Raw genomic sequence first — 57,671 nt, forward strand, 5'->3', positions numbered from 1 at the left:
AAGTGTCGTATTATTCATCATATCACCTCATTATTAATATATTATAAGGCATTTACCTCATATGTAACAACTTTACCGAAAATTATTTAGTTACTAGAGATGTTATTAGTATAAGAAATTCATGAGCTTACTTTAAGTATCATGAAAAGTATTCCGCCTCGGATTTGCCACATTTTAAAAAAAGTGCGCTTTTAAAAAATGTGTTCTTTAGAGATACCATGAAAAATATGTTATTTTAATATTGAAGTCAAAGTTTTGCAAATGGAAGGATCCGTGGGAAAGATGAGTGATTTACTGCAAGAGGCCGTATCCTTTATCAGGACAAGTTATCCGGAATTATTGAAAACGGAAGAGGACATAAATGGCAGGATCGAACAAATTAAAAAGGAAATTAATGAAACAGGCAGATATGAACATACATATGAAGAGTTGGTTTATGGTGCTAAATTAGCTTGGCGGAATAGCAATCGTTGCATTGGGCGCTTTTTTTGGGAATCACTGAGGGTGATTGATAAAAGGATGATTCAAAGCGAAGAAGAAATTGTATCGGCCCTCTTTGAGCATATCGAATATGCTACGAATAATGGGAATATCAGGCCTGTGATTACAATTTTCAAACAGAAAGATCATGATCAAAAAGTGGATATTTGGAATCATCAGCTTATTCGTTATGCTGGATACGAGACGGAACATGGCGTAATCGGCGATTCAAGTTCAATAGAATTCACCAAGCAATGTATGGAATTAGGATGGGGAGGGAAATTCGGTCCTTTCGATATTTTACCTCTTGTAGTCCAAGTGGACGGAAAGACCCCAAGTTTTCATGAGATACCTGAAAGCCTCGTTAAAGAAGTTCAAATCACCCACCCTGAACTGACATGGTTCAAAGATCTTCAAATAAAATGGTATGCGGTTCCAATCATATCTGGTATGAGGTTGGAAATTGGCGGTATTACTTATTCAGCTGCACCATTTAATGGGTGGTACATGGGAACGGAAATCGGTGCCAGGAATCTTGCTGATGAAGAACGCTACAATATGCTGCCGGCAATCGGGGAGAGGATGGGTTTGGATATTAAACGTGATTCGAGTTTATGGAAAGATCGAGCCCTTATCGAACTGAATGAAGCAGTCCTTCATTCGTATAAAAAACAAGGAGTCAGCATTGTTGATCACCATACAGCAGCTAAACAATTCAAGAAATTCGAAGAAAAAGAAGCCACTTATGACCGGAAAGTAACGGGGGATTGGACTTGGTTAATACCACCGGTGTCTCCAGCCACGACACACGTCTTTCATCAGCCATATAACAATGAAATAATGAAACCTAATTTCTTTTATCAGATTCCTCCATATAAATAAAGGTTTACATTAACTGGCGTTGGGTATATGTATATCAAGCCAAAAAAATAAGGGGGAAGGTAATGATGGCATTAGGAAGAAATGTGGTATTACTAGGAGTCGGAGTTGCCGGAGTCTCATTTTTATCAAATAAAACGAACAGAGGAAAAGTGAAGGACATGTGGTCCAATGCAAAAGCAAAAACGGTAGGCTTTTGGAATAGGACGGCTTCAGAGATGGATCCTGTAATTGAAAAGGCAGGTCACCCTGATCCATATGATCATGATGACAATAAAATGGTGGATGAAGGCGCCATGTATGGTGTTCACTATTATAATAATGCTAAGCATGGATAAAGTAATCAGACTCGCTTGGGGATACCCAAGCGTTTTTTTTGTAGAGATTTTCTTCATCAATCGAGAAAAGTCAGATTATTACGAATTCCAGATAAGGATTCAAGGTATTAAATTCTTTATTGTGCTTTAAATGAATAAGGATTAAGATTAAAGAATCGAAAGGAAGTGGATACGAGTGAGCAGCAGTTCTTATGATCCTGAACCCAGAAAGCAAGAGGAAGCCAATATGATGCTAGAAGTCGAGACTGTTATTCTCCCTGAGTATCTGCTCGAAGAAGGTAAATAAGGCTTTCTCTATAGAAGAGGAGGTCAAAAAATGATTGAAATCTACAAGACGGATGATAACCGTCACCTGAACAATATCGAGGAAATGACAAAAGGTTCCTGGGTGAACATTGTCGCGCCCACAGAAACTGAAATAGAATATATATGCACGACTTTGAAGTTACCGATCAATTTCATGAAAGATCCACTGGATGATGAGGAAAGGCCCCGAATCGAAAAAGAGGATGATAATGTTTTAATTATTGTCGACTTCCCATATTTGACCAGGGACGAAGCCGACTTACCGATCTTTGAAACGATTCCCATAGGAATGATCTTTACCAAAGACTGTTTCATTACGGTATCTTTGAAAGAAACACCGATATTGGCGAATTTCAAAAACAATAAGATCAAAGGTTTTTTCACCAATAAGAAAACGAGGTTTGCTTTACAATTATTATTCGAGATTTCATCCTATTATTTACGTTACCTGAAACAGATTAACAAGATGACTAATGAAGCCGAACGTGAGTTGCATCAGTCAATGAAAAATAAAGAATTATACACTTTCCTTGCTTTGGAAAAAAGCCTGGTTTATTTTACGACATCATTGAAATCCAATCGTGTAGTACTTGATAAGATCCTCCGTTTTAATTATTTGAAAATGTATGAAGAAGATAAAGAATTGCTTGAGGATGTAATCATCGAAAATGCCCAGGCTATAGAAATGGCAGAAGTGTATCTTTCCATTCTAAGCGGCATGATGGATGCGTTCGCTTCGATCATTTCCAATAATGTCAATAATGCCATGAAGTTTCTAACATCAGTGACCATCATATTAACGCTGCCGACGATGGTGGCAAGTTTTTACGGAATGAATGTTGAGCTGCCATTTGAACATAATCGGTTTGCTTTCATTTTTACATTATTAATTGCCATCACTTTGGCAGGGACGACGGCATTCATTTTTTGGAAGAAAAAATATTTTTAAAATTAACCGGCCTATTAAGCCGGTTTTGTTTTATTCCTCAAAAAAATCAGCAAATCCTTCACTATTAATGCGATTTGTATAAGGGTTCTCATCATTAACATTCTTTGCATCCAAATTTGTTTTAATCACTAAACGGGGACTCTGTGATGCTTCTCTGATGATACGATCGTTCAACTCTTTAAAATCCGGTACATTCTTATTTCCGGGTTTGTTTGGTTCCAATAAAACCACCTCCATTTCTATCTTTGCAATAAATGATGGGGTGTATTCATGAATATTCTAAGGTTTGGGAAGGATAAAGGACTGAGGAGGAGATCATGATGACCAAATGGAACGAGCAAGCAGCTACCAATAATAATTTAAGGGCAAGTGATTTAAACCCAGATGGAGCCGATAAAGGAAAAATGGATTCAAAAACAATAGATGGAGATCAATTGAATGATCTAAAGATCCAAGAGGAAATCAGAAAGCAAAATATGTAAGAGAACACCCTGAACGTCAAAGTAAAGCAACACAGGATCATGCAGTGGAAAACGCTTGGCGGATAAGCCAAGCGTTTTTTTTGCGCATCATGGTCGGGATTACAAGGTTGATTTAGGATTCTCTTTTATCAGGAACGCTTTTGCTTTTTAAGTGAAGAGGGTTGAGTGAAGGACCCGGTTTCTTTTGTAGTGGTACCTTGCCCCTCTACCTGAGAAGAACCTAAACGAGTTTGTGAAGCATCTTTCTTGTTTTTTCCATTCATGTTTATCACCTCGGTATTACTTTCCCTATTTCCTTTGCATCCTATACATATATTGAGGGTGAAAAGGACAGGTTAGAAGGTAGAGGAGGTGTGTGTTGATGTCAAAAATCGGTGTTGAAGAATCATTAACGAATATTCAGGAAGCACTTCGTGAAAAAGGTTTTGATGTTGTGGAAATTAAACAAGAAGCTGACGCAAAAAACGTGGATTGTTGTGTGGTAACAGGTTTGGATAGTAATGTGATGGGTATAAGCGATACTTCATTAAAAGCGTCTATCATTGAGGCAAATGGTTTAACGGCTGATGAAGTGTGCCGCGAGGTTGAAAATAAATTGAACACCATTCAATAGTTCAAAAAGTGCCTAAACCGATATAGGGTTAGGCACTTTTTCTGTTTTCAAGGTTACTGTGCTATGGAAATTGTAGCAATCAATTCCACCGCTACATTACCTTTGATTGCTCTGGAAATCATACATGAAGTTTCAGCTTTTTCTGCAAGTTTCCTCGCTTTTTCAGCCGTTTTTTCAGAAGTACCCGGCACTAATATAAGTGCAGGGCGATGAATGATTTTCTTGTAGGTGAATACACCATTCGTAACATCCACTAACGCTTCCGATTGCATGGTCAAGCTCTCTTTTTCTATATGGGCTCGCTCTAACATGGCAGCATAGGTAATGATATAGCAGGTTGATGCAGCCCCAAGCAGCATTTCATCGGGATTGGTACCAATCCCTGGTCCGTCCATTTCCGTAGGAATACTTATCTGTGTTTGAAGATTCCCTGAGTGAATCGTGCCGATATCATTTCTGCCGCCGGGCCACTCCGCAGTTAAATGAAAGTGATGTATCGTCATTTTTTAACCTCCTTACTATTCTATAGTGTAAACGACAAAACAGGTTAAGTATCCGATTTTGCTCACTCAGTCAAATATTCCAGCGATCCGCTGAGTTTTGAAACGGCCGTATAATCCGCCAGAAAGATGAAAAAATTGTGGAACCGGTCGAAAAGCCTACCGCTGTGTCGAGCTAAGGTATGAATCGATCAAATAAATTACCGTCCTGCTGAATTACGTTTCCAGTATGCTCAATTTCCGCTCAGCTGACAGAAGCATTTTTATTGATATAAGGGGATACATGTTGATGAAACAAAAGGCAGAGGCATTAGGCTATTTTAAGCACAATATTGGATAGGCTTTTCTATAATGATATAGACGGTTTTATATAAATAATACTTCATTAAGGAAGGGCTGAAAAGTTGACTACATTGAGTAATATGTTCGATTTGACTAATAAAACGGCTATCATTACCGGCGGCGGCAGAGGACTGGGCAAACAGATCGCCATGGCGTTGGGAGAAGCTGGCGCAAATATAGTCATCGCTTCACGAAATCTACCTGTATGTAAGGAGGTATGTGAAGACTTGCAATCGATGGGTGTTAATGCCGTTGCCTTTGAATGTGATATCACGGATGTGAGTGCCATTGAACATGTCGTTCAGGAAACGGTTGCTCAATTCGGCACGATCGATATTCTTGTCAATAATAGCGGTACGTCCTGGTCAGGTCCGCTTTTGGATCTTCCCAAGGATAAGTGGGAAAAAGTATTGAATGTTAACGTTACAGGTACATTCCTGTTTTCACAGGCTGTAGCAAAGGTCATGAAGCAGCAAAATTCCGGAAAAATCATAAATATTGCATCGGTGACAGGTCTTGGCGGGACATTTCCTGAGCTTTTGGATACGATTGCTTATAACACCAGTAAGGGTGCCATCATCACAATGACCAAGGATTTAGGAGTTAAACTTGCTAGATATGGCATCCAAGTCAATGCAATAGCACCTGGATTTTTCCCGACTAAAATCACAAAGAAAATTCTTGAAAAGTCTAACTATGACATATTAGGTAAAACTCCGGCTGGCAGGTTTGGCGATGAAGATGATTTGAAGGGTGCCGCCGTATTTTTAGCCTCACAGGCTTCTGACTATATGGTGGGTCATATTATGATCATTGACGGGGGAATATCGGCATTAGTGTAAACGAAGAAGAAAGGAAGGAAGGAATATATGACGGAAAAATCCAATTTTTATAAAGGGCTTAAATTACTAGGCACACAAAAAGAGCAGCAGCTGAATAGTAAAATTCAAAATCTGCTGAATAATCGCGAATTAATTGAAAGAGTGAGCGATAATGCACAAATGCAGGTTCCAAGCATAAATAGGCTGCAGGAAGCCTCAGAAAGAATGTCCATCATCATGAATTACCCAACAAAAAGAGATGTGGCGAGTTTAGCGAAATTAGTCATCCAACTAGAAGAAAAAATTGATAGGTTGGAAGAGTTGGTTTCTACACTTGTTGAGGATAAGGGGCGGAATGCCGGGGGTAAATCTTCAAGTCGCAATATCGGCAATGTCAATTCATCCCGCAGTATGAAAAAGAAATCAAGGTTGGCATCCAATGAAATGGAAGGGAGTAAAAAAAGGATATCTGATTTTATGAATAACTCCTTATTGTTAAGCTCACAGTTGCCTGAGTTCGATTCAGTTGGACAGGGGAATTCAAATGTCTAAGCGGAAAGTGCCGAAAAATCAATCTGAATCCAAAACTAAATGGCAACATTTATTGGATATTCCCAATCAGCCAATGCCTGAAATGGGACTGACGCCGAAAATAGCGGTGTGGAAAAAAAACAAATCAACGCTTTGGTTTTATCCGTCAGCACAAAAAAAATATGATGTACCGGTTTTTCTTATATATTCACTAATCAATACTCCGTTGATTCTTGATTTGTCCCCAGGGAATAGTTTAATAGAATCTTTTGTAAATGAAGGTTTTGATGTATATTTGCTTGATTTTGGAAGCCCCGGATTTGAAGATGGTGAAATATCGATCGAAGATTATATCGTCGATTATATTCAAAAAGGAGTGCAGCGTGCATTACGCCACGCTGGAGCATCAGAAATTACAGTGATGGGGTTTTGCCTCGGCGGTACAATAGCCGCAATATATGCTGCCATTGCAGACGAGCCGATCAAGAATTTGATTCTTTCCGTGACCCCGGTGGATTTCAGTGCCTCAGAATTTTTTGATCAATGGCAAAAAGCGTTGAAAGAAGGAACAGCGGATTTTGACGAGACAATAGATATTTATCAAACGATACCAGCCAGTGCAGTTAAATATGGAATCCGGTTAATTACATCCCCCGTCTATATATCACCCTATTTATCTTTATTGAATCAAGCGGATGATGAGAAATACGTTCAAAATTGGCGTCGCTTCAATGCTTGGGCTAATGGGCATGTACCTTTATCAGGAGCAGCCGCAAAACAAATAACCAAGGATTTATTGATAAAAAATAGCTTGGTTAATGGTGGTTTTAAGGTAAGGGGAAAAAAGGCGAAGCTATCGAAAATTGATGCGAGTGTTTTGGTCATAGCAAGTAAGTATGATCGACTGGTCCCACAGGAAATGATATATCCGGTAATGGAGCATTTAACATGTAAGGATAAGACATATAGCCTACTGAAAAGTGGACATGCTGCTAAACAATATTCCGGTATACTCCCATATTATTTGAAGGAATGGCTGCCAGGGCGTTCTTCACCAATACAATAAAGATTACTAGGGGGATGTGAAATGTACGTGTTGAAAGCCAGTGAAGATATAAAAATCATGCCGGTTATAGAGAATATAGGCTTTGCGTCATTGATATTTTCAAAATTTTTTGCAACATTTCCGGATTACTAAGGCCAAATAAATGAAAGGGCTGGCTCGTTATGTAGAGCCAGCCCCTATTGCATCAATGATAATAGTTCACACGTTCTTCAAGTGGTGAGAAGTCTTTATCGCCAGGTTCTGCAGTGGGTTTTCCAAAGGGCATCTGGGCGATGAGTTTCCAATCGCGTGATATATCCCATGTCTTTCTCACTTCGTCATCGATTAAAGGATTATAATGCTGAAGGCTCGCACCGAATCCCTCAATTTCCAAGGAAGTCCATACCACAAATTGTAAAATGGCAGACGATTGGCTCGACCAAATCTGAAAATTTTCGGCATACGTTTTGTATTTTTCTTGGAGCCTATTTATTATGGCCTGGTCTTCAAAGAATAAAACCGTTCCATACCCATTTATAAATGACCTCATTTTTTCTTCCGTTTTTTTAAAATCTTTGTCACCGACAGCTTTTCTTAATGTTTCTTTCGTGATATGCCATAATTGGTCGTGGCTTTGACCAGTTAATACAATCACTCTTGCACTTTGGGAGTTGAAAGCGGAAGGGGAGTATTGAACGGCATGATCGATAACTTCTTTAATCCTTTTATCAGGAACAACATGTTCCTTGCTAAGGGAATAATAAGAGCGTCTATCTTCAATTGCGCTAAAAAAATCTTTAACCATATCTCACACCTCCATTCTTATACCGATTTATTTTGACCTGAATTTTTTATTTTATAATAAGTGAATCCGGGTGAAATTATTTGAATGAAAATGGTTGACAATTTTATCCCTGTCGTTTATCTTTAAATCAAGATATTTGCATTAAAAGCATTATGTTAGGTTAAATACCTTGAATTCGAGATATTATTTGCGGATTATTTCATCTCCTTAAGGGGAGATTTATAAAGATAGGAGTGGTACGGATGGAATTAAAAGGATTACATCATGTTTCGGCGATTACAGCAAAAGCGGGAAATAACTTTGAATTCTACACAAAAGTCTTAGGAATGCGATTAATCAAAAAAACGGTGAATCAAGATGATGTTCGTGTGTATCACTTATTTTATGGAGATCGAATTGGTTCACCGGGAACGGAATTGACGTTTTTTGAAATTCCAAATGCTGCCCGCACTCATGAGGGAAACAATAGCATTTCAGAAATTTCTTTAAGGGTGAGGGATGATGAAGCGCTAGGATATTGGGAAAAACGGTTTGTGGAATTCAATATTGAGCATGATGAAATATCGAGCCGTTTTGAAAGAAAGGTGCTTTCTTTTAAAGATCCTGAAGGGCAGAGGCTTCTTCTGGTTTCCGATCAGGATAATAACGGCGTTCAAGGAGGATTTCCGTGGGATGGCAGCCCAGTACCGAAAGAGTTTTCCATCCTTGGATTAGGGCCAGTAAAACTTACAGTACCCAATATTGCACAAACAGAAAGTGTTCTTATCGAGATATTGGGGTTCAGGAAATCAGGCACATACCCATCGACAATCAGGGGGCAAAATCCTATAGTCGTTTATGAGACGGGTGAGGGGGGGACAGGAGCGGAACTCCATATTGAAGAAAGGAATGACATACCTCGGGAAAGGTTGGGGAGAGGTGGAGTACACCATGTTGCCTTCCGGGTGGATACTGAAGAAGAATTGAGAAAATGGGTAGAAAAAATTAGTGAATCGAAATTCGTGAACTCGGGATATGTGGACCGCTTTTATTTCCGTTCACTCTATTTTAGGGAGCCGAATGGCATATTATTTGAACTAGCTACTGATGGACCTGGTTTTGAAGTGGATGAAGCTGAGCAGCACCTAGGTGAGAACCTTGCTCTGCCACCTTTTTTGGAATCGAAAAGAAAGGATATTGAAGCGAATTTAAAACCACTGAATACAAAGTCAACTAATTAATTAACCGGAAAGGAAGTAATCGGCATGCAAAAGCAAAATGCAGGAATACATCATATAACCGCAATTGTAGGCAACCCTCAAGAGAATGTGGATTTTTATGCTGGAGTATTGGGAATGCGTATGGTGAAAAAAACCGTTAATTTTGATGATCCAGGTACCTACCATTTATATTTCGGAGATGAATCCGGTTCACCGGGCACAATCATCACTTTCTTTCCTTGGCCTGAGGCATACCGAGGGACAATTGGCTCCGGACAAGTGGGGATTACAACATATGCCGTTCCGGAGGGATCAATTGGCTTCTGGGAAAAGCGTTTGGATAAGTTTAACATAGACTTTGAAAAGGTTTCACGTTTCGGTGAGGAATATCTGGAATTCCAAGACCCACATGGTTTGCAACTTGAACTGGTTGAGCGTAAAGAAGGTAAAAATAGCGAGTGGTCATTCGGCGGTGTACCAGCTGATAAGGCGGTCAAGGGATTCGGCGGTGCTGTATTATTGACGTCAAAACCGATCAAAACGATGGAACTATTAGTGGAAGTGATGGGCCTGCAAAAGATTGGGGAAGAGGGAGATTTCATTCGCTTCAAATCCACATCGGATATCGGAAATTTGATCGATGTTAAAAAAACGGTTTTACCAAACGGTAAAATCGGAGTGGGAACTGTCCATCACATTGCATGGCGTGCAAGCGATAATGAAGATCATAAAGAATGGAGGGAGCATATCGGTAACCATGGCTATGGTGTGACACCCTTCACAGACCGTCAATACTTCGATGCCATTTATTTCAGGGAAGATGGAGGCATACTCTTTGAAGTTGCCACAGATCCACCTGGCTTTGCTCATGATGAAACGAAGGAAACGATGGGCAGTAAATTAATGCTGCCGCCATGGTTGGAAGAAAAACGGGAAGTTATGGAAAAAACGTTACTGCCGGCAGTGCCGAGAGTACTAGAGGAGGATAAATGATGAAACATATTTTTCAAAAAGGAAGTAATCCAGAAGCTCCGTTACTATTGCTTTTACATGGCACTGGAGGAACGGAAACAGATCTCTTGCCATTATCGGAAATGGTTTCACCTGGTTCATCCATATTGAGCGTACGGGGAAATGTACTTGAAAACGGAATGCCTCGTTATTTCCGACGGTTAGCTGAAGGGGTTTTTGATGAAGAGGATTTGATCTTCCGAACGAAGGAACTTTATGACTTCTTGGAATTGGCGTCCGGAAAATATGACTTCGACCGTGACAGAGTGGTGGCATTAGGTTATTCCAATGGTGCAAATATAGCGGCAAGTTTGCTGTTCCATTACGAGGGGGCATTACAAGGAGCGATTCTTCATCATCCAATGGTTCCTAGACGAGGGATCGCTTTGCCTTCCCTCTCGGATATTCCTGTATTTATTGCTGCAGGAAAAAACGATCCGATTTGCCCGGCAGCAGAAACTAATGAACTTAATCAACTTTTACTGCAAGCTGGCGCTACAGTTGAAGTTCAGTGGGAAAATCACGGTCATCAGTTAACACGTTCAGAGGTTGAGGCAGCAGGTTCCTGGTTTCAAAAGAAATTTTTATAAGAATGAGAGGGAATGAAGATGATTTCTGTTAATCCTGAAAGTCTGACTGAACGGGATAATTATAAGTTTTTGACTGGAAGCATTATACCTAGACCTATTGCGCTGGTTACGACACAATCCGAAACCGGTACGATCAATATAGCGCCGTTCAGCTTTTTTAACATAGTTAGTTCAAACCCTCCGATGATTTCCATTTCTGTTCAACGGAAAAAAGGAGTTTTAAAGGATACAGCCCGTAATGCAATTCAAACAGGTGAATTCGTTGTTCATATCACTGATGAAAATAATGTTGCTGATGCAAATCGAACGGCAAAGGAACTCCCATCTGACGAAAGTGAATTGGGTCTTACTAATTTCACGCCGACTGTTAGTGATAAGGTATCCGTACCAGGGTTGCTAGAAGCGAAGGTACGTTTTGAATGTATATTAGAGCAATCGATACCATTGGCAGGTTCCAAGAATGAACCTGGTTGTGATTTACTGATAGGGAAAATAGTCTGCTATCATATAGAGCAAGATATTTACCATAATGGCCGAATTGATCAGAATGGGCTAAAACCTGTAGCAAGATTAGCAGGTCATACCTATACAAAACTAGGGGAATTATTTGAAATAGAACGTCCTTAAGGAAAAAGATAAAAATGGCGACATCTTATAAGATGTTGTCATTTTTTTAAAAACCAACATGATCCCGGTTAGCTTTATTTGCAATTTTTATTACGCGAAAGTTCCAAAAATAAGCAATCATTTTAATATTAATGACGCAGGCGCCATGAACATTAGTAATTAAATGGAAGTCTTTACATTACGAAACAAAACTTGACAATTTTTTTATAGATTGATAAAGTTATAAAAAAATAATTTCTTATCCAGAGAGGTGGAGGGACTGGCCCTATGAAACCTCAGCAGCAGGTCCACAAAGACACTGTGCTAATTCCAGGGGGTGAAACCTTGATAGATAAGACCGTACGTGTTTATTTGTCAGTAACGCACTCTTTTTTAGAGTGCGTTTTCGTTTTTTCTGGATGCAAGATTAAGGAGAGTAAGAATGGAGAACAAAAGGAAGCATGATTTTCAAAGGCAAATGCAAGCACGGCATATAATAATGCTATCGCTTGGCGGGGTGATTGGTACTGGTTTATTCTTAAGTTCGGGTTATACGATTCACCAGGCTGGTCCGTTTGGCACCATCCTTTCGTATCTGATTGGTGCATTAGTGGTTTATCTTGTCATGCTATGTCTAGGTGAACTGTCAGTGCATATGCCCGAGACAGGTGCGTTTCATAGTTACGCAGCCAAATACATCGGACCAGGGACAGGGTATACAGTAGCCTGGTTGTATTGGCTAACCTGGACTGTTGCACTAGGTTCGGAATTCACGGCTGCAGGATTGTTGATGCAGAGATGGTTTCCATCAATCAGTGTCTGGATATGGAGTGCTCTATTTGCCATTTTGGTCTTGGCATTAAATGCATGGACCGTTAAGTTTTTCGCTGAATCCGAATTCTGGTTTGCGTCTATAAAGGTATTCGCTATCGTAATATTTATTATTCTGGGAGCTGCGGCAATGGTAGGTTTTATTCCAATAATTAACGCACAATCAGCTCCGTTATTTTCCAATTTTACAAGTGCTGGTTTATTTCCAAATGGTGCCTTTGCCATTCTAATGACGATGCTCGCGGTGAATTTTGCATTTTCTGGAACTGAATTAATCGGAATTGCAGCTGGGGAAACTGTGAATCCAGAAAAAACGGTACCAAAGGCAATCCGTATGACATTATGGAGATTGATTATCTTTTTTGTAGGAACCATCGTTGTATTATCCGCATTATTGCCTGTTTCGGATGCAAGCGTATTAGAGAGCCCCTTTGTTGCCGTTCTAGAACGAATTGGAGTGCCATATGCAGCGGATATTATGAACTTTGTTATATTGACGGCCATTTTGTCCGCTGCAAACTCAGGACTATATGCCTCATCCAGGATGCTTTGGTCACTTGCAGATAAGAAAACTATTTCCCCAATATTTGCAAAATTGACAAAACGGGGTGTTCCGTTGAATGCAGTCCTTTTCAGTATGTTGGGCGGTGTATTAGCACTTTTCTCGAGTATTATTGCGCCGGATACTGTATACATAGTGCTTGTATCCATTTCTGGACTAGCTGTGGTTATAGTTTGGATGAGTATTAGCGCGGCACAGTTCCTATTTCGCAGACGATATATAAACGAAGGAAACTCAATTAATGATTTGGCTTATCATACACCATTATATCCATTCGTACCAATCGTTTCATTTATGCTATGTCTTGCTTCATGCATAGGAATTGCATTTGATCCTACACAAAGAATTGCACTATATTGTGGCATTCCGTTTATTTTGTTTTGCTATGGAAGTTATTATCTGACACAAACCATAAAGAAAAGAGGAGTAGACCATGAAGAATAAAATTAACCCAATTGAAGCAATTTTACGAGGTCATTCAGTCATGATTTTGGACGGGGCTTTAGCTACAGAGCTTGAAAGGCATGGGTGTGATTTGGACGATCCCCTGTGGTCTGCACGAGTATTACTTGAAAATCCAGAAGTGATTTACCAGGTTCACTCTGACTACTTTCGAGCTGGTGCTGACTGTGCGATAACGGCAAGCTACCAAGCAACAGTTGAAGGTTTCGCCCTCCGCGGAATACAAGAAAAAGAGGCATTGGATCTAATCCGGAAAACGGTTTTACTTGCAAGAAAAGCAAGAGATGAATTTTGGAAGGAAGAATATCAAACGATTAGACCTAAGCCATTGGTTGCTGCATCAGTTGGACCTTATGGGGCTTATCTTGCAGATGGGTCAGAGTATGTAGGGAACTATGGTGTTTCAGATGAAACGTTAGCGGCATTTCATCGCTCGCGAATATCAGCTTTGATTGAAGCAGGAGCTGACATTTTAGCATTTGAAACGATTCCTTCCCTGCAAGAAGCAAAAGTATTACATTCATTATTGAAAGATTATCCAGAAGTTTACGCTTGGCTATCCTTTTCTTTGAAAAATGAAAAAGCGATAAGTGACGGTACATTGCTGGAGGACTGTACCAGATTGTTTGGGGACAGTGAGCAAATTGCCGCAATTGGCATCAACTGTGCGCCAGTATCAATTATCACGGAAGCCATACAGGTGTTGCGTGCAAACACGCATAAACCAATTATCGTTTATCCGAATTCCGGTGAATCATATAATCCAGAAACTAAAACATGGCATGGTCAAGAATCATGTAACAGGCTCGACCTGAAATCTGAAGAATGGCACCATGCGGGGGCAAATATAATTGGGGGATGTTGCAGAACGGCGCCTGATCATATTGCAGACATATCAAGGAAGTGGCGACCTTCCGTGGTAACATCCTCCTAGCCATTCTTTGTCATCAAAAATGTTTTTATTAATTATGTAAGTAGTGGGTAAACCTACAAAAATAACAGGAAGCGTCATAATCTGGCGGTTCCTGTTATTTTTGGGGCTCTTTTTTTCAGATTCGAGTTATTTGAAAAGGTTGTAATCCATCCTGCTGCAAAACAGTAAAAAGAGAAATTAAATCATATTTTTTTCGTGCTTGGGAAAACTATACAAACAATGAATAGAAAGGAGAGAATGAGTTATGAGCCGTGGTAAAAATTTTAATCACAAAGAAAAAGGACATCCAGGAAATTTACCCAATAATCGAATTAGCGAAGAGAAGGAACACAGTCGCCAGTATGAACAGATTGAGGATATTGTCACACATGAAGCTTTCAAAAATCGGGAAAAAGAAGATGAGATGCCTTAATATATTGAGATGCAGTATATTTGTTGAGACATTATATTGAGCAATTTCATTTCTTTAAGGGGATTATTAAATTTCGTATTCCAATAATATAAGCACATGAATTAAAGAAACTTCAACTTCATGTTGCTTCTTGTTTTGGGCTTGATTTTCAGTTTTATACGGGGGAAAACCATGAGCTGTGCCATGGTTTTTTCTTTCATTGCAAATAAACCAAGAGGTAAAATCGGTGATTAAACTGAAATCAAATTTCCCTTGATGGAAAAGGAAATAAGTTAAGAAGAAAACAGAATAATGAAGATGGATGACCTTTTAATAAGCCGACTTTCTTCTATATAGTTAATAAAACTTAAATTTCTAAACAAGGGGCATTATTAGTATATTCTCTTGTCGTCCAGAAATCGTTTCGTGCAGTGTCAAAAAGGGCGAACTTAACGATTGATCAGAACCGACTTATCTAATTGGTGAAAGCCGCGTTGTTTTACGGTTTTAATAAACATGCCAGGAAGTATAAGAACCTGCTGATAAAGTACTGTTCGTTCCCCAAATACAAGTCTTAAACTCCATGTTTGCTATGTTTCATTTTGTTTATCGCGATTGATTTCCACTTCTCGTTTAGCTCTAATAAAAGCGATAAATTGAATCGTTTCCTCTTCAGAAAGAGAGATTCCATCGACAGCTAGCTCCATATCTGATAAATCCGTTAATTCCATTACTTGAGGTGACTCTGTGTTAATATCCTTATATGGATAATCCACTCGGCCTAGAATGTAATCAGTGGATGTATCATATAAGCCTGCCAATAAATTAATCGTTTCTAATGAAGGGCGGCGGTGGCCCGATTCGTAACCTGCATAGGTACTCTTGGCGATTCCGAGTCTGTCAGCAGTATATTGCAAAGACCACCTTTTGGCCTTCCTTAATGTAGTCAATCTTTTTAAAATCATTATTATTACTCTCCTTTTATATAAATCCATTATAACATCATTTTGAAAAAAGTGTACGCGTAATGAATAACTTTAGCTTGATTTCACTATGAAACATGACTATAATAACATGTGGTGTACGCGTAACATGTACATTTACAGCGAAAACAACCTTTTCTGAGATGATTAGAGTGATAGTGAAACAGGGAGGCTTTTTAGGGGGTAGTATATTGGAAAAGTTGAAATCAAAAATGAAGAAGTTGATGTTGATTACTACAGGTGGTACAATTGCATCGTTAGAAGGAAAAAATGGACTAGTTCCAGAAATGAAAGCTGACGAAATTTTAGGTCACCTACCGGGATTGGATTTACTATGTCAGATTGATAGTAAGCCTTTGATGAATATTGATAGTACAAATATGCAGCCGGAAGATTGGACAGAAATGGCACAATCCATCCATGAGCACTACCAAGATTACGATGGCTTTGTGATTACCCATGGAACAGATACAATGGCTTACACTTCAGCTGCGCTCTCATATATGTTACAAGATTTAGGGAAACCAATCGTCATTACAGGTTCTCAGATCCCAATTGCCTTTAAAAAGACAGATGCCAAAAGAAATATCTCTGATGCGATTCGGTTTGCTTGTGAAGATATTGGAGGAGTATATGTTGTTTTTGACGGCAGAGTCATTCAGGGTACGAGGGCCATTAAATTGAGAACGAAAAGCTATGATTCGTTTGAAAGTATTAACTATCCTTATATTGCTACCATATTCAAAGATAAAATTGAGTATCTAAAGCCAGTTCATTCACCAAAGAATAAGGAAGCTAAGTTAGATGCTTCCCTATGTACTGAAGTTGCCTTGGTCAAGCTGCATCCCGGTATTAAGCCTGAATTCTTTGATTTTCTGAAAAATCATTGTCGGGGAATTGTAATTGAAAGTTATGGAAGCGGTGGTATTCCATTCCAAGGAAGAAATATTTTAGAGAAATTGAATGAGTTAGTACAATGTGGAATATCCGTAGTCATCACTACCCAATGTTTAGAAGAAGGGGAAGATATGGATATTTACGAAGTGGGACGGAAAGTGAACAAGAATGTCATCATTCGTTCCAGAAATATGAATACAGAAGCCATCGTTCCGAAGCTGATGTGGATATTAGCTAAGACGCGGGATCCTAAAAAAGTGAAGGAAATGATGGAAACACCGATTGCAGAGGACATTACATTCTAGAACAAACAAAGGGGCAAGAGGAAATGTTGATAGAAGAGAGAACATACCGAATCGAGAAAGACTTCCTTGGGGAAAAGGAAATTCCGGCAGATGTTTATTATGGAATACAAACTTTACGCGCAGTAGAAAATTTTCCGATTACCGGTTACAAAGTCAATGAAGAAATGATTCGTGCACTAGCCATGATTAAAAAAGCGGCCGCTTTAGCGAATATGGATACCAAACGGTTATATGATGGTATTGGAAGCGCTATCGTCAAAGCTTCTGAAGAAGTGATCGATGGAAAGTGGCATGAATATTTCATCGTTGACCCAATTCAAGGCGGTGCGGGTACTTCGATGAATATGAACATTAATGAAATCGTTGCCAACCGTGCGTTAGAACTTATGGGGCACAACAAAGGTGATTATGTGCATGTTAGTCCAAATAGCCATGTTAACATGTCACAATCAACAAATGACGTATTCCCAACTGCCATTCATTTATCAACACTACGACTTTTGGAGCAATTGTTACAAACAATGACCAAGATGAGTGGGGTTTTAAAGGATAAAGCAAAACAATTTGATCATGTTATCAAAATGGGACGCACACATCTTCAGGACGCAGTGCCGATTCGCCTTGGTCAAGAATTTGAGGCTTACAGTCGCGTGTTGGACCGGGATATAAAACGAATCAGTCAATCACGTCAACATTTATATGAAGTGAATATGGGAGCAACAGCAGTGGGAACGGGATTGAACGCAGATCCGCGTTACATTGAAAATGTTGTTACATATTTAGCTGAAATCAGTAACTTGCCGCTTGTAGGAGCAGAGCATTTAGTAGATGCAACCCAAAATACGGATGCATATACTGAAGTGTCAGCTTCATTGAAAGTATGTATGATGAATATGTCTAAAATTGCTAATGATTTACGTTTGATGGCTTCAGGTCCGAGAGCGGGATTAGGAGAAATCACACTTCCAGCCCGCCAACCAGGTTCATCCATCATGCCAGGAAAAGTAAATCCAGTAATGCCGGAATTAATTAATCAAGTCGCTTTCCAAGTGATCGGGAACGATAATACGATTTGCTTAGCATCAGAAGCAGGACAACTAGAGTTGAACGTAATGGAGCCAGTGCTTGTATTCAATTTGTTGCAATCAATCAGCATTATGAACAATGCTTTCAATGTCTTTACAGATTATTGTTTAGAAGGCATTGAGGCTAATGAGCAACATTTAAAAGATTATGTCGAACAAAGTGTTGGAGTGATTACAGCAGTCAATCCGCATCTTGGGTACGAAGTGGTTTCACGTATTGCCCGTGAAGCGATATTGAAAGGGAAATCAGTTCGCGAACTTTGTTTACAATATGATGTGTTGACAGAAGAGGAATTGGATCTGATTCTAAATCCTTATGAGATGACAAAACCCGGAATAGCGGGAGCTTCTCTTTTTGATCGGCAATAACCAGTATATTGGTAGTAAACATTAATCATTATGATTTTTGATATAATGACTATGCCTTTAGGACCGTTGGTATAAAGGCATAGTCATTTTTTTTATACATTTATGGTATGTCAACCAACCGTCCGTAAGCTGCTTATGGGTATAGAGGACTGAATATTCAGTTATTTTTACCGATCTAATCATGGAGGGGTTAAACTATTCATGAAAACCAATCCCCCTTAGAATATATCTAGGGGGGATTGGGAAGCTTGAGCTCAATAATATGCCTGTGTTAGCCCTTTACTACTTCCTGTCCTCGAACATTCCATGTAAATGCAAATACCACTACTGCCAGTACACAAGAAATCGTAATTAATGTAAAACCTGCATTCCAGCCTGCAAAGTCAACTACATATCCCATAATAGCATTAGCAGCTACAGATCCACCTAAATATCCAAATAAGCCAGTCAGTCCTGCTGCAGTGCCTGCAGCTTTTTTAGGAACTAAATCCAGTGCTTGCAGACCTATTAACATTACAGGTCCATAAATTAAGAATCCAATCGCAATTAGGGATATAATATCAATCATTGGGTTGCCTGCAGGGTTAAACCAGTAAACAAGGACTGCGATTAATACTCCTAGCATAAAGACAACCCCCGCCGGTCCCCGCCGTCCTTTAAAAACTTTATCAGAGATATAGCCGCATAATAAAGTACCGGGAATGCCTGCCCATTCGTATAAGAAATAAGCCGTACTGGACTCGTCCATGTTGAAGCCTTTTTCTTCGCTTAAATAGGTTGGTGCCCAATCAAGTACCCCATAACGGACGAAATAAACAAAGATGTTTGCAATCGCAATCGCCCAGACCCATTTGTTATTTAATACATATTTAAATAATATCTCTTTTGTTGTCAGTTCTGTTTCAAACGTTTTTTTCATTTTATTTGGAAAATCATTACGATACTCTTCAATCGGTGGCAATCCGACTGATTGTGGTGTATCACGTATTAAGATAAATGATATGATTGCTATTAATATGGCAACTAGAGCAGGTAGTATAAAAATCCCTTCATAACCTGCATATGAAGAACCCATAAATGTTGCAAAGATGGAAACACCTGCAATTGCCAGTGGAGCCATTAAGCCACCACCCACGTTGTGGGCAACATTCCATATTGCCGTTTTCCCTCCTCTTTCACTTACACTGAACCAGTGAACAAGGACTCTCCCTGATGGTGGCCAGCCCATCCCTTGGAACCACCCATTAATGAATAACATGATAAACATGATTGTAACCGATGATGTGAAAAATGGAACAAGTCCCATAAGTAAGCTGACGATTCCAGCAAGTATTAAACCTACTGGCAAGAAATACCTCGCGTTACTTCGGTCTGACACGGTTCCCATTACAAACTTACTTATCCCATATGAAATCGAGATAGCTGATAATGCAAGACCCAGCTCTCCAGTTGTAAAGCCTTCCTCCTTTAAATATGGCATCGCCATGGAAAAGTTTTTACGAATTAAATAATACGCTGCATAACCAATGAAGATACCGATGAAAACCTGTAATCTGAGTTTCTTATATTCAGAATCTATTTTTCCTTCCGGTAATCTTTCAGCTGGTAGAGCTGGCTTAAATAATTTGAGCATCCAATTCCTCCTAAATATGATATTTTTGAACCTAATTAAGTAAAGTATGATGATGACACATAAAAAAAACCCATACCCAAATAGTAACCTTTTTGTTTAAAAGGTCCTATTAAAGCATGAGTCTCCAAATCTCCACCATCGTTAACTTGTAATAATTATACTATCTTCATAAGAAAACGCTGTCAACATTTTTTTGTGCCCATTCGGACAAAGAAGGAGCCATTGACGTCAAGTTAACTGACTGAGTCCTTTTTGGTATCAGTTTTAGATCTAAATTTTTTTCTGAACGAATGGTATGTGTCCGAAGTTCCAATGAATATGAATAGTAATGGTAAAAACCAAATGGAATGACATGCGCAATTTTTCATCTTTTTTAAGATTGTTAAGATAATGTAAACAGTCATTTCCATATGGAAAGGGAGGATATTTTGAAACAAGTGAATCGTTTTATCCGAAGCGTTACATTTCTAATGCTCGCATTTCTCATGTTTAGTGGGCAGGCTGCTTGTGCTTCAACAGATTCAATATCATCGCAATCCACGCCAGACCTTTTGATTCGGCAAATCATGGGTTTAGCCTACGAATCCCAACAATCCATTAGCAGTGGACCATTTTCTGTAGGTGATTCGTTGAAGAAAGTGGAAAAAGCCTGGGGTGCACCGGAAGATTTAAGTACCGTTGCAGCCAATTATTGGAGCCGGAATGTCCGATTCCTCTATGACGGTACAACAGGGAGAAAAACGATTACCGCCATTGATGATTTTGATCCCCAATTGCAAACCATTCATTTATCCATGTTGAAGGAATTGATTGGTGAACCGGTAAGTGAAGTGGAACAAGAAGGGAATTACTATGTCACTTATACCGATTACGTAAATTATAAAGTGGTCTTCGTGTTTGAAAGCGCCTGGATTGACCCAAATCCAAGATTGAATATGTATACGGTTGAATTTGCACCAGATTAATAAGTTATTCTGATCCTGAACCTACTTTAATTGTAGAAAATGAAGAAACTGAAAAAGGTATGGGAGAATAATCTTTTCATAAAAAAAGACCCAGCAATTAAGCTGTGTCTAAGTTTGTAGACCCAAGGGTTTCCATCTGAATTTTAAGCAACGCTCATATTTTACACTCCCTCAATAAAAATGCAGGCATTCTAAATTTGTATCGAGTTTGTCTAAAGTCTGAGGCCCAGTAATAAAAAAGGATCGTCCCTTTATGGTAAAGGGCCGATTCTATGCTATTCAACGGGAGAATTTTGTTTCAAGAATCTAATCGTACCGTTCTATTTAATATTGTTCAGCCATACATTAAAAAGATGTAAATAGAATGATTAAGGGGGAACTGCTGTGTCAGAAGGTGTGCATAGTATCATATTACCTGTTTCCAAAAAAACGGTATGGGGGTTTGTCAGCGTCATAGATCGTTGGGCACCTCTAGTCCCAGGATATATCAATCATGAGATGATAAATGAGTGGACACTTATTTGGGAGTTTAAAAGCGATTTGGGATTAATGAAGAAGAAAATTAAACTTGAAGTGAATATATTGGAATGGATTGAACCCGATAAGGTAACATTTAAGCTTAAGGGATTAAATGAAAAATTTGATGGGCATGGCTATTTTTTAGCAGAACAATGCGGAAATGGACTGACTAAAATGACTGGGTGCCTGGCGATTACGGCAAAAGGCGCCAAAGCCCCTATCGTCAATGCTTTGTTAAAAACCTACGTTCCTCAAATGACGATCGAGTTTTCTGAGGCAGTTGCACAAAGTCTCCTTGTACAAAAATAGGAATACATATTGGAGTATTATTGGATATTGGCACTTGACAATTATACCTAAGTGGTATGTATTATAAATTGTAAGATTTTTATCAAGCCTTCATTTCGACTGATTGGGTTTTATGATGGATGTCTGGATAGGATTCATAAGTAATAGGTAGGGTAGGAGGCCTCACATGGAATATGATAAGCAGGTTAAAAATAGAGTGAAGCGAATTGAAGGACAGCTTCGTGGGATATTGAAAATGATGGAGGATAATAAAGATTGCAGGGATGTAGTAACGCAGTTATCTGCAACCAGATCTGCAATCGATAGGACAATTGGGGTAATAGTAAGTTCCAATCTTGTAGAATGCGTCCGGGAGGCTAATGAATCCGGAGGAAAGAATCCCGAAGAGCTAGTGAAAGAAGCTGTGAATTTATTGGTGAAAAGCCGGTAAGCAGTTATATTATTGTTATATAGGAATTTTTAAGACAATGATTATTAGACAGCCTGGGCAATCCGAGAAATTTTAGTGTCCGGGGTGGATGGATTTTTTAAAATGGGCCTCTATAAGAAGAGGTCCATTTTTGTGAATTCTCTGTTTTCATTTCTGATAAGCAAATCCTTTGATATAAAGAATTTGCATGGTATCCTTAAAGGGATAAAAATTTAGTGAGGGTATGCTATGGAATTTACGCATGTTACATCGGTTTTGCTCGGCCTCGTCATCATTCTAAATATTTTATTTGCCACGATTGTCATATTTTTTGAAAGAAGGGAAGCGAGCACGACCTGGGCTTGGTTATTGGTTTTATATTTTTTGCCTGTAGTCGGTTTTATTTTATATATGCTTTTTGGAACAAGTTTAAGGCACGCACACTTATTCCAATGGGAGGATAAGAAGAAGATCGGGATCGAAGAAATAATTGATAAACAGATGGAAGAGCTTTCAACGAATCGTTTTCCTTTTCGAAATGCTTCTTCGAGTAATTATCGTGACTTGATTTATATGCATCTCCGGAATAATGATGCCGTGCTTACTGAAGATAATCAAGTCGATATTTTTACGGAAGGGAAAAATAAGTTTGACCAGCTTTTTAAAGATATTGAAGCGGCCGAAAACCATATACATATACAATATTACATCATTCAAAGGGACGGCCTGGGTAAACGATTCATTGAAGCTTTGACTAAAAAAGCGAATGAAGGCGTCAAAGTTCGGCTGCTTTATGACGAGCTGGGTTCTAGAGGGATGACGAAACGTTTCTTCAGGGAATTTAGGCAGGCTGGAGGACGAGTGGAGGCATTCTTTCCATCCAAATTAAAATTTATAAATTTACGACTGAATTTCCGTAACCATCGAAAGCTCGTCATCATAGATGGAAAAGTAGGGTATGTTGGAGGATTTAATGTTGGTGATGAATATTTAGGGCTTAATCCAAAATTCGGTTATTGGCGTGATACACACCTGCGAATAAAGGGTTCGGCTGTCAAAGCCATTCAAACACGGTTTATCCTGGATTGGAATCAGGCATCAAAGCATCATGATATAACATATCAGCCTCATTATTTCCCTATTGTAGAGCCTCAAGGCAATATAGATTTGCAAATAGTGACAAGTGGGCCGGATTCTGAATGGGAACAAATTAAAAACGGCTATATTAAATTAATTTCATCAGCAAAGAAATCGATTCTCATTCAAACACCTTACTTCATACCGGATGCAAGTTTATTGGATGCACTCAGGATTGCCAGCTTATCAGGGTTAGATGTAAAAATCATGATTCCGAATAAACCTGATCATCTTTTCGTTTATTGGGCAACAACTTTCAATGCAGGGCAGTTATTGAGAGCGGGAGCTAAGATATACATCTATGATAACGGCTTTATTCATGCGAAGATGATCGTGGTGGACGAAGAGGTCACCTCGGTGGGGACAGCTAACATTGATGTCCGTAGTTTTAAATTGAACTTTGAAGTCAATGCCTTCATTTATGATGAAGGAATGGCCGAAACACTGACAAGGATTTTTTATAAGGATGTCGAAGTATGCAGGCAGCTTACAATTGAAGAGTTTGAAAAGCGTTCAAAGTGGATTCGTTTTAAAGAGTCCATCGCAAGGCTGGTATCACCGATATTATAATTTTTTAAATAAGCGGACCATTCCTACATGATCCGCTCAGACTGTAGACAATCCGGGAAATCGAGTTTGCCTGCAGTTTTTTTATTTAAAAATAGTACGGAGCTTGATTTCAGAAATCCGCTCCCTTTCAGTTGTAGACAATTGTTATTATTTGAGTTTGTAAAAATCGTTGATTTCCCTCTCCAGGATCTCGCTTTCCGCAGGTCCGCCCTCGGCGCCTTTGCGCCTGCGGGGTCTCCTTTGGGCGCGCTTTTCCCGCAGGAGTCTCGCACACCCGCTCCAATCAACTTGCTTTAATTTAGATTGAACTTCTTTTGTCTCAAACTCAATAATTGAGGCTTCCTGCAATTTTAAAACAGGTACGGAGCTTGATTTCATAAAGCAGTAAAAAACCATAAAGTATAACCAAGTCTTATATTAAAATCACGGTTTGTGGTGAGACCATTCCGAACTCCATTTTGGTACAATAGTTAATATCCAGAAAAGGGGGAAAAGCTGTGAAAACGTTTATAATCACAGGAGCTTCAAAAGGTTTAGGTGCTGCCATCGCCAAAGGGTGTTTGCAGACGAGTGATCATTGCATTATAGTTTCCCGTACAGCCCATCCTGAAATGCAGCGGATGGCTGACCGGTCCGGGACGAAACTTACATTTATTTCGCTGGACTTGAATGAAACTGAAAAGTTACCTTCCTTAGTCAATGAGATTCTTGCTGCTGTCGAAGATACAAGTGACATTTATTTCATTAATAATGCAGGTGTCATTGAACCGATAAAACCGGTAGGAAACCTTGGTATAGTAGATTTGGAAACAAGCATGCGGGTGAACTTCATGGCACCCATCGTATTGGCTGATGAATTCATTAAACAGACAAAGGACTGGAACAGAAAGAAGGTAGTGGTCAACATATCTTCAGGAGCAGCAAAAAACCCTTATCATGGCTGGTCGGCCTATTGCAGTACTAAGGCGGGGTTAGAAATGTTCACACGGGTTGCAGGGTTGGAACAGGATAAAACGTCTTTTCCTACGTCTCTCATATCTTTTTCACCAGGTGTAATGGATACTGAGATGCAAGGGACAATCCGGTCAGCAGATGAACGGGACTTTGCCGATCGAGACAAATTTCATGAATATAAAGAGAAGGGCTTATTAAGAAGCCCCGAATTTGTGGCAAATAAACTTTTGCAGCTGCTTGAAGCGGAAGATTTGGAGAATGGGAAGTTCTACGACATTAAGAATTTACTTTGATGTATAAGAGAATATGAATCGAAAAATCAACTGATGGCTTATAGCGTGGGGTTGTCCCTTTGGACAGCCTCTTTTTAAGTGCTCCTTTATTCCATTTAAAATAACGGCTAAAAAACCAGGATATCATCTTGAGGAAATGTGATAATTCGTTCTATCCCATAACCTGAATAACATAAACTTTTTTGGAGGGAGTTTGGAGGGTTTTGAATGACGATCATTATTGTGAAAAAAGGTGACAGCCTTTGGGAAATTGCCTCGAAAAATAAAGTTGTCCCATCGAGGATAATTGAAGTCAACGGATTGGAATCAACAGCTTTGGTTCCTGGTTTGGCATTGTATATACCTAATGAAAAATCGGTGAATCGAAGGTATCTAATTAAAAGTCAGGATACCCTCACTAAAATCGGCAGTCGTTTTGGTACGAGTGCAGCGGCAATCATGGAGGCAAACACAGGAATCTCTGCAAACTCGCTAAAAGTCGGTACGGAAATATTGATACCGTCACCGTACAAAAATCAATTGATTACGCTGGGTTTTGCCTTCCCGACTTCAGGTGGAGTAGTATTTGAAACACTTGAGCAGAATGGTGATAAATTATCCTATTTAGCCATTGTGGCTTATTCGTTTACAAGGGAAGGAAATGCATACGTAGATGGGGATGATCTCCCTCTTATCGCGAAATGCGAACAGACAGGGGTGACCCCGCTTCTGATGATCCGAAACTTTCAAGATGGTGATTTTGATGCTGATTTGGCTGGTGATGTCCTTGCTAGTTCAGAATACAGAACGAATTTAATCAATAGTATGCTGAATTTCGTTAGGGAGAAAGGCTATGGTGGTGTCAGTATGGACATCGAATTCATCCCACCTGCCAGGCGTTCCGATTATGTGCTTTTTTTAAAAGAATTAAAAGAGGGGTTGAACGAACTGATCCTGCATGTGAACGTACATGCAAAAACAGCGGATAATCCTGATAATCGAATTGTAGGCGGGCATGATTATCGGGGTATCGGAGAGGCAGCCGACCTTGTTGCCGTGATGACCATTGACTATGGGTATCCAACTGGACCGCCTGAACCCATTTCCCCACTTTGGTGGATGAGAGAGGTTCTTCGTTATGCTTTGTTGAATATCCCTGAATATAAACTGCAGTCGGCATTTCCTATGTATGGATACGATTGGATAGTACCGAGCCACGAGACGAAAGCTTTATCAGCTCAAAATGCCCAAAATCTTGCCATTGCAACTGGTGCTGAAATAACTTTTGACACCGCAGCGGCTTCACCTTCCTATTCCTATCGAAGAGAGAATTCGAATCATGTCGTTTGGTTTGAAGATATACGATCGATAAGTGCAAAATATGAAATGATTGATGCATTTGAACTGATAGGTGCAACTTATTGGCAGATTGGTTTGGAATTCCCGCAGAATTGGGAGTTTATAAATAATAATATTTGGATTATCAAATAGAATGAATGGGTGCAGGCGGTGAACAGAAGTTATATATTTATTACCATTGTTTGGTTGTACAACTTTTATCAGAAGCAAGCCAATAACACCGAGCAAGATTTTAAAGAGAGGCAATAATGTTCTACGATCCTTGAAATGATAAAAAAGGAGCCTTGTAAAGACCAAGGCTCCTTTTTTATCGTGAATCGAAAGAAATGGATCATCCAGGAAGATTAGATGACTGATTTGATAGTGATTGATCATATTGCTTCGCTTGTAAGTCGTTCCTTTTAAAAGTTGCATAAAGAAAAGCAAGGAATATCAGGGTGGAGGAAAATTGGAACGTTGTTTTGACACTGAATGTTTCCGTTATAAAGCCTAATAGTAAGACAGAGCCGGCAAATGTAAGATTGATGACTGATCCCCAAACGGCATAAATTTTTGCAAGAGTCTTTTCCGTAGCATGGTCTTGGAATAGCTTGGTGTAGATCACTTCCCGGATTTGTTCTGGGAGACCGTACAGGCATGCCAGCAGCAAAGCTAAAGCAGGAATATTGGTAGTTCCAAAAAGCAGGATCAGCAGTGAACTGAGAAATAGCCCGAAAGTGATGAAGAATCCAATATATTTTTCTAGTAACTTGGCAAAACGGATGACGATCAATCCACTGAAAATCATGCCGACAAAGTAGCTTGTGTTAATGTACCCCCACCACTCCTCACCGAGTTGCAGGTTCTGTTCTACATATATATAGATAACGGCAGCCACCCACACGCTTGAAGCTAAAGTAGTAATGAAATCAATGGAAATGAGGGTACGGATAGTTGGGATTTGACGAATCGCCACCCATCCGGATTTAATCGAACCCCAGTTTGACGGAGCAACAGAGTCCGTCATTTGTTCTGGGACTTTGATTCTCACTGTATAGATCGTTGAAACGGCAAAAAACATGACCGTAAGCCAAATGATGAAACTGCTGTTGGTACTTATCAACAAGACGGAACCTAGTGGCCATCCTGCTACAAAGATGGTCTGGGTGATCACATTCAAGAAACCATTCGCTTTCATCCGTTCTTCTTTTGGAACTAATTGAGGAACCAAAGCTGCGCTGACCGGTGCGGCTACTCCATCCAATAATGAAATCAAGGCAATGAAGAAAATGACGGCAACAGAAAAACCATGATTGATATTTGTTATAAAGATTCCTAGGCAAACGAGTAAGATAGTTTTCCACCATTGAGATTGCACTAGGATTCTTTTTAAAGGAAACCTGTCGATGACAAGGGGGGCAAGTAAACTGCTGATAAACCGAAAAATCGTTGTAGTGAACGGAAGCAAACTCAAATAAAAGGCAGATTCCGTCAAGGTATATAATAGTGAAATCAACCCGACTACATAAAATATATCCCCTAGATTCGCAAACGCCTGACCAATCCAAAGGCATCGAAAAGATGTGTTTTTCATGTATACCATCCTTTACGGAAATAATGTTCATGGATATTTAGAATGGTTATTTTTTTTACACTGGATTCACTCCTTAATTCAATAGATTGCATGAGCCGGGTTGGGCTGTTTTTTATAGATGATTTTACCATAATATGAACTTGGGGGTTCTGAAATGCTTGCTGAATATTGAATATGGAATTATACTCCTTAATATATGTAAAAAAGGAGAAAAATTTGATGATTCGACGTTTTGCTTCATATTACCTGCCGCATAAGCGGTTATTCATTATTGATTTCTTCAGTGCAGTGGTCGTGGCTGTTCTTGAACTTGCATTTCCGTTAGCTGTTCAGTGGTTTATTGATACACTGCTGCCTGGCGACGATTGGTCTGCAATTGTTTCGGTAAGTGCCGGTTTGTTCCTGCTTTATATCATTAGTACCTTCTTACAGTTCATCGTAGGGTATTGGGGTCACAAATTAGGTATAAATATCGAGACTGATATGCGTGAGGAATTATTTGAGCATGTGCAGAAACAATCTTTTCGTTTTTTTGATAACACGAAAACCGGCCATATCATGAGCCGCATAACCAATGATCTGTTCGATATTGGTGAACTTGCTCACCATGGTCCCGAAGATTTATTCATTGCCTTCATGACTTTTATAGGTGCATTTTGGATTATGTTGACAATCAATGTGAAACTGGCACTCGTATCGGTTTGTATTTTACCGTTCCTCGTGTTATTGATTGTCATAAGTAATTTGAAGATGAATAATGCGTGGAAGAAAATGTATACAGAGGTTGCGGATGTAAATGCCCGTGTGGAAGATAGCGTCTCTGGAGTGAGGGTTGTACAATCCTTTACTAATGAAACATATGAAATGAAAAGATTTGCTACTAATAATCGCAGATTCCGTAAAGCGAAACTACTAGGATATAAGGTTATGTCCTTTAGCTTATCAGGCATTTACATGATGACGAGGTTTATGACCCTTGCCGTGTTGGTGATTGGAGCTTGGCTAACTTTTCATGGGCAGCTCTCTTATGGGGAACTGGTTGCATTCGTCTTATATGTAAACGTATTATTTAAGCCGATCGACAAAATCAGTGCGTTGATGGAACTCTATCCAAAAGGGATGGCCGGCTTTAAGCGTTTTACGGAACTTCTGGATGTCGCGCCTGATGTCGTGGATAAAAAGGATGCAATTGAGGTGACTACCCTTTTAGGGGATATTTCCTTTAAAGACGTTTCTTTTAACTATGAAGACAAAAAGCCAGTTTTAAAAGGTATTGATCTAACAGTTAAAGCTGGTGAAACCATCGCTTTTGTCGGGCCTTCAGGAGCTGGAAAAACGACCATATGCTCTTTGATCCCACGTTTTTATGATGTTAAGGCCGGTTCAATATCCATTGATGGCATTGATATTCGTGAGATGACGAAAAAGTCATTGCGTTCACAAATTGGGATAGTCCAGCAAGATGTATTCCTTTTCACAGGAACAGTTAAAGAGAACATTGCATACGGAATGCTTGACGCATCGGATGAACAAATTCAAGAAGCCGCAAGGAAAGCCCATTTGGAGACTTTCATTGAAGGACTTCCAGAAGGCTATGAAACTCAAATAGGTGAACGCGGCTTGAAATTATCCGGAGGACAAAAACAACGAATTGCAATAGCAAGGATGTTTTTGAAGAATCCGCCAATATTAATTCTTGATGAGGCAACTTCTGCACTCGATACCGAGACGGAAAGAATCATTCAGCAGGCTCTTACGGAACTAGCTGAAAACAGAACTACGTTAATCATCGCACACCGATTGGCAACCATTCGAAACGCTGACAAGATCGTGGTTGTTACGGAAGAAGGAATTGCTGAAGAAGGCGGTCACGATGACTTACTTAAGCAGGGGGGCATTTTTGCCAATCTGCATCAATTACAATTCCAAAAATGATGAAAAGCTATATGTCTTCAAGGACATATAGCTTTTTTAATATGGTGGAGTTATTTTCATTAAGTGAAATAATTTCAATTTATGAAAAAAATGAAAGTATGAAATAAGGTAGTTCTTTATGGTGACTTATAACTTAATACCTTCGTCTTTACTGTTATAACAATGCATTTTATACAACTGAACTACGATTCCATATTGGGATTTATACAAATGAAGTCACTCCTTCTTTAGTAAGTTCTACGAGGAACAAAAGGGTTGCATCGTGGTAAGCATTTAACCTTCCAGTTGCTCGAGCCGGCTTTCATCTTGGTTGAACCGCTTATTGATTGGGCCATACCACGCTGAATGTCAGTGAAAGTATGCATCTAGCGTACTAACAAACCGAATCACGGGTAATCAAGGTTGGGGAAATATAATAATGTATAGAACCAAATGTAGCAGATATTTACCAGGAAGGACTTGGAGTTGATCCAGGTCTTTTTTGAATTTGGGTGTAATTAAGTGAAGACGGATATGACTTATTATAGTTGATTCGTGTAATGGCTAACTTTTTTTAGCAGATTCTTAATAGAGGAATAAATAAACTCATGTACAATTCCGCAGATGCTACGTTACCGATTCTTCAAGTTATCCATAAAGTAAATATAAGATGTTTTGGTTGTTTGTAATATTATTTAAAAAATATGGAGAGGGTTTGAAGAAGGTTGAAACACCCAATATTTTTACAACCGGTTTTCAAAGAAAAAATATGGGGAGGCACTGCGTTACGAGACAAATTTCATTATAACATTCCTTCACAAAATACTGGTGAATGCTGGGCCATTTCTGCCCATCCAAATGGGCAAAGTGTTGTAAGTGCAGGTAAATTTAAAGGCCTTTCCCTAGGAGAGCTTTGGGGAAAATACCCTGGGATTTTTGGTGGAATGAAACAGGGGGATTTTCCACTTTTAACAAAAATTTTAGATGCGAATAATGATTTATCTATACAAGTCCATCCTAACGATGAAAATGCTAATAACAAGGAAAACGGTGCGCAGGGTAAAACAGAATGCTGGTATATAATCCACTGCGAAGAAGATTCAGAGATTGTACTTGGGCATTATGCAAATACAAAGGAAGAATTAATAAATATGATTGAAAATAAGCAATGGGACCGTTTGCTTAAAAGAGTAAAAATTAAACCGGGTGACTTTTTCTATGTACCAGCTGGGACGATACATTCTCTTGGAAAAGGAATCCTTGTTTTGGAAACACAACAAAGCTCTGACTCCACTTACCGTGTCTATGATTATGACCGTGTCGACAGTAATGGTAACCTTAGAGAATTACATTTGGATAAAGCGATTGATGTAACGATAATTCCTCATGAACTAAAAGAATCAGGCCATATGGTGATAAAGAAAGATGAGGCAACTATAACAAAATTTGTAGATTCAGAGTATTTCTCTGTATATAAATGGGAAGTGAATGGTTTTTTTTCTTATACACAAAACGAAAGGTTTCAATTAGCAAGTGTAATCGAAGGAAATGGTCAAATTAAAACAGCAGAAGGAACATCTTTAATCAAAAAAGGAGACCACTTTATTCTGCCGTTCGATTTAGGGGATTTTGAAATTAAGGGTAATTTAGAGCTAATCGTTTCACACCCATAAGGTTGTAGGGGGAATTGTAGTGAATGGTGTGAAAAGGAAAATATCAATAATAATACCCGAATATCAATAATAACTTAAGAAGGTAAACTATTTTTATTCAAAATATTTAAAAAAACAATTTGTATGTCAAGTGAGTATGTCTGTCATATAGTAATATGTAATATCAACATGATTGGGAAGAAACTCTTTGATTTGCGGAAACATCAGATGCTAATACAATAAAAAGGTGGTAAAAAATGAAAGGAGTCATACTTGCTGGTGGTACAGGGTCTCGTCTAGAGCCATTGACTAAATTTCTGAATAAGCACCTTTTGCCAGTAGGGCCTTACCCGATGATTTATTGGTCAATTTTAAAGTTGAAAGAAGCCGGAATAAATGAAATTTTAATTGTAACTAATAAAAAACATCTTAGTTCCTTTATCGAGTTATTGGGACTTGGGGAAGATCTCCATGTAAACATTCAATTTAAAATACAGAGTAACGAAGGTGCAGGAATAGCAGATGCACTAATGTTAGCTAAAAATTTTATAAATAAAGAAAAATTTATCGTATTACTAGGAGATAATATTTTTGAAGATTCATTATCCCCTTTTGTTCAGTCATTTCAAAAACAGAAAAAGGGTGCAAGGTTACTTTTAAAAGAAGTGGAGGATCTTGCTCGATATGGTGTACCTCATCTAGACAAAACGAATCAAAAAATAAAGTCCATCATTGAAAAACCGAGCAATCCTCCGTCTTCATATTGTGTGACTGGAATCTATATGTTTGATCAAAAGGTTTTTGAATATATTGAAACGATTCATCCTTCACAACGAAATGAATTGGAAATAACCGATGTGAATAATCTATATATTCAAGATGATCAACTGCAATATGATATTTTGCAAGGATGGTGGGTTGATGCAGGTACACATGATTCGCTTTATCAAGCGAATCAATATGTACACGAAAAAATAAAGAAGGAGGGTGCGAAGTGAAACGACACCTCCTCATAACAGGTGGAGCCGGTTTTATTGGATCCAATTTTATATCATATTTAATTGAGAATTCTAATTACTATATAACCAATGTGGACTCTTTAACCTATGCCGGTAATCTTGAGAATATCCAATCATTTGAGAAATCGAATCGCTGTCGAAGTATTCAAGCGGATATTGGTGAAAAAACAGAATTATCCAAGGTATTTGATCAAGATTATTTTGCCATCATTAATTTCGCTGCCGAATCCCATGTAGATCGTAGTATTGAGGATGCATTTCCATTTATTCACACAAATATTATTGGGACATATAACCTATTGCAAGCGGTTATATCTGGAAAAGCTCATAAAATGATTCAAATTTCAACAGATGAAGTATATGGTTCTTTAGAGCCGAATGATTCTCCATTTACTGAAACTACCTCTCTTTCTCCGAATAATCCATATTCAGCAAGTAAAGCTAGTGCGGATTTATTAGTAAGAGCCTACTTCCAAACCCATCAACTGCCGTTAACGGTTACTCGGTGCAGCAATAACTATGGTCCCATGCAGCATACAGAAAAATTCATTCCTAAAGTCATTACGAGAGCCTTAAATAATATAGAAATCCCTTTATATGGCGACGGATTAAACATTCGTGACTGGATATATGTTGAGGATCATTGCCGGGCCATCCATGCTGTTCTTGAAAAGGGATTGGCCGGAGAGGTCTATAATATTGGAGGTTCGGAAGAAAAAACAAATCGAGAAATAATCGACTATATTTTAAAGAAGTTAAGAAAAGATGAAAAACTAATCAAGCATGTAGCGGACCGAAAAGGGCATGATCGCCGATACTCCATGGATTCCTCGAAAATCTCGAGGGAACTAGGTTGGAGGCCAACTATTTCTTTTCATGAAGGGATTGAAAAGACGATCGAATGGTATCGCCAAAACGAACAAAAGAATGGGTGAGAATTTGGATATTGTCATTACGGGTGCCAATGGCCAGTTAGGAAAAGAACTAGAAAGACGGTTAGGTCAATTTCATACTGTGGTAAGTTTAAGTAAAAATGATTTGGACATCTCAGAAAAAGAGGAAGTATATAAAAAAATCACCCAACTTGAGCCGCAAATCATTATTCATGCTGCCGCATTTACTGCCGTGGATCAATGTGAAACGGAGCGTAGTAAAGCCTTTGTAGTAAATAGCCTGGGTACGGGCTATGTTTCGATAGCTGCAAATAAGGTTGGTGCTCGGGTGTTTTATATTAGTTCTGATTATGTGTTTGATGGAAATAAGCAATATCCTTATTTGGAGGAAGATGTTCCAAACCCACAATCAATTTACGGTTTAAGCAAATGGATTGGGGAACAATTCGTACTTTCAATAAATAATGGGACAGTGATACGCACTTCCTGGTTATACGGTCATGACGGAAAGAATTTTGTGAAGACTATGTTGGAACTGGCGAAAAAAAATAAGGAAATAAGAGTTGTAAATGATCAGGTGGGATCCCCTACTTATGTTAATGATCTTGCTGAAACGATTAGTCATTTATTCGATAAGAAAAACGGCATTTATCATGTAAGTAATGCTGGTTCATGCTCTTGGTATATATTTGCAAAAGCGATTTTTGAGGAAGCAGGATTCGATCCATATTTGGTAAAAAACATAACTACTGAAGAATTTGGTGCTTTAGCTCCAAGACCTCATTTTTCAGTCTTGGAAAATAAATCATTGCTTCGAGAAAAGGTTCAAATTCCCCGTCCATGGAACGAAGCATTAAAGGAATTTATTCGAAAAGAGGTCTGTCATGATTGAAGGTGTAAAGGTAAAGAAACTTGTAAAACATTGTGATGACCGTGGCTTTTTTGCAGAGCTTGTCCGTGATGATGAACCTGAATTGTTATCGAGGTTTGGTCAGGCTTCTTGTTCGATGAGTTATCCAGGAGTCATTAAAGCTTTTCATTATCATGAGAAACAGGATGATCTATGGTTTTTTCCTTCAGGAAATGCCCAAGTCGTTCTTTATGATTTGAGGGAAGGTTCTTCTACAAAGGGAGAAACTGATGTGTATTATATGGGTGAGGAAAATCCAATCATGCTACTGATACCAAAAGGCGTTGCACATGGGTATCGTGTTCTCGGGCAAAAACCCGCTACGATTCTTTACTTCACAACTGAGTCATATAATCCGTTAAATCCTGATGAGAAACGGATTAAATGGGATGATTCGGAAATAGGTTTTTCATGGGAGACAGAAAACAAATAATGAGGTCTTTTCAGAAAGAAATTAAAATATATTTGGGGCCGGTTCTATTGTATGTAGCTATTTAGTGGAATCTGGTCTTTTTCTTTGTCTTTTTCAGATTCAATGAATTCTACGTGACGCCTTCAATGATTTTTATTTTAATGAAAAAATTAATGAGTATATATAGAAATAACCATAGTATAAATACATATATATATCCTATGCCCTAAAATAATTGATGTTTCCAATGCATTTCCTTTATCCAAGTATTCACAAGCCTTGATTTAAAGTAGTTCTTCATTAAACTGGATTCTTTTCAAAATTTGATTTAGAAGCAAAAGTAATCATACTCCTATAAAACGTGAATGATATCCACTATTTTTTATAATCAAGTAAAATTCCTGAAAGGAAACGAATAGTTTGAAGTGATCGGAATTGAAAGGGAAATAATCCCAGATAAATAGCAATTGAGGTGGTAATGATGAAAAATGGAGTAAATCTTATCGGATATGCTAGAGCTGAATCAGGTTTGGGTGAAGCATGTCGTTCGGCTGCTAAAGCTCTGCAATCTGTCGGTGTTCCGTTTTGCATCATTAATTTTCCTAGATGTCCTTCAAGACAAAATGATCTTAGTTGGAAACACAAAGAAGTAAAACAACCTATATATAAAACTAATATTTTTTTTATAAATGCAGACCAACTGTATTATCAATTTAGTTTAACCAATTTAAAAAGAGAATGGTTCAACAATCGATATAATATAGGATATTGGCATTGGGAATTGCCTGAATTTCCAGATGCTTGGGTAAAGAGCTTTGATTTAATAAATGAAATTTGGGTTCCTTCACTTTTTACATTGAATTCAATTTCTTCGAAGTCATCAAAACCTGTTCATTTTATTCCTCATGCAATTTCCGTGGAAGTACCTGAAATAAATCGGACTCATTTTAGTTTACCAAATAATCGTTTTCTTTTTTTAACGATGTTCGATCTTCACAGCACATCAGCCAGAAAAAATCCCTTAGCGGTCATAGAGGCATTTAAAAAAGCTTTTCCGCAAAATGATCATACAGTTGGTTTAGTTCTTAAGATCAATAGTGCATCTCATTTTCCAAACGAAGTTAATCTATTAAAACAAAACATTATGGGGTTTAACAATATATTTCTAATTGATAAAGTGTTAAGCCGCAATGAGGTTAATGCGTTAATGAATGTCACAGACAGTTTAGTTTCCCTTCACCGTTCAGAAGGATTTGGTTTACCGCTGGCTGAAGCCATGTATTTGGGGAAACCAGTGATTGCTACAAACTGGTCGGGAAACGTTGACTTTATGAATGAAAACAATTCCAGTTTAGTTGATTTTACATTGAAAAATATTGTGGAAAATTACGGACCTTATATAAAAGATCAACAATGGGCAGAACCTGAAATTGATCATGCTGCTTGTTTAATGAAACAAATGGTGGATGATATAGATTATGCTAATCGAATTGGTTTACGGGCTAGAAAAACTATATTAATTAAATACTCACCCCGAAATATTGGACGCATATATAAAATACGTCTAAATCAAATCGGTTTATTATGAGTGCTAAAAGTATCAAAATACAATTGCGCGAGTATAAGAACAGCTAAAATCCTAATGGTTATTTTGATAAATGCTTTATGAAAAAGAAAACTGTAGAGGCAACTTTAATTATGCTAAAGGGTAACTTTGGTGTTCCTATTGTTTTTTATCACACATACTATGTAAATGACAGATTTTGTATTCTGCGTGTACTTAAATTTTATTACAAGGGTGTGTAGTAAAGTATGAAAGCAATCATTTTAGCGGGAGGTCAGGGAACACGGTTTTGGCCTTTAAGTTCAAAAGAAAAGCCTAAACAGTTTCAAAAAATAATTTCAAACGAAACAATGCTTCAACAGACTTATCAAAGATTTCGAGATTGGCTTCCAGCTGAAAAGGTGTTTGTAGTAACGACTGAGAAATTTTTGAAACTTGTAAAAGAACAATTACCGGAGATTCATAGGGAAATGATTATATTGGAACCAGATCAAAGAGATACAGCTCCATGCATTGCACTGACCGCTCTACATTTTCTAGAAAAAAATGATGATGAGGTATTGGTTATATCCCCTTCTGATCAGTATATTCAAGGCAGTAAGCCCCTTCAAAATGCAATTAATTTAGCAGAAACTATAGCTGACCGTGAAAATGCAATCGTTACACTTGGTGTTAACCCTATAAACCCTGAGACTGGATATGGTTATATTCGCACAAAACCCAACGCTCAATTTTATTCATCTGTTTATCAGGTAGAAGCATTTATTGAAAAGCCAGACATTAAAACGGCAGAAAAGTTGTTGCTTGAAGAAAATGTATATTGGAACACAGGCATTTTTATTTGGAAACCTTCGACAATTTCATCATATTATAAAAAACTGCAACCAGATATGTGGGAACTTATAAACAAAAAGGATGTAGACTTAAAAACAGCTTATTCAATGATTCCAAAAGTGTCTGTCGATTATGCAATCATAGAAAAAGCAGATAATCTTTATACCATACCAGTAAACTTTGTCTGGGATGACTTAGGTGTATGGACCTCTTTGGCACGTGTTGAAACAGCGGACAAAAATAATAATTATCAAAAAGGTGATGTTACTACGTCTTCTACTGAAAATTGTATTGTCTACACTGATCGTAAGACGCTCCTTATTGGAGTAGAGGACTTAATTGTAGTTTCAACAGAAGAGGGGATATTGGTTTGCCACAAATCAGAAGAACAAACTATAAAAAAGCTATTGAATAACGAATACTTCCCAGATAAACCATCCAAGGATGAATAGGAATCATCAATAATAATTGATTTTTTTACGAGTATAATAACGGAGGGCTTACTTATGAAAACAGCATTAATAACAGGAATTACAGGCCAGGACGGCTCATATTTGGCAGAATTGCTATTAGATCAAGGTTATAAAGTTTACGGATTAAAAAGAAGAACAGCTACCACGAATCTTGAAAATATCAAATCTTTCAAAAATGAAATTGAGTTTATTTCAGGTGATCTTCGCGATATTACATCTTTGACTGAAGCAGTACATGTAGCAAAACCTGACGAAATTTATAACTTAGCTGCACAATCCTTTGTCGGAGATTCCTGGCGTCAGCCGATCTATACGGGAGAGGTAACAGGGCTTGGAGTAACGAACATGCTTGAGGCAATCCGTCAAGCAAAACCAGATGCACGTTTTTATCAGGCATCGAGTAGTGAAATGTTTGGGAAAGTACTTGAAACGCCTCAAAAAGAAACGACTCCATTCTACCCTAGAAGCCCTTATGGTGTGGCAAAGGTTTATGGTCACTGGATTACGGTGAACTATCGAGAAAGTTACGATATGTATGCTTGCTCTGGAATTTTATTTAATCATGAATCACCTCGCCGGGGAATAGACTTTGTAACCAGGAAAGTTACTGATGCCGTCGCAAAAATAAAGCTTGGAATTCAAGATAAACTGCATCTAGGGAATTTAGATTCAAAACGCGATTGGGGTTTTGCTGGAGATTATGTAAAAGCTATGTGGCTTATGCTTCAGCAGGATGAACCGGATGATTTTGTTATTGCTACCGGTGAAACTCATACTGTTAAAGAATTCGTAGAAATCGCTTTTGAACATGTTGGCTTAAACTGGCAGGAACATGTCGTTCAAGATCCGCAGTTCATGAGACCTGCAGAGGTTGATATTTTGTTAGGAGATCCTTCAAAAGCAAAACAAATATTAAAATGGGAGCCTCAAATAACCTTTGAACAACTGGTAAAAATGATGGTAGATCAGGACCTGCAAAAAATACAAAAATAAAGCTAATTAATGACAAAAGATGTGAATAACAAAATTTTTATTGAAATATATTTATTTAGTTTAACTTCAGCTCCTCAGAAAGTGAGTTTAATCTAATTTAACCTCATTAGTTAGTTTTAAGGAGGCTAAGGAATGACTATTCCTACAGGAATAATATGGATTGGTCCTGTTTATCAGATGGGAGGCTACGGAAATGTCTCACGAAACTTTTTAAAAAGTCTATCAAAGCTTGGAATTCGAATCCATGTTATAAGCATTTCGGACATTGATCAGGAAATAGGTCAAGATGAAATTAATTTTGTAAAAAGAATCTCCCGAACAGATTGGACAGTAGGGAAAAATCCTTTGTTAATTATCCACACATTACCAGAGAATTATCAATATTTATATAAACGATTTTGTGGAAAGTTTACAAATGTCTATAAGAAAATAGGCGTTACCATTTTTGAGACAGATAGAATACCTCAGCATTGGGTATCTGCTTGTAATCTTATGGATGAGATATGGGTTCCAAGTCAGTTTAATATTCAAACTTTTAGTAATAGTGGTGTGGATATTAATAAACTAAAATTAGTTCCTTATGCAATTGATTTAAATCCACTCCTAAAGCCACATAACTCTTATCAATTTGATGAAGAAACAAATAACTTTAAATTTTTATACGCTACGATATTTGATTTTCGAAAGGGTATTGATTTATTAATTGATTCGTATTGTAAGGAATTCACAGAAGAGGATGATGTAACATTAGTTTTAAAAGTCTATGTGCCCCAATTACAAATAGATATAGACCCCTTAGCATATTTACATTCTTTGATTCCACAAAAGGATAAAAATCCCCATATATTAATCATTATAAAAAACATGTCAGACGATGAGCTTTACTCACTATATAAATCATGTGACTGTTTCATTTCAACTGATCGCGGAAATGGGTGGGGGATGCCTGCTATGGAAATGATGGCCATGGGAAAACCGGCAATTGCGATTAATTGGTGTGGAGCGACACAATTCATGAATGAATCCAATTCATTTCTAATTGAACCGGAGAAAGAATTAGAAGATGTGCATACTTTACTTGCTACAAATAGACCTGCATTATATGCCGGGCATAAATGGGCTGCTGTAAATCCTATATCTGTTGGAAAGGTTATGAGAGAAGCTTATGAGAATGGTGAAAAGAGATCGAACATCGCCCATAAAGCGCAAGAAGATATTTATACGTTATTTTCTCTAGACGCTATTGCGTTACATTTAAAATCAATTATAGGTGTTTAACTTTTAACCAGCTTGCAAACAAACGTATAAGAGAGTATGTAGAGGGAAGTTATTCTATTCTTAAATCGCTATACTAAGGAATTAAACTCGGCATTCATGGATAAAAATAGGTGCGAAATTGAAATCTTGTAATTCAGATTACTTTTAAACTTAAGGAGTGAAATTTATGGGACTGTTTTCTAGCTCTTCTTATTCTGACATATTTACTTTTGGAGAGAAACAACTCCATTATAACAGGGTTCCTATTAATAATGTGTCGGAAAGGGCAATCGAAGTGCCAATAGGTCTCAATTTTCTGATGGAGCATAATTCCAAACGGATACTTGAAGTTGGTAATGTACTGCAGCAGTATATACAACAACCAATATACGGCACATGGAACATTCTTGATAAATTTGAGGTTGGCCCTGATGTTTTAAATATCGATCTTATGGAATATAATCCGGAGGAAAAGTATGAAGCTATTATAAGCATTTCGACTGTTGAGCATATCGGCCAACGAAAAGATCCATCGGGTTCCTATGGGGAAGAAGATAATGTTAGAGATAAAGAGACGCCTCTTAAAGCTATTGTAAAAATATATAATCTTCTTAAGGAAGGAGGTCATGCGTTAATAACTGTTCCATTTGGAAAGTTAATTGATCATGGATGGCTGATTCATTTTGACGATCATTATATGCAATTACTGATTAATAAATATGAAATACCTGATGATGAACTTATTATTAAATATTATAGAAAAATGGAAATGGAAATGACATGGAATAACCCGCGTCAAGTGTGGGTTCCTTGCTTAAAAGAAAATCTTGCCGATACAATTTATGATAGCCCGTTTCCTAATGCGAATGGTATAGCTGTGTTAGAAATAAATAAGAAGAGTGATAAAGAGCTTAGGATAGAATCAATTAAAAACACCGACATTAAATTTCATTCTCCTAATATTATCAATAATTTGTATTTCAATTATATAAACCGATTTAACATTCCAAGTAATCATGATTTAGACGGTTGGATACCGATTAGGAATCAAGGTGTAGTCTTCCATGGTCCATATGTAGAACTTGACTCTGGATGGTATACCTTAGATTTTAAGCTTGAAACAAGTACCAATTTTGATTTTACGATTGATTTTGCATCTAATATGGGAACAAAAATAATCATGTGCCATTCTGCAAACGGCTCCTTAGAACTACAGTATTGTTTTCATTTACCATCTCCTGAGAGTAAATTTGAAATAAGACTTTTCAATGACACAGTTTTTCCCCGAGGGACAGTTACTTTTCCTATGGTAAGAGTAAGAAAACTAACGTTAAGAAAATTATAAAGTTTTTACAATACTTACTTGCATTAAAAAGAGGTAAGGATTAGGAAGAAGGTAATAAGGAAAAGGAAGATTCCTAACCAAAAATAAACTGGATTATGCTTGATATCCTCATTTTGGACGAAAAATTATTTGTTCTTGTTTTAAGGGAGTAGGAAGAGGTAGTTTAAAATATGTAGATCATTCCCCTAAAAGGGGGGATTTTTATGTGAACTTTTCACTGTCCTATGCTGATGGTAGATCTTCAAAGCTCATGAAGATATCAAACAATGATTTATTTATAATGAGGGGATAGGATAAATATGAATATGAGAAATATGCCTATTATTATTATCCATAAAGGTGATAACGAATATATATCCTATAGTTTACAGCAATCAAAATTAAGTAATCTCAACTCAGATGTAATTCTAATAGGAACACCAGTAAATCAAAAGTACTGCCCTGATAACATAAAATATGTAGGAATTGAAGAATTTAATCTTAGTGCTTTGGAATTTTCAAAGACATTTCAAAAAATAGATAAGGCTTTCACTACTAATGAGAAAAATGAATGCTTTATTCCAGTAGATGATTATAATCTGTTTTGTTATCAAAGATGGTTTATATTAAGAGATTTTATGAAGGCAAACAATATAAGTCAATGTTGTTACCTAGATTCAGATTGTATGCTATATACCGATATTAATAATCCCACATACAACTCAATCCAGGCTAATTGGATAGGGATATTTAATATTAACGAACTCAATAATTTCTGTTTATTCATTCAAAACTATTTTAGTGATAAGAGTTCGTTAGAGGATTTATTAAGATTTACAAGGGGCATTAAGCATGCATTTGTATCTGATATGGCTTTATTATGGCTGTTTAATCATTTTCCAGAACATAAACCAAAACTTGGATATTTTAAGGATGCTTTTTTTGATCAAAACATACATGATCATAATATTTACTTTAGTGGTCAATCTCCTGAACTTGAAATGTTAGAGGGTAAGAAGAAGATATACTTAATTAACGGGGCTTTATTTTGTAAAAACCTTTTAATAAATCAATATTCTAGAGTGAACTCTCTGCATTTCCAAGGGTTTGACGGGAAAGGATTTATGAAACAATTTTATTTACCGAATATAAAAATTAATCAAAATAAAATAAATTATTTTGATTATTCGTCTTGTCAATGGCGGCCTACTGAATAGCTTAACAAATAATATTATTAAAAGGGGAAAATGATTATGAAGGTATTAGTTACTGGAGCTACAGGTTTTTTAGGGAGCTTTCTTGTGAAAGCTCTTGTAAAAGAAGGCTATGAAGTAATTATACTTAAACGCAGTTTTTCAAATAGTTACCGAATTGCCCAATTGACACCACATATTACAATTTATAATCTTGATGAAATAGATTTAGAGATCCCCTTTCAAGACTTTAGAAAAATAGATGCTGTCATTCATACAGCGACTTGTTATGGTCGTAATAACGAAAGTATTAGGGAGATCGTAGAGGCAAATTTAATATTTCCTTTACAACTTCTTGAAATGGCTGTAAGTTATAAAACAAAACTTTTTATCAATACTGATACTTTTTCTAATATTAATTCAATAAGCAATTATCTTATAAATTATAATCTTTCGAAGAAGACTTTTCTTGAATGGGGAAAGGTTATCTCCATCAAAAAGAAAATTAATTTTATTAATGTAAAACTAGAACATTTATATGGACCATTTGATGATCATAGTCAAAAGTTTGTACCTTATATTATTAACAGTTGTTTAAAAAACGTACCAGAGGTATTATTAACACCTGGAGAACAAAAACGTGATTTTATTTATGTAGATGATGCGGTCTCTGCCTATCTCATTTTACTACAAAAAGGAATATCTAAGTCAACAAGCTTTTTTGAAGAATTTGAGTTAGGAACTGGTAAAGAAACCTCTATTCGTGAGTTTGTAGAACTTGCTCATAAAATAACCAAATCCAAGACAATATTAAAGTTTGGGAGCCTTCCTTATCGAGATGATGAAATTATGTTCTCTAAAGCAAATATCGAACCTTTAACATCGATAGGCTGGTCTAGTAAGATCAAATTGATAGATGGAATTGAAGAAATAGTTAAACAAGTAGGAAGGGAAGTTAATTAACATTTGAGAGATAGCGGTGCATAAAAAATGGACAGTACGCATTTAAAAGTAACTATTGATGTATCTATTTAATAAAATATAATCTCTTATTTATGATCAATATCTGTATACTCGGGAATATGCAAAAAATAAATGTTGCCTAGATTGAAAATTGCCGTCATTCTTACCAATTCGATTCCCACATTTCTCTTCTACTGTCCATTTTGTTCTATCCAAAAAAAAAAATCCCTCCTGTGTAAAACAAAACAGGATCTCTACACAAAAGGGATAATAACAATAATCATCTGGTGTTTCATGAAGTCAGTATCATCCATTACATTCATTATGCTCAATTTCATTAGCTGATGATGGAGATTTTACAAGATGTTACTTATTGGTAACTAATGCCTTTATACGTAGATTAAATGATTTAGGAAAATTTTTATATCCAATTTAAAAAAATATTTGTAATATTCCTTTCTCTTATCAATTCTTTTAAATTTTCAGCTGCAGATTTCATCTCTGGAATCAGCCATTCATGAGTCTCAACCACAATCGTTTCTATATTCTCATGTAAATTTAAATCAATCATCTTTTTCAACACATCAAATTCAGCCCCTTCAATATCCAACTTTACTAATTTAATTTTCTTACCTATTTTGTTTAAAAATTCTGTAAAATCCACAGCTTCTATTTCTATAGAATCTTTTTGATCAATATATGGATTATATGAAATAATTGAAGACCCTACACAATTTTCGATAGGATATTGACTTGCTCCTTTTTCAAAATATAGAAAAATTTTATCGTTTTTATGCCAAACTGCTTGATTAAAACAAATAACATTAGAATAATTCAAAAATCTATTTTTCAATTTTTCAAAAGCAATGGGATTGGGTTCAAAAGCATAAACAAGCGCCCCTTTTTCCGCCATTTTTTCTGTGACATTCCCCACATGTGCACCACAATCTATAGAAATAGTTCCATTGGTGAGATCTGAAAATAACTCACTGCTATCTGCAGACAATTTCATTAAACATTTACCTCCTAATTTTATTTCTTAAAATAAAGCAAGTATGATCTTAATTCAAATAGTTAACTTTTTAAATTGATAAATTAATTTTTAAAACTTTTGCAATTTCATCGATTGAATAATTTTTGTTAATATCCTCTTTAGCCTTTTGTCCTAATTCATATCCTTTTTCTTGATTTTCAAACGCAAACCTTAATGCTTTTCTTACATTTTCTTCAGAAACCTTAGCCCATTTATGGCCTGAATATAATAAAGGTCTTGATATTTCGAGGGATTTATCTACTGACTCAAGTTCGTCTAGAGGTTGAATAAGTATAGCATTATTTTCATTCGTAAATTCTGTTGATCCACCCCAATTTATTGTTATTACAGGTTTTCCCATGACCATCATTTCCATTTGCGGCATACCCCATCCACATGCCCTGTCAGTTGATATATAACAAGAACAACTTGAATATAATGATAGTAGTTCATCTCTAGGTAACTTATTACTTATGATATAAATTCTTGGAAGATTATTTCTTATAGGTATATATGATCGAATTATTTTTTCGATTTCAATTTTTTCATCATATGCATATACCTTTAAAGTAAGAGAAACATCATCTTTACTAGTGAATTCTTCACAGTAACTCTTTATCAACAAGTCTATTCCTTTTCTATAATCAAATTGAAAGGTATATAAAAAAGAAAATGATTTGGCCTCCTCTGGAAATGAGTAAGAATTAATTACATGATTAAGATTTTCTGTATCTATCCCATAAGGAATAATTCTTATTTTTGATTCTTCAACTCCCGATTGAGCAAAAGTCTTATAATTAAATTTTGAAGGAACCCAAATTTCATCCATTGAATTGCACAATCCTACCCAATGAGTTGGAATGCGATCTGTTTCAAAAATAGTTATTCCAATTTTTTTTCGAAAAGTATAGAGGTCTTTATAAGTTGAAAAAATTTCTGGGGTGCTATGAATAATTAAAAAAGGATCTGAGCCTAACTGATTAATCGGACGGTTAATACTCTGAATAAATTCCAAATCATCTTTCCCAATTTCCTCGTGCACGGCACCAATAAAATGAATATGGACCGGAATTTCTAATTTTTTTAACATTCTTAGATAATTTCTACTAACATTCCCATATCCCCCAATATCATAGACATGACCTACCCAAACAATCCCAGTAGGGAGCGACATTTTATCACACCTTTTAGTCTGATTTTTATTTAATATTAATAGGGTTTCAATCCCCCTTTAATTTTTGGAAATCATTAATCTGCTTTAAAGTGAATTTGTTCATATTTTCACCTACTTCATAGTTTTTGTACCATTGAACTGCCCAATCTATAGATTCTTTTGTCGATAATTTGGGTTTCCATCCAAGCTTTTGAAAAGCTTTAGAACTATTAAGCTTTAAAAATGGTGATTCATGTGGGTGACCATTATCGTCATAATTAATCTCAATCTGTTTGTCCCATAATTTCATGGTTATATTAACTACATCATCTACGCTGATGTCCTTTTCTTCAATAGGTCCAAAATTCCAGCCATCACTATACAGTGAATCATTCCATAGTTTTTCTGCAAGGAGCAAATAGCCATTTAACGGTTCGAGGACATGTTGCCATGGGCGAACGGCATTTGGATTTCTTATATTTAATTCTTTTCCATAGAGAAAAGCTTTCATCATATCAGTAAACAAGCGGCCTTCTGCCCAGTCTCCACCCCCAATTACATTTCCGGCTCTTGCTGAAGCCAATCTAATATCGGAATGGCATTTTAAATTCAAAAAAGATTTTCGATAAGATTCTGTAACAAGCTCGGCACATGCTTTACTTGCACTGTATGGGTCGTGTCCTCCCAACCGATCATTTTCACAAAAAGATCTTAGGTCTTTATCATTGTTTTGATAACATTTGTCACTTGTAATGTTTATAACAACCCGTGCACTCGTTGTCTTCCTTACCGCTTCCAAAACATGAACTGTACCGATAACATTAGTGTGAAATGTCTCAATAGGATATTGGTAGGATGTTCTGACGAGTGGTTGTGCAGCCATATGAAAAATAATTTGGGGTTGATAAGTGGTCATTGTTTCCTGGAGTTGTGAATAATTGTTAATATCGCCATAATACGAAAGACATTCTCTTGACGTTTCGGTAATTTCGTATAAATTTGGACTTGAAGGAGGATCTAGAGAGTATCCAATTACATCAGCTCCAAGGGAAGCAAGCCAAAGCGTGAGCCAAGTCCCTTTAAACCCTGTATGTCCAGTGATCAGTACCTTTTTTCCATTCCAAAATTCTTTATTTATCATATCACCACACCTTCCATGGAGCTTTCTCTTCTTTCCACATTTCCTCTAGTTTCATTCGATCCCTTAACGTATCCATCGGTTGCCAAAACCCTCTGTGTTGATAGGCGACTAATTCATTATTCTTAGCTAATGTTTCAATTGGTTCCTTTTCCCACATTACTTTGTCTCCTTCGATAAAGCTAATTATTTCAGGTTGCAATACAAAAAATCCTCCATTTATCCAATTTCCATTCCATTGGGGTTTTTCTTTAAATTCTACTACTTGATTATTCGAAATACTTAATTCTCCAAATCGTCCTGGTGGATGGACAGTTGTCACTGTAGCCAACTTTCCATGCTTTTTATGAAATTGTAAGAGTTCTTGGATATTTACGTTACTAACCCCATCGCCATATGTTAAGCAAAAAGTTCCCTCCCCAATATATTGCGTTACCCTTTTTAGTCGTCCACCAGTCATTGTCTCTGCCCCTGTATCAACAAGTGTCACTTTCCATGGCTCGGCACTATTTTGATGAATAATCATTTCGTTTTTACTCATATCAAACGTAACATCAGACATATGCAAAAAATAATTAGCGAAATATTCCTTTATTACATAACCTTTATATCCTAAACAGATAATAAAATCATTAATCCCATGATGTGAGTATATTTTCATAATATGCCAGAGTATCGGTTTCCCACCGATTTCAACCATTGGCTTAGGCTTAAGATGTGTTTCTTCACTAATTCTTGTTCCAAGCCCTCCGGCCAGAATTACTGCTTTCATCCTCTCACCCTTCCTGGTAAAAAAGCTCTATATTCAATTATCATTTCTGGTATCTTATGCGATATGACAAAGAGTGTTAAAGAATCGAATTCTTACTATCGGAAATTTATATTGGAATTAAAGCCCTTAGAAGAGTCAGTCCCAGTAAATCTTTTTTTCATTCAGTTTTTGGGGTTATTACAACTAGGTACCAAATAAATGAGCATTATTGGTTTTTAGGCAACTCAATAATCGTGTATTGAGTTTTCAACATATAGAGTTCGCAAAAGCGGCTAATGTTAAAGAAAAGTCTCTCTGCCAAGTTCGGGACTGGGGTCTTTAAGCTTTTATAATTATATGTCTGGGGTAGGTGAAGAGTAGGCTTTCATTCGTAATTACTTATAAGGTATGTCGCAAATCATTAAAAGTTACAGGCAATACAATCAAATCATAAACCAGGTATTTGTATATTTATTAATAATACTATGAATATAATAACCATCGGGAAATTTATAATTTTATAACTTTAAAAATGCAGATTAAATAAATATAAGACCGACCGGTATAGACCTTTTTTATATTTGCCTTTTAATTATTTTTAACCTATTAACTGTTCTTCTACAAGTCAATTACTCCAAGAATACAAAAGTGCATTCTTGACAGCTGACCATTCAGATTGGAGGTAATGAACAAACTGCTGTAAGTTCGCCAGTCCGGGCTATGTATTATAGAGTCCACAGTTTGGCAGGAAGGAAGGCGGTTACAGAGATGATCAGACCGAAAGTGTAAATTTATTTCCGTTTTAGTAGTGACACATGTAAAGAATACCCATATTTTTAGTATTTGAAAATCCATTTTCAAAGCTTCCAAGGTAATGATGTACTCTATAATTACCCCAAAAGGACATCACCAAAATGTCGGAAGAACCATTTTATCACCGGTGATTACACCAGGCGTGTCAGCGGCAATTGATAGCTTGAATAATAAGAAAAGAATTAAATATGTTTAATAGGGAATGGCTTTTAGTGTTTTCAATTTTATAGGGAAGTTATCTTTAAATGATTTCATGTGGGGTAAAAGCTACTAAATAGATGAAATAATCAAATATGACTTTTTAGGAATAAATTTCTCAAAATGGACTATTTAAAATCCGCAAAAAGTATTACCATTTTTAAATAATTAAACATAATATAGCTTATTAGTATATCTAACAGGTGTCTCAAAATGACTAACTCTTCAACCCATGCAATTTTTAGTTTTGGGACCTGAGAGTAGTGGAACTCGGTTAGTTACAAGAATTCTTATAAAGCAGGATGCCTTGGAAGTGATGAACATATTCAGTAATGGGATGACGCTGAATTTCCTTTACCCGAACACCCGGTTGTTTTTAGGAAAAGTGTTCCGCATGGAGGAAAATGGCCTGATATTCAACAGTATATTGAACAACTTCGTAAAAAGGGCTATTTTGTTCAGGCAGTAGTTACTGCAAGTGATTGGCATGCTGCATGTAAGTCTAAAGTGCATAATCACCATGTCAAAAATGGGGATGAAGGATATAAGAATCTAAAAAAAGCTTATCCACATTGGATAAGTACCTTAACCTTTGCGTTGACAAAAATAAATCATACTTGACCTGACTCAATAAATTTTTTTAGAAATAAACATGTGGGGATGGATTAATTGAAAATATCAATTATTGGACCTTTATTTGATGCATCAGGTTATGCACAGGCACTTCGTTCAATTGCTTTTGGGCTTCTTGACAAAGTTTATAATGTAAGGATTATACCTAGGGACTGGAGTCAATTGGAATGCGGGTTACCTGATTCACAAAAACAACTTCTTTCTATTTGTTGGAAGCAATGTTCTGCCGGCAGGTAAACTCTTGGGCAATGTTAATTTGAAGAATTGGACATCATTCCTGGAAGAATAAACATTGGGTTGACGATGCAAAATCAAGTGATCCCAATTGGAATGGATTCCAAACAATTTTATCCAGGTGCCATAAAGATGAATATACCTGGCCTTGAAGGGCGTTTTGTATTTGTACCAAACTTTGAATGGGTACCCTGTATAGGGCATGACTTATTAATAAAGCTTTTCTGGGGAGTAAGTGATTTTAAAATTTAAAGATTGTTAATTTACTATGATTATATAACTATAGCTAACCATTTTTTACACATCCTAATATTTAGTGTTAATTAAAAACATAATATACAGTGGTCGGATACCATCTGAAATTTATTCATAGGGGTGAAAAATCTTGAATGAATTAATTAATTATTGGAGAAAAAATTTAACGTTGCCTAATGATTTGACAAAAGATGAAATTCTGAATTTTTGGACTGTTGGAGATAAACCATATACTGTAAGAGTAGAGAACGTAAAAAAATACTCTGAAATATTTAAATTACGTACCTTAATAGAAACAGGAACCTACCATGGAGAAATGGTTCGAGCGATGATAAACCAATTTGACAAAATCATCTCTGTAGAATTGGACGAAAAATTATTTAATGCTGCAGCAGCAAAATTTTCTGATTCACCTCATGTGACTATCGTTCACGGTGATAGCGGGAAAGTGCTACCAAAAATACTTGAGAATATTTCAGTACCATGTCTATTCTGGTTAGACGGACACTATATTCCAGGTACAAATGATACTGCAAGAGGAGACCTTGATACTCCGATTATGCAAGAATTAGATTATATTTTGACTCATCCAATTAAGGAACATGTAATTCTTATAGATGACGCACGTTGTTTTATCGGACCTAATCCGGTTTTAAATGATTATCCTACTATTCAAGTATTAGAAAACTATATAAATAATAAACGTCCAGATTTATTTTTTGAAGTTAAAGACGATATCATACGAATTCACAAACCTGAATTATTCATGGGTTGATTTTTCTTATAGGATTTTTGCGATTAACTGCAAAATTGTAGCTTTTTTCTGAGGCCTGATTTCATTTTTAAAATATTCCTAACCTTAATTTGAAAAGCTCACCTGAATAATATTAATTAACATTTACTTGTATCTAATTAATATATCGAAAATTGACATTTTAATTGTTTACAGTACCGGAAGATGGGGAGTCAATTAATGGTTGCCAAAATACCTAGTACTTCTTCTAGGCAGGTGCTATGTAATTTGTCAGATTTGTGGCGGGAGGAATTTAAGGTCTGTTTCAGCTATTTTTTCAGTTGAATTCTTTCCGTTTCAATTCGGTTTTTTCTTCATTTTCTTTGGAGAGTAAAGACCAATAAACCATTTTTGAATTTTATGCTAAATATTTGAATATTCATTGTGTTTGTATTGGAATCATCAGTGCTACCTAGCTGGTCAAAAGCTAAACCATTTTTATCCTCATTAATGAAATTCCCCATTGTTCCTAGTTAGAACTTAATAAACATTCTTAGGGATAGGTTAGGTTTGTCAGATAAAAGTATAGGGAAAGAATTGCTCACCTTCTGGCTTTACCATCTTCACTACGACCCTTCAAGAATGGTTCCATTTGGTAACCTTGTATTCAATTTTTTTTGTAAGACAAATGTGTAGCAGTAGGTAGGTCATAAATTAGGGACGGCAAAATCACAATTACCACTGGTTACAATCCTTATCCAAAGGAACTTTATTCTATAATGAGAAATCTCTGGTCCCACAATAAACACGAATACTTATCGAGGTATAAACGGTTCCATCACGAAGCCTATTTAAAGACAACTGTGAGGGCCATAACATCAAAAGAGGATAAAAACCATTGGTTTGATAATAGGCATAATATTCGATCCATATTGTTTTCCACAAGTTGAAAGTTAGCAAATCGACTTAAAAGGATAAAGTCTAATTCTTCGGTTCATCAGCGTAATCATAGGAATAATAACCTATGATGTGCTTAACTTTTCTGACTGACGACCCCTTAAGGCTCTTTGTTAACTTTTTAAGTGAAAAGAAAAAAATAATGGATACATGACTTTTGAGGAAATATGAAAACTACAAAATATAAGTGTTTTACTGAATAATTTTGGGATTTACGCTAATTATTTAATGTATATTGTTGTAGAGGTATCAGGAAATCCAAGATTCTTATTTATAAATTTATTAACCGATTGGCTATTATATTTTGAATTCAATAGTATTTAAGACTCATTTTAGTTTTTCCCCAACAAGGCGCATAAACAAAAAAGAGAGAAGTTGTACGGAGGTTCAATCTTGAGAAAACTCATTATTTTTGCATTTATCGGTTTTTTGGCTCAACTAATTGATGGATCCTTAGGTATGGCCTATGGGGTTACTTCTACATCCATGTTGTTGACCTTTGGGATTGCTCCGGCTGTCGCTTCGGCATCAGTACATTTGGCTGAAATAGTGACCACTGCTGCATCTGGTGTTTCTCATGTGAAATTCGGAAACGTGGATAAGCAAGCTCTTTTTAAATTAATCATCCCCGGGTTTATTGGGGCATTTACAGGAGCATGCTTTTTGAGTAATTTACCCGGTGATATAGTAAAACCCTATATTTCTTTATTTCTATTGATTCTTGGTGTATATGTACTTTTTCGCTTTATGTTGTTGAATCCTGTCGTTGAAAAAAAATCAATTGATTTGTCTAAAAAAAAATCGATCTACTTAGGAGCGATTGCCGGATTTGCAGATGCAACGGGCGGGGGTGGATGGGGCCCGATTACAACTCCAGTCCTTTTATCTCAAAATGGGGTTGCAGCTAGAAAAGTAGTTGGTACAGTGGATACAAGTGAGTTTGCTATTGCTGTTTCTTCAAGTTTGGGGTTTCTAATTGCATTAGGTTGGCAGGAAGTGAACTGGTTTTGGGTAATCGCACTTATGGCAGGGGGAATTATTGCTGCACCCATGGCTGCATGGATCGTAACAAAATTGCCTTCTTATTTATTGGGAGTCCTTGTTGGGGGATTTATTATATTGACGAATTCTCGAACCTTGATTAACACTTGGTCTATTCATGATTATTGGTCTCCCGTTATTTATTTGCTTATATTTATTGGTTGGTCAGTTTCATTAGTCTTGGCAATCCGGAATAATAAAAAGCGTGTTCCACAATAAAAATAAATGGGAGATTACATGATTCAACAGGAGAATATCTATCATCATTCTTTTTCCGTTACAAAAGAGCTTAGGCAAGCTTTACATGGACATAAAAGCTATATTCTTGGTATACAGGTTTATCAGGTTCAGGTAAGTCTACAATCGCGAATATGGTTGAGGGAAGACTGCATAAGAAGGGGATCTCAACATACAATTAAGATGGTGATAATTTACGGAAAGGATTAAATGAAGACCTGAGTTTTAGTTCTGAAGATCGCAAGGAAATTATAAGCCGAATAGGGGAAGTTGCCAAAATATTTGTCGATCGCGTGATTGTGGTATTAGCCACGTTTATTTCGCCTTATGCTAGTGACACTGATGATGTCAGAAAAAAGGTACATGAGGGTGAGTTTCTTGAGATTTATGTCAAATGTCCTCTAGAAGCCTGTGAAAAACGAGATCCCAAAGAATTATATAAGGAAAGCTAGAAAAGGAGAAATCACTCATTTCACAGGGATTTCAGCACCTTATGAAGAACCGGTAAACCCTGAAATGATTATTGAAACCAGTTCAATATTCTATTGAAGAATGTGTGCTTCAGATTATTAACTTTTTAAAGGATAATGAGCATTTAGGAATTGTAGATATTTAAAACAGAAAAAGCGACTGTAGAACATACCAAATGATTGAGGTGTTATATGTGGATGTTCAAAGAACCATAATTGAGCCACATGGCGGGCAAGCTGATTAATCGTGAATTAACAGGAATTCCTCGTGAAGAATATTTGGATAAGAGTCAATCCCTTTCGTCCCTGATTATCTAGAAATGTAATATTTTGGATATTGAAATGATTTCCTGTTGAGGGTTTAGTCCACTTATTGGATTTATGGGGAAAGAAGATTACAAGAGCGTATTGAAAAACTATGCATCTAGCAAATGGATTACCATGGCCGATACCGATTACTCTTCCTGTTATGAAGGAGGAGGCGAGGTGTATAAATGTGGGCGATGAAATTGCTGTATACAACAATGAGGGGGAACTGTCCGGGGGCATTAGGTAGAGGAAATGTTCGAATATGATAAACAGGAAGAAACTCGTCTCGTTTACAAAACAATAGATTCTAACCACCCTGGGGTCAAAAAGTTATTTGGGCAAGGGGACATGTATGTTGCAGGAGCTATTTATCAATAAAATAGGTCTTCACATAAGCCGTTTGAAGAATTTTATATGAATCCCTGCTAAACTGGAAAAATGTTCCACCTACCTAGGGTGGAATACCGTTATAGGATTTCAAACGAGAAATCCTGTCCACCGGGCTCAAGAATATTTGCCAAAAACGGCATTAGAAACCGTTGATGGGCTTTTGTTACATCCTCTTGTAGGTGAAACGAAAAAGGATGATATACCTGCAGGTTTACGGATGGAGAGCTATCAAATTTTACTAAAATGTTACTACCCATAGGATCGAGTTCGACTTGCCATTTATCCAGCTGCATGCGCTATGTAGGTCTAAGGGAAGCGGTCTTCATTGAAGACATGCCCTCATTCTGCTGACGATAGGTTCATTTTAAGTGGAACGAAAGTCAGGGAAATGCTTCATGATGGTCTTACACCACTACCGGAATTTACTCGCCCTGAGGTGGCAGAAGTACTTAGTAGGGGGATGAAACAAAAAAAGGATAACCAAATGACGTTAAAACAAACTATTGAAAATGTAAAATAAGCAGGTAATAAATCCAAATCCATTAATTATAAATGGAGGAAATCATATGACTCCCCTAATATCAATCATTTTAACTAGTTATAACAAACCCTATACAATTGGGAAAGCCATAGAAAGTGTTTTCAATCAAACTTATCAGAATTGGGAACTTTTCATTATGGACGATAACTCCAATGAAGAAACAGTAAAAATCATTAAGCAATATATAAATAAGCCAAGAATACATTATTTTAACAGTAACATTCAAGATGGTGATAGATATAAAACAACTAGGTATGCAACATTAATTAATGAAGCCATTCCTAAGACAAGAGGAAAGTATCTTACTTATCTAACGGATGACAATTCATTTTTACCTTCACGCTTTGAAACGATGGTAAAAGTACTGAATCAAAATTCTTCTATAGAAATCGTATATTCACAGCAATTGGTGAAAACCATAAACGAATATGGAAGAGTTGAAAAGGAAACAGTACGAAAAACATATGGAGTATTAAAGAACCCTGTGGGGTTTGTTGATCATTGTTCGATCATGCATACTCGGAATCTTGCAGAAAGAATTTTTAAGGACTTTGGAAGCTACTGGAATGATGATCAAGTATACTGGTATAATGGCGATGCAGCTTTTTGGAGTCGTTTAACTAAATATAAGCCTTTTCATCCTATTCCAGAAATTTTAGATATTGCGATTAAAGATGATAAATCATTCCAGAGGCTATATACTCATTTGCCAAAGAGCATACCAAACGGAACTCTTGTGAGAGGGCCATCCTCAGAGACTTATATTATTGAAAATCAAGTACGGAGAAAGATTTCCCAAGAAGTGTTCACAAAATTAAAATTTGATCATGGTATGATTGTGAAGATTCCGGATCCATTTCTTTTCAAATATAAAGAGGGGACACCAGTCGACAGTCAGGTATTTATAAACTTTTTGCTTATTCCGAATCAAAGGCTCGTGAAGGCGCAAAATCACCCAGCAGTATATTATCTTCAAAATAATTATAAGCACCTCATTAAAAATGAAAAAGCATTCAGTGATTTTAATTTTAGGTGGGATAAGATAATATCCGTTGAAGAACATTTATTAGCCCAATTACCAGATGGTTTGCCGATTGAGGAATTATCCGTAAGCACCCCTGTTTTGCCAGATGGCACCCTATTTAAGCATGAAAACTATTACATTAGCCTGAAGAATTGTTTACATCCTATAGAAAAACAGGTAGCGATGAAACTGAAGCTTCCTGTTACGAATCCAGTTAAAATGGACCATTCGGTGTTATCTAAATTTAAAAAAGGGGAGCCTTTTGAGTGGAAGATTCTTTTTTGAAAATAAAAAGGCCTTTCATAAGGGAATATAATGTTGCTCCCGATCGAAAGGCTTTTCGCGTTCCACAGTTTCTTTAATCTCTTTAAGGTCACTCATCTTCCATTTAAGAAAGAACTTTTTTTGGCTTTCTAGGATGACTTTATTCTGCAATGCTCTATTTAACCTAAAGCTACTACTGCCATAATGATGTATAAAAACATCATTTGCTACCCATAGCTCTTTATTGGAAATTTGAGCTCTTATACTGAAATCTGCATCTTCAAAATACCCTGGGGAAAAGCGTTCATCAAGACCCCCGATCATATCAATCAAACTTCTTTTAAAAATCATACAAAGGCCGCTTAAGTAATCCACTTCATAGCCTTGCTGATCATGCTTTTGTGTCCATTCATTAGCGAATTTTTGCATTTGATCCATATTCTTGTAGGGAGTTGGGGTAATTGCTTGATGTGAAACGACATTATTTGATCTGGGCCCAACGATGCCAATGGAAGGATTTTTATTAAGTTGCCATAGAAGCCGGCATAACCATTCGTTTGTAACAACAGTATCATTGTTTAAAAGGACAATATTTTCTCCTCTTGCAATAGTAATGCCCTGATTGCATCCGCCGGAAAATCCTTTATTTTTTTTATTTGCAATTATCCTGGTGTTAGGGAGGATTTTTAGAAATTCAAGTGTGCCATCCGTAGATCCATTGTCAACTAAGATCAATTCAAAGTTTTCCCTGGTGTGGCGAAATATGCTCGATATGCATTCCTTTGTAAAAGTAAGGCCATTTCGAGTAAGAATGATAATGGAGGTCAGTGGTGATATATCAGGTGGATATTTATTGCTCTTCAATTTTTCTCCTCCTACCTAGCAGCCCTCATAAAGGCTATGTTAACAAAGGGCTAGATGTAATTAAGATGATAAAAACTTCAAACTAGCGTTATTTGTTGTATACCAATGGTCGAAAGAAATATAGCAAGGTCTGAAATTTATGAGGAAAGATTAATTAGAGCGATAATTTTGGACATGGTCAATTATTCTTGTTAAATTCACCATTTATACTACCATTGTTTTTACTGCAACATACTTCTGGATAAATTAGAAAAGAATTGTTAATTGTATTATTTGATAATAACTTTATATTCATTTTAATTAGGGTGCTTCATGATACCAACAAACATAGGAACAAGCTTTAGTTAACTATAGCCCTGAAATGCGAGCCTCCATAGGAAAATCATTTTTATTTGCCTCATTCATCTATTTTATGAATTGATTAGATTCATATCCCATAAAGCTAGTGATTTATCAGTAAAATTCATTTCTCCTTCCGTACAATTCTCATTAATAACCAAGGTGGGTTTTGGAAAGTTGAATGGCTCAATCTCTAGGTTAAGAGGACGCCAGCTCCCTGTTCTTATTTCATGATTACACGAATGGTTTGTAAATGTAGTCGTTAATAAATACCTCGATTGGCTAGCTTTAAAATTGTTTAAAGCTAAATGAATATCAGAAAAGCTAAAATGTACGAGACAATCTCTACAAAGGATTAAATCACCTGTAGGTAGACGATCTTTTGTAATGTCCATATGAAAAAACTGTACATTGTTTAATGGGTATTTTTTTTTATTTCTTTTTATTATCTCATCGACGATATCAATCCCAATATATAATTCCGTATTTTTGTATACTTCTTTCATCCAATTAAAATCACCACACGGTGCATCTATCATTTTTTTTATCTGAAGTTGTTTTATTATGCTTGGTAATTCCTGAATGAGTGTTTTGGTTTGAGTAAGTGTTGAACCCGTACCAGATACAGACTCAGAATTTCTCCACCTGTTTTTCTTATAAATATTTGTAAATAGCTCTTTCATTTACATTCTCACCTTTCATCATTTTGTTAATTTAGAAAGGAATTAAAAAAACGACATGACTTGAAAGGACGATCTGTAAAATCTAGAAATCTATATTGAATTTGGCAAAGTACCAATCATCATCATATTTTCGTTTTTGAAAGTAAGCCCGTCTCTGCTTTTTAACTCCATCGAGGAGCACTTGGGATTCAATA

General features: G+C 36.8%; 56 protein-coding genes, 2 pseudogenes and 1 riboswitch (2 of these 59 running past the window's edge). Of the genes and pseudogenes, 43 read left to right on the plus strand and 15 right to left on the minus strand.

Annotated elements, in window-relative coordinates; genetic code table 11:
* On the minus strand, window positions 1–18 hold the start of the coding sequence (gene catR / locus ACIQ0C_RS04730; RefSeq protein ID WP_048678030.1) for a catDE operon transcriptional regulator CatR. It extends 306 nt beyond the left edge of the window; only the first 18 of its 324 coding nucleotides appear in the window; its start codon is at window positions 16–18; its stop codon lies off the left edge, out of view.
* A 264-nt stretch (window positions 19–282) separates the two neighbouring features.
* On the opposite strand from catR, the gene ACIQ0C_RS04735 reads away from it, so the two are divergent.
* The 3 genes from ACIQ0C_RS04735 to ACIQ0C_RS04745 all read left to right on the plus strand — a co-directional run bounded on the left by ACIQ0C_RS04735 (window position 283) and on the right by ACIQ0C_RS04745 (window position 2,952).
* A complete protein-coding gene (locus ACIQ0C_RS04735) occupies window positions 283–1,362 on the plus strand; it encodes a nitric oxide synthase oxygenase (RefSeq protein WP_403057463.1) in 1,080 nt (359 codons plus the stop codon).
* A 62-nt stretch (window positions 1,363–1,424) separates the two neighbouring features.
* The gene (locus ACIQ0C_RS04740; RefSeq protein WP_402837598.1) at window positions 1,425–1,697 is read left to right on the plus strand and encodes a hypothetical protein; all 273 of its coding nucleotides are present in this window, start codon (window positions 1,425–1,427) and stop codon (window positions 1,695–1,697) included.
* Between the two features lie 316 nt (window positions 1,698–2,013).
* Window positions 2,014–2,952 carry a magnesium transporter CorA family protein gene (locus ACIQ0C_RS04745; protein ID WP_403057466.1) on the plus strand — a complete coding sequence of 313 codons (939 nt, stop codon included), beginning with the start codon at window positions 2,014–2,016 and terminating at the stop codon, window positions 2,950–2,952.
* A gap of 30 nt (window positions 2,953–2,982) precedes the next feature.
* On the opposite strand, the gene ACIQ0C_RS04750 is transcribed toward ACIQ0C_RS04745, so the two are convergent.
* On the minus strand, window positions 2,983–3,174 hold the full coding sequence (locus tag ACIQ0C_RS04750; protein ID WP_403057469.1) for a hypothetical protein: 192 nt from the start codon (window positions 3,172–3,174) through the stop codon (window positions 2,983–2,985).
* A gap of 95 nt (window positions 3,175–3,269) precedes the next feature.
* Between ACIQ0C_RS04750 and ACIQ0C_RS04755 the strand changes: the two genes are divergently transcribed.
* Window positions 3,270–3,434, plus strand: coding sequence for a hypothetical protein (locus ACIQ0C_RS04755; protein WP_403057472.1), 165 nt, complete (start codon window positions 3,270–3,272; stop codon window positions 3,432–3,434).
* A gap of 128 nt (window positions 3,435–3,562) precedes the next feature.
* Here the strand turns inward: ACIQ0C_RS04755 and ACIQ0C_RS04760 are convergent, their stop codons facing one another.
* Window positions 3,563–3,697 carry a YuzL family protein gene (locus tag ACIQ0C_RS04760; RefSeq protein WP_101225105.1) on the minus strand — a complete coding sequence of 45 codons (135 nt, stop codon included), beginning with the start codon at window positions 3,695–3,697 and terminating at the stop codon, window positions 3,563–3,565.
* 98 nt (window positions 3,698–3,795) lie between these two features.
* On the opposite strand from ACIQ0C_RS04760, the gene ACIQ0C_RS04765 reads away from it, so the two are divergent.
* The gene (locus ACIQ0C_RS04765) at window positions 3,796–4,047 is read left to right on the plus strand and encodes a YkuS family protein (protein WP_403057475.1); all 252 of its coding nucleotides are present in this window, start codon (window positions 3,796–3,798) and stop codon (window positions 4,045–4,047) included.
* Between the two features lie 53 nt (window positions 4,048–4,100).
* On the opposite strand, the gene ACIQ0C_RS04770 is transcribed toward ACIQ0C_RS04765, so the two are convergent.
* Entirely contained in the window at window positions 4,101–4,550 is a 450-nt protein-coding gene (locus tag ACIQ0C_RS04770) for an OsmC family protein (RefSeq protein WP_403057478.1), read from the minus strand.
* 419 nt (window positions 4,551–4,969) lie between these two features.
* Here ACIQ0C_RS04770 and ACIQ0C_RS04775 point away from each other — a divergent pair, with 419 nt between their 5' ends.
* From ACIQ0C_RS04775 to ACIQ0C_RS04785, 3 genes are read left to right on the plus strand one after another with little or no spacing between them, the layout of a single operon-like run.
* The gene (locus ACIQ0C_RS04775) at window positions 4,970–5,731 is read left to right on the plus strand and encodes an SDR family oxidoreductase (protein WP_402837909.1); all 762 of its coding nucleotides are present in this window, start codon (window positions 4,970–4,972) and stop codon (window positions 5,729–5,731) included.
* A gap of 27 nt (window positions 5,732–5,758) precedes the next feature.
* Window positions 5,759–6,262: a hypothetical protein gene (locus ACIQ0C_RS04780; RefSeq protein WP_403057481.1), complete on the plus strand. Its 504-nt coding sequence runs from the start codon at window positions 5,759–5,761 to the stop codon at window positions 6,260–6,262.
* Complete coding sequence (locus tag ACIQ0C_RS04785) at window positions 6,255–7,307, plus strand: alpha/beta fold hydrolase (RefSeq protein ID WP_403057484.1); 1,053 nt, start codon at window positions 6,255–6,257, stop codon at window positions 7,305–7,307. The genes ACIQ0C_RS04780 and ACIQ0C_RS04785 overlap by 8 nt, the downstream gene beginning before the upstream one ends.
* A gap of 184 nt (window positions 7,308–7,491) precedes the next feature.
* Here ACIQ0C_RS04785 and ACIQ0C_RS04790 read toward each other — a convergent pair whose 3' ends face one another.
* A complete protein-coding gene (locus ACIQ0C_RS04790) occupies window positions 7,492–8,091 on the minus strand; it encodes a nitroreductase family protein (protein ID WP_403057487.1) in 600 nt (199 codons plus the stop codon).
* A gap of 242 nt (window positions 8,092–8,333) precedes the next feature.
* Between ACIQ0C_RS04790 and ACIQ0C_RS04795 the strand changes: the two genes are divergently transcribed.
* The 7 genes from ACIQ0C_RS04795 to ACIQ0C_RS04825 all read left to right on the plus strand — a co-directional run bounded on the left by ACIQ0C_RS04795 (window position 8,334) and on the right by ACIQ0C_RS04825 (window position 14,698).
* A complete protein-coding gene (locus ACIQ0C_RS04795) occupies window positions 8,334–9,311 on the plus strand; it encodes a ring-cleaving dioxygenase (protein WP_403057489.1) in 978 nt (325 codons plus the stop codon).
* A gap of 24 nt (window positions 9,312–9,335) precedes the next feature.
* Window positions 9,336–10,283 (plus strand): ring-cleaving dioxygenase, encoded by a 948-nt coding sequence (locus ACIQ0C_RS04800; protein WP_403057492.1) that lies wholly within the window; start codon window positions 9,336–9,338, stop codon window positions 10,281–10,283.
* Window positions 10,283–10,891: an alpha/beta hydrolase gene (locus tag ACIQ0C_RS04805; protein WP_403058079.1), complete on the plus strand. Its 609-nt coding sequence runs from the start codon at window positions 10,283–10,285 to the stop codon at window positions 10,889–10,891. Before ACIQ0C_RS04800 ends, ACIQ0C_RS04805 begins: the two co-directional genes overlap by 1 nt.
* 18 nt (window positions 10,892–10,909) lie before the next feature.
* Window positions 10,910–11,518 (plus strand): flavin reductase family protein, encoded by a 609-nt coding sequence (locus ACIQ0C_RS04810; protein ID WP_403057495.1) that lies wholly within the window; start codon window positions 10,910–10,912, stop codon window positions 11,516–11,518.
* Between the two features lie 235 nt (window positions 11,519–11,753).
* A riboswitch (SAM riboswitch) is annotated at window positions 11,754–11,856 on the plus strand.
* An 83-nt stretch (window positions 11,857–11,939) separates the two neighbouring features.
* Complete coding sequence (gene mmuP / locus ACIQ0C_RS04815) at window positions 11,940–13,334, plus strand: S-methylmethionine permease (RefSeq protein WP_403057498.1); 1,395 nt, start codon at window positions 11,940–11,942, stop codon at window positions 13,332–13,334.
* Window positions 13,324–14,286 carry a homocysteine S-methyltransferase gene (gene mmuM, locus ACIQ0C_RS04820; RefSeq protein WP_403057501.1) on the plus strand — a complete coding sequence of 321 codons (963 nt, stop codon included), beginning with the start codon at window positions 13,324–13,326 and terminating at the stop codon, window positions 14,284–14,286. The genes mmuP and mmuM overlap by 11 nt, the downstream gene beginning before the upstream one ends.
* Window positions 14,287–14,530: 244 nt before the next feature.
* Complete coding sequence (locus ACIQ0C_RS04825) at window positions 14,531–14,698, plus strand: hypothetical protein (RefSeq protein ID WP_162878727.1); 168 nt, start codon at window positions 14,531–14,533, stop codon at window positions 14,696–14,698.
* A 569-nt stretch (window positions 14,699–15,267) separates the two neighbouring features.
* Here the strand turns inward: ACIQ0C_RS04825 and ACIQ0C_RS04830 are convergent.
* Complete coding sequence (locus ACIQ0C_RS04830) at window positions 15,268–15,642, minus strand: helix-turn-helix domain-containing protein (RefSeq protein ID WP_402837567.1); 375 nt, start codon at window positions 15,640–15,642, stop codon at window positions 15,268–15,270.
* A 230-nt stretch (window positions 15,643–15,872) separates the two neighbouring features.
* Here ACIQ0C_RS04830 and ACIQ0C_RS04835 point away from each other — a divergent pair, with 230 nt between their 5' ends.
* Together ACIQ0C_RS04835 and aspA are read left to right on the plus strand one after the other, a co-directional pair.
* A complete protein-coding gene (locus ACIQ0C_RS04835) occupies window positions 15,873–16,862 on the plus strand; it encodes an asparaginase (protein ID WP_402837906.1) in 990 nt (329 codons plus the stop codon).
* Between the two features lie 23 nt (window positions 16,863–16,885).
* Entirely contained in the window at window positions 16,886–18,316 is a 1,431-nt protein-coding gene (gene aspA / locus ACIQ0C_RS04840) for an aspartate ammonia-lyase (protein WP_402837564.1), read from the plus strand.
* 271 nt (window positions 18,317–18,587) lie between these two features.
* On the opposite strand, the gene glpT is transcribed toward aspA, so the two are convergent.
* Window positions 18,588–19,949: a glycerol-3-phosphate transporter gene (glpT, locus tag ACIQ0C_RS04845; RefSeq protein WP_403057504.1), complete on the minus strand. Its 1,362-nt coding sequence runs from the start codon at window positions 19,947–19,949 to the stop codon at window positions 18,588–18,590.
* 437 nt (window positions 19,950–20,386) lie between these two features.
* Between glpT and ACIQ0C_RS04850 the strand changes: the two genes are divergently transcribed.
* The 6 genes from ACIQ0C_RS04850 (at window position 20,387) to ACIQ0C_RS04875 (ending at window position 26,575) form a co-directional block, all read left to right on the plus strand.
* Entirely contained in the window at window positions 20,387–20,914 is a 528-nt protein-coding gene (locus ACIQ0C_RS04850; RefSeq protein WP_403058082.1) for a DUF4309 domain-containing protein, read from the plus strand.
* Between the two features lie 384 nt (window positions 20,915–21,298).
* The gene (locus ACIQ0C_RS04855; protein WP_403057507.1) at window positions 21,299–21,742 is read left to right on the plus strand and encodes an SRPBCC family protein; all 444 of its coding nucleotides are present in this window, start codon (window positions 21,299–21,301) and stop codon (window positions 21,740–21,742) included.
* 166 nt (window positions 21,743–21,908) lie between these two features.
* On the plus strand, window positions 21,909–22,172 hold the full coding sequence (locus ACIQ0C_RS04860) for a metal-sensitive transcriptional regulator (protein ID WP_403057509.1): 264 nt from the start codon (window positions 21,909–21,911) through the stop codon (window positions 22,170–22,172).
* Window positions 22,173–22,400: 228 nt separating this feature from the next.
* Window positions 22,401–23,858, plus strand: a complete 1,458-nt coding sequence (gene cls / locus ACIQ0C_RS04865) for a cardiolipin synthase (protein WP_403057512.1) — start codon at window positions 22,401–22,403, stop codon at window positions 23,856–23,858.
* Between the two features lie 497 nt (window positions 23,859–24,355).
* A complete protein-coding gene (locus ACIQ0C_RS04870; RefSeq protein ID WP_403057515.1) occupies window positions 24,356–25,105 on the plus strand; it encodes a (S)-benzoin forming benzil reductase in 750 nt (249 codons plus the stop codon).
* Window positions 25,106–25,312: 207 nt separating this feature from the next.
* Window positions 25,313–26,575 (plus strand): glycosyl hydrolase family 18 protein, encoded by a 1,263-nt coding sequence (locus ACIQ0C_RS04875; RefSeq protein WP_403057518.1) that lies wholly within the window; start codon window positions 25,313–25,315, stop codon window positions 26,573–26,575.
* A 199-nt stretch (window positions 26,576–26,774) separates the two neighbouring features.
* Here the strand turns inward: ACIQ0C_RS04875 and ACIQ0C_RS04880 are convergent, their stop codons facing one another.
* On the minus strand, window positions 26,775–28,016 hold the full coding sequence (locus ACIQ0C_RS04880; protein ID WP_403057521.1) for an MFS transporter: 1,242 nt from the start codon (window positions 28,014–28,016) through the stop codon (window positions 26,775–26,777).
* A gap of 219 nt (window positions 28,017–28,235) precedes the next feature.
* Between ACIQ0C_RS04880 and ACIQ0C_RS04885 the strand changes: the two genes are divergently transcribed.
* The 13 genes from ACIQ0C_RS04885 to ACIQ0C_RS04945 all read left to right on the plus strand — a co-directional run bounded on the left by ACIQ0C_RS04885 (window position 28,236) and on the right by ACIQ0C_RS04945 (window position 43,417).
* Window positions 28,236–29,951 carry an ABC transporter ATP-binding protein gene (locus ACIQ0C_RS04885; RefSeq protein ID WP_403057524.1) on the plus strand — a complete coding sequence of 572 codons (1,716 nt, stop codon included), beginning with the start codon at window positions 28,236–28,238 and terminating at the stop codon, window positions 29,949–29,951.
* 704 nt (window positions 29,952–30,655) lie between these two features.
* Complete coding sequence (gene manA / locus ACIQ0C_RS04890) at window positions 30,656–31,603, plus strand: mannose-6-phosphate isomerase, class I (protein WP_403057527.1); 948 nt, start codon at window positions 30,656–30,658, stop codon at window positions 31,601–31,603.
* A 236-nt stretch (window positions 31,604–31,839) separates the two neighbouring features.
* Window positions 31,840–32,580: a sugar phosphate nucleotidyltransferase gene (locus tag ACIQ0C_RS04895; RefSeq protein ID WP_403057530.1), complete on the plus strand. Its 741-nt coding sequence runs from the start codon at window positions 31,840–31,842 to the stop codon at window positions 32,578–32,580.
* Window positions 32,577–33,536, plus strand: a complete 960-nt coding sequence (gene rfbB, locus ACIQ0C_RS04900; RefSeq protein ID WP_403057533.1) for a dTDP-glucose 4,6-dehydratase — start codon at window positions 32,577–32,579, stop codon at window positions 33,534–33,536. Before ACIQ0C_RS04895 ends, rfbB begins: the two co-directional genes overlap by 4 nt.
* A 4-nt stretch (window positions 33,537–33,540) precedes the next feature.
* Complete coding sequence (gene rfbD, locus ACIQ0C_RS04905) at window positions 33,541–34,386, plus strand: dTDP-4-dehydrorhamnose reductase (RefSeq protein WP_403057536.1); 846 nt, start codon at window positions 33,541–33,543, stop codon at window positions 34,384–34,386.
* Window positions 34,379–34,837: a dTDP-4-dehydrorhamnose 3,5-epimerase family protein gene (locus ACIQ0C_RS04910; RefSeq protein ID WP_403057539.1), complete on the plus strand. Its 459-nt coding sequence runs from the start codon at window positions 34,379–34,381 to the stop codon at window positions 34,835–34,837. Before rfbD ends, ACIQ0C_RS04910 begins: the two co-directional genes overlap by 8 nt.
* Window positions 34,838–35,294: 457 nt before the next feature.
* Window positions 35,295–36,404, plus strand: coding sequence for a glycosyltransferase (locus tag ACIQ0C_RS04915; protein ID WP_403057542.1), 1,110 nt, complete (start codon window positions 35,295–35,297; stop codon window positions 36,402–36,404).
* Window positions 36,405–36,628: 224 nt separating this feature from the next.
* Window positions 36,629–37,666, plus strand: coding sequence for a mannose-1-phosphate guanylyltransferase (locus tag ACIQ0C_RS04920; RefSeq protein ID WP_403057545.1), 1,038 nt, complete (start codon window positions 36,629–36,631; stop codon window positions 37,664–37,666).
* A gap of 54 nt (window positions 37,667–37,720) precedes the next feature.
* Complete coding sequence (gene gmd, locus ACIQ0C_RS04925) at window positions 37,721–38,680, plus strand: GDP-mannose 4,6-dehydratase (RefSeq protein ID WP_403057548.1); 960 nt, start codon at window positions 37,721–37,723, stop codon at window positions 38,678–38,680.
* 132 nt (window positions 38,681–38,812) lie between these two features.
* On the plus strand, window positions 38,813–39,958 hold the full coding sequence (locus ACIQ0C_RS04930; protein WP_403057551.1) for a glycosyltransferase family 4 protein: 1,146 nt from the start codon (window positions 38,813–38,815) through the stop codon (window positions 39,956–39,958).
* A gap of 166 nt (window positions 39,959–40,124) precedes the next feature.
* Entirely contained in the window at window positions 40,125–41,282 is a 1,158-nt protein-coding gene (locus ACIQ0C_RS04935) for a class I SAM-dependent methyltransferase (protein ID WP_403057554.1), read from the plus strand.
* 299 nt (window positions 41,283–41,581) lie between these two features.
* Window positions 41,582–42,478: a hypothetical protein gene (locus ACIQ0C_RS04940; protein ID WP_403057557.1), complete on the plus strand. Its 897-nt coding sequence runs from the start codon at window positions 41,582–41,584 to the stop codon at window positions 42,476–42,478.
* Between the two features lie 36 nt (window positions 42,479–42,514).
* Entirely contained in the window at window positions 42,515–43,417 is a 903-nt protein-coding gene (locus ACIQ0C_RS04945; protein ID WP_403057559.1) for an NAD-dependent epimerase/dehydratase family protein, read from the plus strand.
* A gap of 421 nt (window positions 43,418–43,838) precedes the next feature.
* Here the strand turns inward: ACIQ0C_RS04945 and ACIQ0C_RS04950 are convergent, their stop codons facing one another.
* From ACIQ0C_RS04950 to rfbF, 4 genes are all read right to left on the minus strand, one after another.
* On the minus strand, window positions 43,839–44,429 hold the full coding sequence (locus ACIQ0C_RS04950; protein WP_403057562.1) for an FkbM family methyltransferase: 591 nt from the start codon (window positions 44,427–44,429) through the stop codon (window positions 43,839–43,841).
* A 70-nt stretch (window positions 44,430–44,499) separates the two neighbouring features.
* On the minus strand, window positions 44,500–45,624 hold the full coding sequence (locus tag ACIQ0C_RS04955; protein ID WP_403057565.1) for a glycosyltransferase family 4 protein: 1,125 nt from the start codon (window positions 45,622–45,624) through the stop codon (window positions 44,500–44,502).
* Between the two features lie 46 nt (window positions 45,625–45,670).
* Window positions 45,671–46,744 carry a CDP-glucose 4,6-dehydratase gene (rfbG, locus tag ACIQ0C_RS04960; RefSeq protein ID WP_403057568.1) on the minus strand — a complete coding sequence of 358 codons (1,074 nt, stop codon included), beginning with the start codon at window positions 46,742–46,744 and terminating at the stop codon, window positions 45,671–45,673.
* 1 nt (window position 46,745) lies between these two features.
* On the minus strand, window positions 46,746–47,513 hold the full coding sequence (gene rfbF, locus ACIQ0C_RS04965) for a glucose-1-phosphate cytidylyltransferase (RefSeq protein WP_403057571.1): 768 nt from the start codon (window positions 47,511–47,513) through the stop codon (window positions 46,746–46,748).
* Window positions 47,514–49,172: 1,659 nt separating this feature from the next.
* Between rfbF and ACIQ0C_RS04970 the strand changes: the two genes are divergently transcribed.
* From ACIQ0C_RS04970 to ACIQ0C_RS05000, 7 genes and pseudogenes are all read left to right on the plus strand, one after another.
* The gene (locus ACIQ0C_RS04970) at window positions 49,173–49,373 is read left to right on the plus strand and encodes a hypothetical protein (RefSeq protein WP_403057574.1); all 201 of its coding nucleotides are present in this window, start codon (window positions 49,173–49,175) and stop codon (window positions 49,371–49,373) included.
* 66 nt (window positions 49,374–49,439) lie between these two features.
* Entirely contained in the window at window positions 49,440–49,622 is a 183-nt protein-coding gene (locus ACIQ0C_RS04975) for a hypothetical protein (protein ID WP_403057577.1), read from the plus strand.
* A 133-nt stretch (window positions 49,623–49,755) separates the two neighbouring features.
* On the plus strand, window positions 49,756–50,400 hold the full coding sequence (locus ACIQ0C_RS04980; protein ID WP_403057580.1) for a class I SAM-dependent methyltransferase: 645 nt from the start codon (window positions 49,756–49,758) through the stop codon (window positions 50,398–50,400).
* 1,308 nt (window positions 50,401–51,708) lie between these two features.
* A complete protein-coding gene (locus tag ACIQ0C_RS04985) occupies window positions 51,709–52,575 on the plus strand; it encodes a sulfite exporter TauE/SafE family protein (RefSeq protein WP_403057583.1) in 867 nt (288 codons plus the stop codon).
* 21 nt (window positions 52,576–52,596) lie between these two features.
* A pseudogene (gene cysC / locus ACIQ0C_RS04990) lies at window positions 52,597–53,209 on the plus strand (adenylyl-sulfate kinase).
* 30 nt (window positions 53,210–53,239) lie between these two features.
* Window positions 53,240–54,282: pseudogene (sat, locus tag ACIQ0C_RS04995) on the plus strand (sulfate adenylyltransferase).
* Between the two features lie 46 nt (window positions 54,283–54,328).
* Entirely contained in the window at window positions 54,329–55,612 is a 1,284-nt protein-coding gene (locus ACIQ0C_RS05000; protein ID WP_403057586.1) for a glycosyltransferase family 2 protein, read from the plus strand.
* A 15-nt stretch (window positions 55,613–55,627) separates the two neighbouring features.
* On the opposite strand, the gene ACIQ0C_RS05005 is transcribed toward ACIQ0C_RS05000, so the two are convergent.
* The 3 genes from ACIQ0C_RS05005 to ACIQ0C_RS05015 all read right to left on the minus strand — a co-directional run.
* Window positions 55,628–56,455 (minus strand): glycosyltransferase family 2 protein, encoded by an 828-nt coding sequence (locus ACIQ0C_RS05005; RefSeq protein WP_403057589.1) that lies wholly within the window; start codon window positions 56,453–56,455, stop codon window positions 55,628–55,630.
* A 410-nt stretch (window positions 56,456–56,865) separates the two neighbouring features.
* Entirely contained in the window at window positions 56,866–57,477 is a 612-nt protein-coding gene (locus tag ACIQ0C_RS05010) for a class I SAM-dependent methyltransferase (protein ID WP_403057593.1), read from the minus strand.
* Window positions 57,478–57,559: 82 nt separating this feature from the next.
* Window positions 57,560–57,671 carry the 3' end of a glycosyltransferase family 2 protein gene (locus ACIQ0C_RS05015; RefSeq protein ID WP_403058085.1) on the minus strand. It continues 773 nt past the right edge of the window, so the window shows 112 of its 885 coding nt (coding positions 774–885); the start codon falls outside the window, past its right edge; the stop codon is at window positions 57,560–57,562.

It is taken from the genome of Peribacillus sp. NPDC096448, assembly GCF_044762675.1.
GTDB lineage: Bacteria > Bacillota > Bacilli > Bacillales > DSM-1321 > Peribacillus > Peribacillus frigoritolerans_B.

What these genes read in the sequence shown, in the direction of transcription:
- ACIQ0C_RS04735 (WP_403057463.1), top strand. Translation starts at nt 283, where the DNA reads ATGAGTGATTTACTGCAAGAGGCCGTATCCTTTATCAGGACAAGTTAT.
- ACIQ0C_RS04740 (WP_402837598.1), top strand. Translation starts at nt 1,425, where the DNA reads ATGATGGCATTAGGAAGAAATGTGGTATTACTAGGAGTCGGAGTTGCC.
- ACIQ0C_RS04745 (WP_403057466.1), top strand. Translation starts at nt 2,014, where the DNA reads ATGATTGAAATCTACAAGACGGATGATAACCGTCACCTGAACAATATC.
- ACIQ0C_RS04755 (WP_403057472.1), top strand. Translation starts at nt 3,270, where the DNA reads ATGATGACCAAATGGAACGAGCAAGCAGCTACCAATAATAATTTAAGG.
- ACIQ0C_RS04760 (WP_101225105.1), bottom strand. Translation starts at nt 3,697, where the DNA reads ATGAATGGAAAAAACAAGAAAGATGCTTCACAAACTCGTTTAGGTTCT.
- ACIQ0C_RS04765 (WP_403057475.1), top strand. Translation starts at nt 3,796, where the DNA reads ATGTCAAAAATCGGTGTTGAAGAATCATTAACGAATATTCAGGAAGCA.
- ACIQ0C_RS04770 (WP_403057478.1), bottom strand. Translation starts at nt 4,550, where the DNA reads ATGACGATACATCACTTTCATTTAACTGCGGAGTGGCCCGGCGGCAGA.
- ACIQ0C_RS04775 (WP_402837909.1), top strand. Translation starts at nt 4,970, where the DNA reads ATGTTCGATTTGACTAATAAAACGGCTATCATTACCGGCGGCGGCAGA.
- ACIQ0C_RS04780 (WP_403057481.1), top strand. Translation starts at nt 5,759, where the DNA reads ATGACGGAAAAATCCAATTTTTATAAAGGGCTTAAATTACTAGGCACA.
- ACIQ0C_RS04785 (WP_403057484.1), top strand. Translation starts at nt 6,255, where the DNA reads ATGTCTAAGCGGAAAGTGCCGAAAAATCAATCTGAATCCAAAACTAAA.
- ACIQ0C_RS04790 (WP_403057487.1), bottom strand. Translation starts at nt 8,091, where the DNA reads ATGGTTAAAGATTTTTTTAGCGCAATTGAAGATAGACGCTCTTATTAT.
- ACIQ0C_RS04795 (WP_403057489.1), top strand. Translation starts at nt 8,334, where the DNA reads ATGGAATTAAAAGGATTACATCATGTTTCGGCGATTACAGCAAAAGCG.
- ACIQ0C_RS04800 (WP_403057492.1), top strand. Translation starts at nt 9,336, where the DNA reads ATGCAAAAGCAAAATGCAGGAATACATCATATAACCGCAATTGTAGGC.
- ACIQ0C_RS04805 (WP_403058079.1), top strand. Translation starts at nt 10,283, where the DNA reads ATGAAACATATTTTTCAAAAAGGAAGTAATCCAGAAGCTCCGTTACTA.
- ACIQ0C_RS04810 (WP_403057495.1), top strand. Translation starts at nt 10,910, where the DNA reads ATGATTTCTGTTAATCCTGAAAGTCTGACTGAACGGGATAATTATAAG.
- mmuP (WP_403057498.1), top strand. Translation starts at nt 11,940, where the DNA reads ATGGAGAACAAAAGGAAGCATGATTTTCAAAGGCAAATGCAAGCACGG.
- mmuM (WP_403057501.1), top strand. Translation starts at nt 13,324, where the DNA reads ATGAAGAATAAAATTAACCCAATTGAAGCAATTTTACGAGGTCATTCA.
- ACIQ0C_RS04825 (WP_162878727.1), top strand. Translation starts at nt 14,531, where the DNA reads ATGAGCCGTGGTAAAAATTTTAATCACAAAGAAAAAGGACATCCAGGA.
- ACIQ0C_RS04830 (WP_402837567.1), bottom strand. Translation starts at nt 15,642, where the DNA reads ATGATTTTAAAAAGATTGACTACATTAAGGAAGGCCAAAAGGTGGTCT.
- ACIQ0C_RS04835 (WP_402837906.1), top strand. Translation starts at nt 15,873, where the DNA reads ATGAAGAAGTTGATGTTGATTACTACAGGTGGTACAATTGCATCGTTA.
- aspA (WP_402837564.1), top strand. Translation starts at nt 16,886, where the DNA reads ATGTTGATAGAAGAGAGAACATACCGAATCGAGAAAGACTTCCTTGGG.
- glpT (WP_403057504.1), bottom strand. Translation starts at nt 19,949, where the DNA reads ATGCTCAAATTATTTAAGCCAGCTCTACCAGCTGAAAGATTACCGGAA.
- ACIQ0C_RS04860 (WP_403057509.1), top strand. Translation starts at nt 21,909, where the DNA reads ATGGAATATGATAAGCAGGTTAAAAATAGAGTGAAGCGAATTGAAGGA.
- cls (WP_403057512.1), top strand. Translation starts at nt 22,401, where the DNA reads ATGGAATTTACGCATGTTACATCGGTTTTGCTCGGCCTCGTCATCATT.
- ACIQ0C_RS04875 (WP_403057518.1), top strand. Translation starts at nt 25,313, where the DNA reads ATGACGATCATTATTGTGAAAAAAGGTGACAGCCTTTGGGAAATTGCC.
- ACIQ0C_RS04880 (WP_403057521.1), bottom strand. Translation starts at nt 28,016, where the DNA reads ATGAAAAACACATCTTTTCGATGCCTTTGGATTGGTCAGGCGTTTGCG.
- ACIQ0C_RS04885 (WP_403057524.1), top strand. Translation starts at nt 28,236, where the DNA reads ATGATTCGACGTTTTGCTTCATATTACCTGCCGCATAAGCGGTTATTC.
- ACIQ0C_RS04895 (WP_403057530.1), top strand. Translation starts at nt 31,840, where the DNA reads ATGAAAGGAGTCATACTTGCTGGTGGTACAGGGTCTCGTCTAGAGCCA.
- ACIQ0C_RS04910 (WP_403057539.1), top strand. Translation starts at nt 34,379, where the DNA reads ATGATTGAAGGTGTAAAGGTAAAGAAACTTGTAAAACATTGTGATGAC.
- ACIQ0C_RS04915 (WP_403057542.1), top strand. Translation starts at nt 35,295, where the DNA reads ATGATGAAAAATGGAGTAAATCTTATCGGATATGCTAGAGCTGAATCA.
- ACIQ0C_RS04920 (WP_403057545.1), top strand. Translation starts at nt 36,629, where the DNA reads ATGAAAGCAATCATTTTAGCGGGAGGTCAGGGAACACGGTTTTGGCCT.
- gmd (WP_403057548.1), top strand. Translation starts at nt 37,721, where the DNA reads ATGAAAACAGCATTAATAACAGGAATTACAGGCCAGGACGGCTCATAT.
- ACIQ0C_RS04930 (WP_403057551.1), top strand. Translation starts at nt 38,813, where the DNA reads ATGACTATTCCTACAGGAATAATATGGATTGGTCCTGTTTATCAGATG.
- ACIQ0C_RS04935 (WP_403057554.1), top strand. Translation starts at nt 40,125, where the DNA reads ATGGGACTGTTTTCTAGCTCTTCTTATTCTGACATATTTACTTTTGGA.
- ACIQ0C_RS04940 (WP_403057557.1), top strand. Translation starts at nt 41,582, where the DNA reads ATGAATATGAGAAATATGCCTATTATTATTATCCATAAAGGTGATAAC.
- ACIQ0C_RS04945 (WP_403057559.1), top strand. Translation starts at nt 42,515, where the DNA reads ATGAAGGTATTAGTTACTGGAGCTACAGGTTTTTTAGGGAGCTTTCTT.
- ACIQ0C_RS04950 (WP_403057562.1), bottom strand. Translation starts at nt 44,429, where the DNA reads ATGAAATTGTCTGCAGATAGCAGTGAGTTATTTTCAGATCTCACCAAT.
- ACIQ0C_RS04955 (WP_403057565.1), bottom strand. Translation starts at nt 45,624, where the DNA reads ATGTCGCTCCCTACTGGGATTGTTTGGGTAGGTCATGTCTATGATATT.
- rfbG (WP_403057568.1), bottom strand. Translation starts at nt 46,744, where the DNA reads ATGATAAATAAAGAATTTTGGAATGGAAAAAAGGTACTGATCACTGGA.
- rfbF (WP_403057571.1), bottom strand. Translation starts at nt 47,513, where the DNA reads ATGAAAGCAGTAATTCTGGCCGGAGGGCTTGGAACAAGAATTAGTGAA.
- ACIQ0C_RS04975 (WP_403057577.1), top strand. Translation starts at nt 49,440, where the DNA reads ATGCAAAATCAAGTGATCCCAATTGGAATGGATTCCAAACAATTTTAT.
- ACIQ0C_RS05000 (WP_403057586.1), top strand. Translation starts at nt 54,329, where the DNA reads ATGACTCCCCTAATATCAATCATTTTAACTAGTTATAACAAACCCTAT.
- ACIQ0C_RS05010 (WP_403057593.1), bottom strand. Translation starts at nt 57,477, where the DNA reads ATGAAAGAGCTATTTACAAATATTTATAAGAAAAACAGGTGGAGAAAT.